The following is a 56502-nucleotide window of genomic DNA, read 5'->3' as shown; positions in this document are numbered from 1 at the left end:
CAGCTCGGAAGAGCCGTGGCTGACCATTGTCATGAGGCGACTATCCCCATGAGCATGGTTGTGGCCATGATGATCGTGTCCGTGGTCATGATGGTGCGCGTGATCATCATGTTTGTGATGATCGTGACTGAGTTTGTGTTCGTGCACGTGATCGTGCGTGTGGTGATGTACGGGGCTTGCTGCAGGCTCAATCGGGTGCCGCAAAGGATTACTCTTGAGAAAACGTGTGAGCAGGAAGCCAATGACAAGCGCAACGCCGAAGGTAAGCCCCATTCGTGAATAGGCCATCGCCGGATTGCCGCGGAAAGCCATCCAAGTAGAGGCAAAGACGATTGGATTGAGGATAGGCCCGACTAGGATGAAGATGACGGCGATATAAACGGGCATCCCTTTGCGCATCAGGCGGCGTACGAACGGGATCATGCCGCATTCACAGAGGGGAAACATAATGCCAAGCACACAGGCAAATAAAACCCCACCTAGGGGATGTTTTGGCGTCATGCGCTGGATGACGCCTTCGGGAATGAAGTTTTCTACGATGGTAGACAGCAGAACACCGAGAATCATGAAGGGAAGGGCATCTAAGAAGATGTCCATAAAGGACATGAACACATGCCTGATTGGTTCCGTGATCATCCCCATTGGGGGGAGTTGTCTTGTCGTCACGATAAGAATCAAGAGAAACGCACAAATCACCGTGGAGATGGGAAGGCTCCAACGGTATAGAGTTGAGGACAATGCGTTGACACCCCTTTGCCGTAGGATTGGTATGTATCTATCCTATGTACATGCTGGGCTATCTAGGACAATGTCCTCGATTGACATTAGTCACTAAGGGTGTATAATTATAGAAAATCAATTGCGATGATAGGAACAAGTACGTTTGTCTCGCGTTTCTCAGAGAGCCGGTGGATGGTGCGAACCGGTGAAACAAGCAAACCGAATGGATCCTTGAGCTTGAAGCTGAACACTGTGTAGATTTGCCGGAACCTAGGCCGGATGAAGCTCACACGGTTAATTATGCTAAACGGTAGCTCTCCGTTATCAGAGCCTGAAGGTTTACATGCACATAACTTTAGTTATGTAGGTAGACAAATTAGGGTGGTACCACGGTCTCTCGTCCCTTGCGGAGGGAGGCTTTTTTGTTGTCTTTTTTACCTATACACAGTTTATTTTCTGAAAATTCGAGGAGGTTTTTGAGAATGAAACGAGTACTATCCGGTATGCAATCCAGCGGTCAGCTGACGATTGGTAACTATATTGGCGCGCTTCGCAATTTTGTAAAGCTGCAAGAGCTGCATCGCTGTTATTTCATGGTCGTAGATATGCATGCCATTACAGTGCCGCAAGACCCAGCAGCGTTGAGGGAACAAACGGAGTCCATCGCTTCGCTTTACATTGCATCAGGGCTAGACCCGAATAAGGCATCTGTTTTCCTGCAATCACATGTTCACGCGCATGCAGAGCTAGGCTGGATTATGACGACGCTAACCCACATGGGTGAGCTGGAGCGTATGACGCAGTTTAAGGATAAGTCGGAGGGAAAGGATTCCGTTGGCGCAGGGCTATTCACGTATCCGTCTTTGATGGCTGCTGATATTTTGCTATATAACGCAGATCTAATTCCTGTGGGCGACGATCAGAAACAGCATCTGGAATTGACGCGTGATTTGGCGAATCGCTTTAACAATCGTTTTGGAGAGATGTTTGTCATGCCACAACCGTATATGCCAGAAGTTGGCGCTAGAATTATGTCGTTAGACGACGCTTCTAAGAAAATGAGCAAAAGCAGTCCAAATGCTGGAAGTTATATTGCGATGCTTGATGCGCCAGATGTGATTCGTAAGAAGCTTAGTCGTGCGGTTACGGATTCTGGTCGCGAAGTGAAATATGATCCTCAGAACAAACCTGAGGTAAGTAATTTGATGTCGATTTACTCGCACTTTGCCGAGATGAGTCTCGTTGAGATTGAAGCGAAATACGAAGGACAGGGGTATGGTCCTTTCAAAAAGGATTTAGCTGAACACATTGTAGCTGTTTTGGAGCCCATTCAGCAACGTTATAGTGAAATTCGTAGTTCAGGAGAAATCTTTGATATATTGAAAAAAGGAGCTCAGGAAGCTGCCGAAGTGGCAGATCAAACGCTGCTTGAAGTGAAGAAACGGATGGGCTTTATCGTTCGATAAGCCGATCAATTGTAAAAAAGCTCAAATTCCGATACAGAGGGAATTTGAGCTTTTTTGCAATTAGTTCATTCGGAAGGCGTATTTTTTCGACGCATCTTAGCTTTCACTGCGAAGCCATACCCGATAAATCCTAATGAAATGATGGAGCAAGCAAGCACCATCCAAGGCTCACGAAGGGCAATAAATAAGGAGATACAAGCGAGCAGCAGCGTACCAACGACTGCGAATAGGAGTGCGAGTGGTTTACTCATGGGTGTGACCTACTTTCTAGAAGTGTATGGCTTATCTTCTTATTTTAAACTTTTTTGAGCGCTGTGCATATAAATTCATTTCCTCCACATACTATCTTTGCAAGCTTGCAAATACATCAAAGATTATAGCTGACTGAAAGGAGTACGATCCTGATGGCACAATCTCGCAGCAGTAACACACTTGTAGTTCCGCAAGCCAATCAAGCTTTAGATCAATTGAAATATGAGGTAGCTCAAGAACTGGGCATTCAAATTCCTCAAGATGGTTACTATGGCAACATGGCAACCCGTGACACTGGATCAATTGGTGGCGCCATTACTCGCCGGTTGGTACAAATCGCCGAGCAAACGCTCGCGGGGCAATCTGGATCTAATTTCCGTTAATTAGATCATTTGTCTCCGTACTAGCATACCCAAACTTTGTAATAATAAAGCCCAGGAGCCTAAATAGCTTCTGGGCTTTTGGTGCGCGCGGAAACGCTTCGACTAAGGAGTGTAAGACTCTAGCACCCCGTGGGGTGACGGAACTGCATATCCAATAGGTAGTGTCCAGTTCACGAGGATGCCACACCAGCGATAACGCTGGAAGATCAGCACGCGATACGCAAATGCAAATGAAAGAGCCCATGCAATCTCGCATGGGCCTAATCGATTCTATTTGAGCTTGAGAACGCAATAGATGGAGTTTTTAATACAGGTCAACTCGCAGCTTCTTGCCGAGCTTCGTATCATTTACCCACCCGACGTAAGAATCGAGGGTTTGGAAATTGTGATCCATCAGGATAACGCCGACGAAGGGATACTGCTTACGATGGCGGTAGCGTACATCCGCCCATCGGACTTCATAGCCCCACCGGTGCTCTTTCACTTCAGCACAGGTGAAGGAGGAGAAATAGAGCAGCGCTTGAATGTCCTCATGATGTTTGGAAATCTCAATGGCTGGATGGTCGGTACAGGTAATGGTGTCTAGCCATTTCAGCTTGCCATTTTTGAGCTCACCTAACTGATAAGTCCCATCTGTTCGCTCTTTCACAATATTCCAGACATAGAGGTTGAATGTTACAATAAGGGTATATTTATCGCCAGGAAGAAAGGTTGCATCTTTCCGATACAGACCTTTTTCAATAATGGCATGGTCTAGTGTTCGCCAAATGTAATAAAGCGCGAGTAAGCCGTATAAGGTTGGGAAAATCAGTTGTGGCCTCGCTAGATGGAAGGACCACATAAAGATCGCGGCTATATGACTTGTGAATATAAAAGGATCGAAGATGTGGATGATGTTCCACGAGATCCATTTTTCTGAAAAAGGGCGAATAGCTTGGGTACCATAGGTGTTGAAACAGTCGGTGAACACATGAACGCAAACGGCAATGCCGATCCACATGGCAAGATGCATGAAGGAGATACCATGGAAAAATGGCGCAAGTGCCCCTGTAATTAGCAACGTCCATAAGGGGATGGCTGGCAAGGAATGTGAGCGTCCGCGGTGATTGCGAATATAGATAGCATTTCCTTTGAAACGAAGGAGTCCATCAATATCGGGAATCTGTGAACCTACGACAGTTCCAATAAAAACAGCAGTGGTTGCTGCCGTATCTGCGGAAATGCTCGGATCAATTTGCGAAAGCCCCGCTAAACCTAAGCCAATGACGAGATGAGTACCTGTATCCAACTGGTTTTCCTCCTAAGTGTTTCTGTACAGAGTTGTTGTTCTGTATCTGCGGTGAATGGTCTTAAGACATCTTGCTCTTAGTTTACCATTTTAGAGCAAAAAATAAATCAGAAGGAGATCTAAAAATGTCTAAAGTTTTTGTAGAGTATGCCATAAAACCTGAATATCGAGCTTCTTTTCTCATCTATATGCAGGGAATTCTGCGGCGGGAAGGGCGTTTGGAGCTGTTGGAGGGGTCGGATCAGGAGGGACTTTATGTAGAAATTTGGCATGAGGTTACGTACGAGGACTACCTAACCATGAAGCAGGAACGCTTACATTTAGATAAGAGGGGGGGAGACGGGCGGCAGGGCGATTGGGAGCATTGGATTCAAGGCGGCATCCAGAAACTGCATATGTGGCACTTCTCACCAGTGATCTTTACCTAGCACAAAAAACCGCTGCTCTATAATCAGAGCAACGGTTTCTCGCATGTCATTCAGCTATTATCTAGAGCCAACTCCACCACGGAAAGGGTACGTGTAATTGAGCTCTTCATCGAAGGTAATGTAATCCAAATTCACCATAAGTAATAAGAAACGCATGCCAGTAACAGGATCGCTGATAATGATATGATCACGACCTGCCGCTTCCAATCTTCCTTTGAAAATTTTGGCGTTCCATTCGGAGTTGTTTTCATATGTCATGTAGATGGTTGCCATTTTACCCAGGTTCAAACGAAGAATATTTTCGATATACGATTCTTCGGCCGGAAGTCCAGGTACGTTCACACCTGTTTGTAAGCCGCTACCAGGTGGCGTGAGTACCGAGCCGCTTGGTGTAGGGGGGACAACCTTATTCGTAAAGTTAGTTGGAACCGGGTAAGCAGGATATGGATTGCCATATTGCATTTGTGGCATTGCTTGATTACCTATTTTGTAAGGGTTATTCAACATGATGATAATTTCCTCCTCGAGCTTTCACTGCGAAAGCTTTCTTCGTAAATGTAGTTTCAAACAAATGGTTGGTCAGGCTCTCGATTAACCTTAACCAAAGGTTCCGAACGCTGAAGGACAATCCTTCACTGTTGGTGCGAAGAAGCAGTGCTTTTTGTAACGACCCGTTTGCTTCTGGTTATACCAAGAGCTAGGGCATGTGCCTTCAGGTCTGAAATACCAAAGTGAGTTCGTTGCAGGTTGATACCGCTCTCCGTCTATGACTCTTTGTGCTAAACGAACTTCAGAATCTCGGGCTTTCTGATAAAAATAGCCTTTCTGGGTGGCTTCAAAGCCACCAGGGCTTTGGAAAACCATGTCGTTGATATTTCGGATGTTTTTAAAATCGAGACAGTTTGCTCGAATCCGATTCACGCCAACATTTCCGACAAGCAGCATCCCCATTTCTCCTTCACTTTCAGCTTCGGCTCGGAGTAATCGTGCCAATAATCTGCGATCATTCGAATTTGATTTTATTACTGCCATCTGGATGGTCACTCCTTTCCGTTGACTGAGTTCGTGAAGGTCATTTTCCATAATCATCATATTGTGCGGTTGCCTATTTGGTGACGAATTTCCAGTCTTTTTCGCAAACAAAAAAAGCTCCCAAGGGAGCTTTACTTTAGTAAAAATTTATACCCGACTCCCCACACCGTCTTAATGTGCTTCGGTTCTTTGGGGTCATCTTCTATTTTTTTGCGAAGGTTTGCAATATGGACGTCGATCGCACGCTCGGTCACATGAGAATCAAATCCACGAACGCGATTCAACAGCTCTTCTCGATTGTAAACCCTGCCTTGATTTTGCCAGAAAAGCTTCATGATTTCGAACTCTGAGAAGGTTGTTTCAATGCTTTTGCCCCCAACATATAGACAGCGCTTCTCCAAGTCTAAGTGGATCCCAGGTTGATTGGGGGTGTCTGACCCTAAGAGAGCCTGAGGAGGAAAAGCGTTGGAACGCCGAAGTAAGGCTTGAATTCTTGCCGACAGCTCTCTCATGGAAAAGGGTTTGCATAAATAGTCATCTGCCCCCGTCTGGAGACCCTTCACACGATCCGAAACTTCGTTCTTGGCGGATACCATCAAGATCGGAATGTTCGAGGTGTTACGAATCGTTGTACACAGCTGAATCCCATCCATATCAGGCAGCATCAGATCAAGAATGATCATATCAGGCTGGAATTCTCGGAATAAGACCTCACCTTGACCGCCGTTCTCTGCGCGCTTCACTTCGTAGCCATCTTCGTACAAGTAAATAGACATCAATTCACCGATACTGAGGTCGTCTTCGATGATTAATATTTTTGACATACAGGTTCCCCTCCTTTTCCTTTAAAAGGCTAGGTGCTCGATATGCCGTACGCAATAATCGATCCTATCTATAATGACATGTTATCCTATCCATTTTGTGACGTCCAGTTTAAGTTATTTTCTTAGAAAAAAAGAAGTCTATCGCTACTTGAAGCCTAATTCCTTAGGCCAAGTTGGACAGCTTCCTTTTGGTAGGTAAGTATAAGTGAATTGAATCATACCGTTAAGTGCTTTCGAACGAGATCTTCGCTTAAATGCTCCGTATTCCCTTGGGCGGCAATCGTGCCGCGGTCAAGTACATAATAGTAATCAGCAATACTTGTCGCAAATTCTAAGCTTTGTTCGACGAGAAGCACCGCAATTTCTCGATTGCGCTTAATCGTTTCGATGATCGCCTCGATCTCCATGACGATAGATGGCTGTATCCCCTCCATAGGTTCATCCAGAAGCAGGAGCTGAGGTCCAGGAGCTAATGCCCGCGCAATCGCTAATTGCTGCTGCTGACCGCCGCTGAGGTCTCCTCCTTTGCGGTGCAGCATTTGGCGTAGCACGGGAAATGTATCGAAGAGGGTATCCGGCAGCTTTTTCCTGCGATCTGATGCGGCCTCAAGGCCTAATAAAAGATTTTCCTCTACAGTGAGTTGAGGAAATATTTCCCGGCCTTGCGGTACATAGCCGATACCTGACTTGGCGCGGCGATCTGGTGAAGAGGAAGTAATGTCCGACTCCATATAGTGGATTGTACCGGATCTTGGTTTGATGAGTCCCATGATACTTTTCATTAATGTTGATTTCCCAACCCCGTTGCGTCCCATAAGGCAAACAATTTGGCCAGGTCTTACCTCGAGGTTCACGTTGCGAACGACCATACTTTCACCATATCCTGCTTCAATATTCTTGAGTTTAAGCACCGCGTTCAACTCTCCTCCCGAGGTAGACTTCCGCTACTTTGTCGTCATTCTGAATGTCTTGCATCGTGCCTTCGCGGAGGACGGTACCTTCGTGAAGAACAGTTACCGTTCTGGCGAACTGACGAACAAATTCCATGTCGTGCTCAACGACGATAATCGTTTGATTGGCTGCAATTTCATGAAGCAGCTCGCCCGTTTTCTCTGTTTCGCTATCCGTCATGCCAGCTGCAGGTTCATCGAGCAGTAAGAGATCAGGCTCCTGCATGAGGAGCATTCCGATTTCTAGCCACTGTTTCTCCCCGTGTGAAAGGGAGCCTGCACGGTCTTTGGCCTTGCTTTGAAGCCCTATCATATCAAGACGCAGGTGGAGTCGATCTCTTTGTTCGCTTGTGGTTTTGGCCCAAAGCGCACTAAGGAGTCCGCGCTGCTGCTTCATAGAAAGCGCTAGGTTCTCAAATACCGTTAACGTGGAGAAAACGGTAGGCGCTTGGAATTTCCGGCCGATCCCGAGCTGGGCAATTTGGTGCTCTTGATGCTTGCTAAGATCAATGGAATCCTTGAAAAAGACGTGGCCTTGAGATGGCTTTACTTTGCCGCAGATCACATCGAGCAGCGTGGTTTTACCGGCACCATTGGGGCCAATAAGGAAGCGTAGTTCGCCGTATTCTAAGGAGAAATCTAGATTTCGTAAAGCTTTGAAACCGTCGAAGTTCACCTCAAGCCCCTTGACGCTCAGGATGGTCTGGTCGGTTGTCGGTTGTTGTTTCGCTAATTGTCCTAGCATTGAAATGCTCCTTTCCGGTTTACATAAGCGTTGTTTAGGTTTCTATAGCTTCTTGCGATGAAGAGAGCGGCTTAGGTAGATCGGCTTTTTTCCAATTCGAGAAATAATGGGTCAGGGTGCCGACGATTCCCTTTGGCAGGAATAGGACGACGATGATGAACATGGCTCCAAGCATAATGGGCCACCAAGCAGGATACGCTTCACTAAAGGTTGTTTTGGCTGCATTCGTCACCAATGCCCCAAGAATAGCGCCTCCGATGGTTGCACGACCGCCAATAGCTACCCATAGGACCATTTCAATGGATGGAACGATACCCATTTGTGCAGGTGAGATGATGCCTTCCTGAAGGACGAAGAGCACGCCTGCAAGCCCGGCTAATCCTGCGGAAGCGCAGTAAATGAATACTTTATACGTGACGGGATTATAACCAATGAAGCGCACGCGATTCTCACCATCTCGAATGGCGGTAAGAATGTTGCCAAGACGGCTGGTTACAAGCAGGGTGCTAAGGATCAGAATTAAGAGCACTACGGCTAAGGTGAGATAGAAAAACAACAGCTTCGTCGATTGTAATTGCAGGTTCAGACCGAGAAAGGTTGTAAAGTTGGTAAGCCCATTCGTTCCGCCTGTATAGCCTTGCTGCCCCACGAATAGTGTTACCGTTATGATGACCAATGCTTGAGATAAAATGGAGAAGAATGCGCCTTTGATCCGATTACGGAATGTGAAATAGCCAAGAATGAAGGCGACTATCATCGGTACAAGAAGCGCTAACAGGAAGGCAGCAGCGGCACTATGGAAGGGAACCCAGAACCATGGCAAGCTTTCGACACCGCTCCATGACATGAAATCAGGCAATTGATTCGGCGTGGAAGCGAGCTTCAAATGCATGGCCATGCAATAAGCGCCGAGTCCAAAGTAAACGCCGTGGCCGAGACTTAAGATGCCTGTATAACCCCAGATTAAGTCAATTCCGATCGCGATAATGGCATAAGCCAGGAATTTGCCGAGTAAGGATAAACGAAAGTCAGACAAGAAGAGGGGGGCGAGTGCAATAAGAATTAAACATATCCCATAGACGGAAAGTTTGATCTTAGATTGTCTGGCAAAAAGCATAGATGAGGTCACATCCTTTCTTCAATCTAAGGATCTTGAACGGATGGTCACAAGTCCCATCGGCTTCCATTGTAAAAAGGCGATAATCAGTGTAAAGACTAGTACTTTACCCAATGTTGCGCTGGTTGTATATTCCAATGCGGTATTGAATACCCCGATTCCCAATGCGCCGGCAACGGTGCCGATTAACTTGCCAATGCCGCCGAGAACGACAACCATAAAGGCATCTACAATGTAATAGGTACCAATCGTGGGCCCGATCGGCCCGAGTAAGGAGAGGGCGCAGCCAGCGATACCCGCCATGGCGGAGCCGAAGGCGAAGGATTGGGCATCTACCCGGCGTGTAGAAATACCTAGACATGCAGCCATTTCACGATTTTGCATAACCGCTCTCATCCGTCTGCCGCCAGCAGAATGATAGAGATACATGTAGATGATGAAGATACATAAGGCGACTAAGCCGATGATAAAAAGTCTTTTGTAAGGAAGAATTAAATCGGCAGTAACATGCCATCCGCCTTCCAACCATTGAGGGGCTTTAACCGCCACATTGGGTGCACCAAAGATCGAGCGTGCGATTTGCTGCAGGGCCAGCGAGACTCCCCATGTTGCTAGAAGACTGTCTAGCGGTCTGCCGTACATGAAGCGGATAAGCACAACCTCTAGCAGCCAGCCGATGGCGAAGGCAACGACAAAGGCAACACCCAGGGAAACTACGAAATACCAACCGAATGCAGAAGCGGGCATATAGGATTGAAACCATTTCTGCACAAGGTAAGCCATATAAGCACCGATCATAATAAACTCGCCATGCGCCATATTCATGACATTCATAAGACCGAATGTAATCGCGAGACCGATTGCGATTAAGAGCAGAATGGAGCTTAAGCTGAGTCCGTTAAATAATTGCAGCAGCAGCAAACTCATGCCAACCTCTCCTTCCTAAAAGTTTTGAGTTGCCCAATGCAAGCGAAGCGGGATCATGAATACTCAAAACTCGCATCGAAAGCATAGGCTCTACAGAAGTAAAATGATGAAATCCAGGACTGCGGCAAGGCAGTCCTGGTCTCTAAATGCCACGCATGGATCATCTTGATTTCCTATTGGCGATAAAACTTACATTTTAAACGCGGTCGGTCTTCCAAGAATTGCTTCGATACAAGTTTTCTCACTTCGTTACTTCTCCGCCCCAAGAGTAAGTCTTGAGGAATGGATCTGGTTTGAGTGCTTTGCCTGAGTTCCAAATTTCTTTAATTTGGCCATCAGCTGTAATTTGACCGATACGTGCAGTTTTGAAGATATGTTGGTTATCACCGTCGATCGTGACTTTACCTTCTGGTGAATTAAATTCAATGCCTTTGGCAGCCGCTTTTACTTTCTCTACATCAAAGGAACCTGCTTTTTTCACGGCTTCAGCCCAAAGATAAACAGCAGTGTAGCCAGCTTCTATCGGATCATCCGTTACGCGATCCTTTCCGTACTTCGCTTTATAAGCGTCGACGAATTTTTTGTTCTCCGGAATATCCGTTGTTTGGTAGTAGTTCCACGCCGTGTAGTGTCCGGCTAGAACAGAAGCGCCAATGCCGCGAACTTCTTCTTCAGCGATACTAACGGACATCGTTGTTAAATCTTTGGAGGTAATGCCTGCGTCTTGCAGCTGCTTGAAGAAGGCAACGTTACTGTCTCCGTTCAATGTGTTGAAGACTACGTCAGGCTTTTCCTTTTTAATTTTACTAATGATTGTATTGTAATCTGTGTGTCCAAGCGGTGTGTATTCTTCAGCGACAAGTGTTCCGCCATCTGCCTTCAATTGCTCTTTAATAATTTTGTTGGCTGTTCTTGGGAAGACGTAATCGGAACCGAGAAGGAAGAATTTCTTGCCTTTGTTTTGCAGGAGCCAAGTGACTGCGGGGATGATTTGTTGGTTCGTTGTTGCGCCAACGTAGAAGATGTTAGGTGAAGATTCTACACCTTCATACTGAACCGGATACCACAGTAAGCCTTTGTTTTGCTCGACAACCGGAAGTACTGCTTTACGGCTAGCAGATGTCCAGCAACCGAAAATCGTTACCACACTGTCTTTTTGCAGGAGCTTCTTTGTCTTCTCTGCAAAAGTTGGCCAATCCGATGCCCCGTCCTCGATCACGGGTTTAATCTTTTTGCCCAAAAGTCCCCCAGCTGCATTAATCTCATCAATCGCCATAAGCTCAGCATCTCGAACAGATACCTCGCTAATGGACATTGTACCTGTTAGTGAGTGAAGTATACCCACTGGTACGGTGTCGCCAGATGATGTTGAAGCCACAGGTGCAGTCGTTGTAGAGGTGGTAGTTTGTGTCTTCGCACAGCCGGCCGCTACTAACATCAAAGCCATACTTAGTGCAACTGTAAGTTTACCTTTGTTTCTTATCTCTCTCATTCACGTCCCACTCCCTTGCCTTACAAGATTTGGATTACATCGCTTATATTAAATTGTGAAACAAGTTTATGTCAACATACATGACACTAATAAATCATTTTTTGTTTTCAGTGCACAAGAAAGTGTGAAAAAACTGTGAAAATCACATGAATACGAAATATGACTTCTACCAATATGATTTTGATGTCATAATAACTAACACAAAAGATTTACAACAGCCCAATACACGAATATAATGAGTGTAAAGGATTTCCATTATTCGGTTTTTGAAGAGGTGAGATTGTGCATTTAACGGAAAGAGAAAAAGAGAAGTTACTCATCACCGTAGCTGCTGACTTAGCGAGACGAAGACTTGCCAGAGGATTAAAGCTGAATTACCCAGAAAGTATAGCACTGTTGACTTCTGAAATTATGGAAGGAGCTAGGGATGGATTGACCGTTGCTCAGCTCATGGCGTTTGGTACAACCATATTGAAGGCAGATCAGGTGATGGAGGGTGTCCCTCAAATGATTCACGAAGTGCAAGTAGAAGCTACATTTCCAGATGGGACCAAATTAGTTACTGTACATGAACCCATTACTTAATTACTCATGAGAGGGGCGAGCACATGGTTCCGGGTGAATATCGAACGGCTAAAGGTTTTATTGAAATGAACGCTGGGCGTCAGACAATTGAGATTATCGTTACCAATACAGGAGATCGACCAGTACAAGTGGGGTCGCATTTTCATTTTTTTGAAGTGAACCGAGGGTTGGATTTTCCAAGAGAGCTTGCCTATGGCATGCGACTAGACATTCCAGCAGGAACGGCGGTCCGTTTTGAGCCTGGGGAGCAGAAGCCGATTCAACTTGTCGAATTAGGCGGAGCGAAGTTGAGCTATGGACTTAATAATTTGAGTCAAGGAAGAGCAGAAAAAGACAAAATGTCGGCCGAAGCGAAAGAAAGATGGCAGGCTTGGGAGGGGATGCTCGGTGAGTCGAATAGATCGTAAAAACTATGCACTGATGTTTGGCCCTACGACAGGAGATGCCATTCGATTGGCAGATACCGAGCTTTGGGCACAAATCGAACATGACTACACCGTATATGGTGATGAATGTAAATTCGGCGGTGGGAAGGTCATCCGTGACGGCATGGGCCAGTCTAGCGGTGCGACCCGAGCGCAGGGTGTTCTGGATACATTGATTACGAATGCGGTCATCATTGATCACTGGGGGATTGTCAAAGGCGATATCGGCATTCGAGATGGTCATATTGTCGGCATTGGGAAAGCGGGAAATCCGGATATTATGGATGGCGTACATCCCAATATGATCGTAGGGGCGAGCACGGAGGTTATTGCTGGCGAGGGTAAAATCGTAACAGCTGGCGGCATCGACGCGCATATTCATTTCATTTGTCCGCAGCAAATTGAAACAGCGCTATCCTCTGGCGTGACAACGATGATTGGCGGCGGAACGGGACCGGCTACGGGAACGAATGCGACTACCTGTACGCCTGGTGCTTGGCACATGCAGCGGATGCTGGAAGCGGCCGAAGCTTTTCCGATGAATCTGGGCTTTACGGGTAAAGGGAATTCTTCCTTCCTGGAACCGCTGACCGAACAAATTGAAGCGGGTGCCATTGGTTTGAAGCTTCATGAGGATTGGGGAACAACACCTGCTGCGATTGACATGTGTTTGGAAGCGGCCGATCGCTATGATGTTCAAGTGGCGATTCACACCGATACATTAAATGAAGCGGGATTTCTTGAGGATACACTGGCTGCGATTAAAGGACGTACAATTCATACCTATCACACAGAAGGAGCAGGGGGCGGTCACGCGCCGGACATTATCCGCGCAGCCGCTGAGCTGAATGTCCTACCCTCTTCGACCAATCCGACACGACCTTACACGATTAATACCATCGAAGAACATTTGGATATGCTGATGGTGTGTCATCACTTGGATAGTCGTATTCCAGAAGATGTCGCCTTCGCGGATTCGCGGATTCGCCCAGAAACGATTGCTGCGGAAGATATTCTTCATGATCTCGGCGTGTTCAGTATGCTGAGTTCAGATTCCCAAGCGATGGGGAGAGTCGGAGAGGTCATTATTCGTACGTGGCAAACAGCGGATAAAATGAAAAAACAGCGCGGACCTCTGGCTCCAGATACGGAGGATAACGATAATTTCCGCATTAAGCGCTATATGGCGAAATATACAATTAATCCTGCGATTACACATGGCATTTCACATCTTGTCGGGTCTATAGAACCAGGCAAATTTGCAGATTTGGTCGTGTGGAGTCCGATGTTTTTCGGCGTGAAGCCGGATCTTGTGCTCAAAGGCGGAAGTATTGCGTATGCCCAAATGGGCGATCCGAATGCGTCGATTCCGACACCGCAGCCTGTCTTCGGACGGCCGATGTTCGCTGCATTTGGGAAAGCGTTGACGCAAAGCTCGATTACGTTCGTCTCACAGGCAGCATACGACGGTGGAATCGCTGAACGCTTCGGGTTACAAAAGCGGATTGAACCCGTGAAGGGCTGCCGCAGTATTTCGAAGAAAGACATGATTCATAACGACGGAACACCTTCTATTGAAGTGAATCCTGAAACCTATGAGGTGAAGGTTGACGGTGAGGCTGTGACCTGTGAGCCGGCAACAGAGCTGCCAATGGCTCAGTTGTATTTCTTATTTTAGGAAGAGCAAGTCCCGATTGAGGTGACGAGAATGTCAGTAGCAGGAACGGCTAAAGAGAAAGATAGGACAGTAGAAGTGAAGGCCGAGATGCCGACTCCCGCGTTTCATTGGTTGGCGTATCAGCAGTTGTTGGATTCGGCGCTCCCAATTGGTGGGTTTTCGCACTCCTTCGGGCTGGAAACACTCGTTCAGCAAGGAAGACTGACAACGATTGCGGAGCTCGAGGCGTATATTCGTTCGATGCTTGCTAACAGCTGGGCATCCTCGGATGCGATGGTCATTAAAGCGGCCTATACGCATATCCCTAGGGGAGAATGGGGGCAACTTTGGGACATTGACCATACGCTTCATGTGCAGCGGGTAGGGAGTGAGACGCGGGTTGGCGTTCAGAAAATGGGACGCAGACTGCTTCAATTATCGCGTTCGCTTTATCCGGAGCTGAATTGGCGGCCACTTGATGATGCTGTGAGTGCTGGGAGATGCAGCTCGAATCATCCTGTTGTTCATGGTTGGGTGAGCTACCATCTAGGCGCCTCGCTGGATCAGGCTGCAGAGGGGTATCTATACACCTGCATAATGACTTGCATCAATAGTGCGCTAAGGCTGATGTCCATTGGACAAACGCAAGGTCAAATGCTGTTAGCGAAGCTGGTTCCTTTGACTGGAAGTGAATGGAAGCGAGTTGCCCACATGGATCCCTTGGAGGCGTACACGAATTCACCTGCGGCGGATCTAGCGATGATGCAGCATGAAACCTTATACTCACGCTTATTTATGTCTTAAAAGGAAACCCAAACATATATCCGAGGAGGAATGACGATGTGTCAAGGTAACGGTCATCATCATCACGAATGGGAGAAACCCGCAGTAGATCGCAATCGCCCTATGCGAATTGGCATCGGCGGTCCCGTAGGCTCAGGTAAAACAGCGCTAGTAGAGCGCTTAGCACGCAAACTGAATAGTCGCTATAGTATTGCAGTTATCACGAATGATATTTATACGAAGGAAGATGCACGTATTCTGATTAGCTCTGAAGCGTTGCCAGAGGAGCGAATCATCGGGGTAGAGACAGGCGGATGCCCGCATACCGCGATCCGTGAGGATGCTTCCATGAATTTTGAAGCGATTGAAGAGCTGGAGAAGCGGTTTGAGAATCTCGATATCATTTTTATTGAGAGTGGTGGCGATAATTTGGCGGCTGCTTTCAGTCCGGAGCTAGTGGATCGCTTCATCTATATTATTGATGTGGCCCAAGGGGAGAAAATCCCTCGTAAAGGCGGACCTGGTATCATGCGTTCGGATATGCTGATCATTAACAAAATCGATCTAGCTCCTTATGTAGGTGCCTCCCTTGAGGTGATGGATTCGGATACGAAAAAGATGCGCGGCGAACGCCCTTATATCTTCTCGAACCTGATGGGGGGTACAGGGCTGGATGATATCGTGAGCTGGGTGGAGACGGAATTCAGCCATGCCTAAGCTGATTGGGGAGATTTCCGCACAATTTGCGGTGCGCAGCGGCCAGACGCGGCTCATACACAAATACCATGCCTCCCCGCTCAAAATCGCCAAAACGTTTCGTTACGAAAACGAAACTTGTATGGAGAATGCCGCGCCCATGGATCAGTTAGGCGTCTATATGATGGATTGCTCACCTGGGCTGATGGCAGGAGATCATTATGAAATTAACGTGCTCCTTGAAGAGGGCGCGCGTGTTTTTCTAACGAACCAGTCGTTCACAAAGGTTCATCCTTCTTCCGCGGATCAAGGAAGCACGCAGCACCAGATTCTTCGTCTAGAAGCTGATGCGCTGCTAGAGTATATCCCCGAGCCGTTGATGCTGTATAAGGACGCCAACTTGCTCGCGGAAACGGAGGCGCATTTATCCAAAGGATCAGCTTTGATCTTCTCTGACGTCCTCTGTCCCGGTCGAACTCAGCGGGGGGAAATATTTCAGTATGCGCGGTATGTGAATCGGATAAAGATTTGGTATGAGGATGAGTTGATTTTTTACCAAAATCAGCGCATCGAGCCAGCGACCATGCACCTCGCATCCCCAGGTTGCTGGGAGGGAGAGACGCATATGGGGAATCTGTTTATTTTCTCAGATCGCCTCCATCAGCGTCATCTGGAGGCAATTGTGGAGAAATTAAGCCATTTGGAAGGTAGTACAGTTCGAGTTGGGGCAAGTCTCACTTACAAATATGGACTCGTCGTGAACGTCATGGGACGGCACGCTTGGGAGCTCCAAGATGTCTTGACGAAGGCTTGGCATCAAATCCGCATCAGTTTATTTGAGTTAACGCCATTGCTGGTGAATAAATAGGAAGAGGAGGCAGGTTTAGAACCTGCCTCCTCTTCCTATTTATTCGACCCGGGCAGGGTCAACCCCACCTGTAACGCCTAAAATAGGCGTTACAGATCCACTCCGAGCCCGCGAGCTGCGCCGTAAGGCACTTTTCGAGACTAACAGATCCCCCCATCTGCCTCGAAGAGGCACACGACGTTCACATCGCGCACGGATGCGTCCAATTTTTCAAGCATTCCAAAATGGAATCGAATGGTAAGTTCATTTTTCACGCATACTGGAAGGAGAATCGACAATATGATGACAACTGCCCGCGCTTCATTGTCAAATGATGTAGGGGTTGGTATGATGAGAATGTTCATTTAGAAGTAGGATCGGAAATTTCAACATAGAGGAGGTCAATATACATGGAAAATCAAATCACCTACGAAACCGTTTCGACAGACTCGTCACAAGGGTCATCTCGAACTGATTCCATAGATGCTAGCCATGCCAAAGGTGCGGCAGAACCTGTAACCCTGAAAGAATTTTATCGCCTGGTGAAGCCGGGTATTATTTATTCGAATCTCATGACGGCTTTTGCTGGTTATTGGGTAGCGGCGCAGTGGGATGTGGACTGGATTCATCTCATTATGACCATGCTGGGTACAGCTCTGGTGATGGCTGGAGGTACGGTACTGAATAATTATCTGGACCGTGAGATGGATGCGAAGATGGAACGGACGCAGAACAGAGCTCTTCCAAGCGGAAGATTAAGCGCTAATTTCGTGCTCTGGTATGGTATTATTTTAGGCACAATTGGATTGGGAGTTCTCTACTTCGGGGCCCAATCACCGTTAGCTACATGGATCGGTTTACTTGGATTGTTTCTGTACGTTTGGCTCTATACGGCTTGGTTCAAAAGGACTTCTGTCTGGAGCACGTTCGTTGGGGCATTCTCAGGTGCGACACCGCCTGTTATCGGATACTGTGCAGTTAGCGGGACGGTTGATTTAGGAGCGATTTTGATCTTCCTCTTCTTGTTTCTGTGGCAACCGCCGCATTTTTGGGCACTTGGCATTCGCCGTATGGAAGAGTACCGTGCAGCGGGTTTTCCGCTTTTACCGGTAGTCAAAGGGACCTTCGTTACGAAAATTAGTATGGTACGCTATGTCGTTCTATTAGTACCTGTTACCGTTATGCTAACGGCGTATGGCTATGTAGGGTATATCTTCTTATTCGTATCAACGATTCTTGGATTAATGTGGGTATTCATGAGTGTCAAAGGGTTCAAAGCAAATGGGGAAGCGGAAATTGTATGGGCAAAGCGTATGTTCTTGTTCTCCCTTCTATATTTAACGCTGTTATCGATCTTGATGGTCATTGATACAACAGCGAGAATTAGTTAGTTTGGGGGACAAAACGATGGGGACGTTTTTCGAGAAAAACTGGTTTAAGCTAGCACTAGGTGCGATATTAATCGCGATGATTGCATCCTTTGCTTATAAATTATGGGCGAACGGCAGTAAGCCTGATGAAAGGCTTACTGCCATGAAGGCAGCGCCTTCGTTTACTCTTCAGGATTTAGACGGTAAAACCGTTTCTTCCGAGAGTATGAATGGTAAAGTACGACTCGTGTATTTTTTCTATTCCTTTTGTCCGGATGTGTGCTTGCCGACTAGCTTCTTGATTTCACAAGTACAGGATGAGTTGAAGAAAAAGGATTTACTTGGATCCAAAGCAGAAATTCTATCGATCACGGTGGATCCCACTAGGGATACGGCTGAGGTGTTAAAAGCATTTGGAAATCGCTTCGAATCGAAGCCGATTCCAGGCGGATGGACGTTCCTCCGAGGTGAGGAAGCGAAGGTTCATAAGCTTGCAGAGGACTTCGGAATCATGGTCATCAAAGAGAAGGACGGCAATTTCTCGCATTCCAATGCGATATTGCTGGTGGATCCGAAAGGTCAGCTAAGAAATTATTATGATGCGAGCAATCCAGAGTTGGATGCGGATCATATCGTCAAGGATGTTGTAACCCTCTCTAAAGGGAAATAATTCATATGTATTATTCATAAGCAGGGTTGGGCGCAGGGTAGATAATATACGCGTCCAATCCTGCTTTTTCTAATTGCTGAATGATGTACTCTTCAGGGGTTCCTTCTACACCGGCATAGCCTTTTCTCGTATAGATCTGGTCGGCATCAGGAAATGTATCACTTAACAAACTGCGGATTTTTTTGCCTGAAGCGTCATTGTCAGTGAAAATATAAACGGGTAAATCGCCCACTTTTTTGCGCAGCGCATCGAGGGTGATTGAACTGGGAGTTCCGAACGTACAATGGATGATGACTGTATCGTCAACCACACGTTTTAAGCGGCTTTTGTCATTTTTACCTTCAACAATAATAGCAATGGACATGGGATCACCTGCATTCCTTTTTAGAGTAGTATACCCCGTTTGGAGCAGCGATCCAAGTTTCTTGAAGCCAGGTTATTTCCTGGGAAATGACAGATATTTACAGCGAGTGGTAGCAAATAAACACGAAAAACGACCTGATGGGTATCAGGCCGTTTCAATGAATCCAATTATGAAGTTATTACTGGTGATTTGAACGTACGAAGTGGTAGCAGCGATAGAGCCAGCATGAGAACGAAAAATGCGATAAAGTACGACGAAATATGATCGCGCAGCTGGCCAGCCATCATCGGGCCGATAAAGGCGCCAACGGAGTAGGAGATGGAAAGCAGTGAAAAAACCCGCCCATAGCGAGAGCTGCTCGTTATACTGGCAAGTAATGCAGCAAGAGCCGGGTAAATGACACCTTTGGCCATTCCAATGAAGAAAAGGGAGAATGTGAGTGGGATTGGCCATTGCACGGCTAAACCGAAGAAAACGGCTGCTAGCGCAATGCTTCCGCATATCGTCCGGATAAAGGGAGATATTTTGTTCAAAAACCAAAAGGAGATACTAAGCAGCGCGCCTAAGCTAACTAACGTGAAAAAGACGCCAGACGTAAGGATCGACTCTCGGGCTGACTTCATCAGAGGAAGCTCAAAGAATAAAATCCCTTGTGAGCAGGAGAGTGCCATGGGGATAAGGAAAAAGAGCCATGGTATGGAGACCCCGTCGGAAATATCGTTATCATTTTGCGTTAGATTGTGACCATGAGGATCTAAGACAGCGGCTTGGCCTGCTAGTTTCCCTTGTTGAGCTAAGAGTTCCTTCTCCTTGACGCCGAAGATGGCAAGAATTCCTGTGATAATAAGGACCCAGCCTAAGACGGAAAAAGCGGTCGTAAAACCGATTTTGGCCACTAGCACAGCTCCAGCTGCAGGAGAGACTACGGATGCAAGTGTGTGAACGAGGCCATTTCCTGCCATGAGCTTGCTCTGATGAATGCGATCGCGCGCAATGCGTGCGAGCAAAGTTAAACAAGCCGGCGATAGGAAGGCAAGTACGAATCCGCTGATCGAGCGAATGTAAAGCAGATGCCAGGGATCTTTGACGTTCGATTGAAAAAGTAGGATGATCCCTGCTACAATCAAACTAAAGACGATGAACATTTTGCTGCCGTATTTGTCCACACCGTAGCCTGCGATGAGATTGCCAGGCAGATGTGTAAGCGAGTATACGCCCATGATGAGCCCTATGAAAGAGGGAGCAGCTCCCAGTGATAAGGCGAAAGGGGATAAAATCGGGTACTGCGCGTGTAAATCAAAGAAAGCAACAAACATAAATAAGTACAACCATATAGCTGTTCGCATGGTCTCACCACCTCGATCATTTAGTCTTGAAATATAAGTAAGGTTAGGTTTCACCCTATGCAATGCTTATATTTTTGGATAACTCACTCGTCCTTGTAGGACGGCGTAGCCGTTTATTGTATCTCTTCTTAAGTTTTACGCCGCTCGTCCCACGGATATGACCTTTCCTCACAAATGACACAATTTCGTACGTAGGAGGGATTATGGACCCTATTGTTTTTATATTATTAGCCGCAGTCTGTATTTTTCTAGTTTTTCGGTTAAGGCAGTCCTATCGCAGAACAGGAAAAAGCGTCGATAAAACCAAAGAAATTGAGCAGAAGCTAGCCCAATTAAGGAAAAAAAGAGATGAAGAGTAAGGAGTCCCTGTAGTATGATAGGAAAGGACTTTTGGATAATGAGGAGGGGTTAAGATGGATCAGTGGATTTCGTTTGCACAAGATCGTTGGTATTTAATTGTAGGGGCTATTATCGTTCTTTTTATTGTGATTGGGATTGTTAAAACCGTGGTAAAATGGATACTTGTCCTTGCCATCGTTGGAGCACTTCTCGTTTATGGAGCCAACTATAAGGATAAAATAAAGGATATTGGGGCAAGTGTTATATCCCAAGTTAGCGATGATATCAAGGATAAAGCCGTGAGCGCTTTGACGTCCGAGGCCAAAGAAGCGAAATTTAAGGCTAACCCAGACGGTTCCTTTTTGATTACGACGAAAAGCTTGAAGGTGGAAGGAAAGACAGGATCGGACGAAGTTCAAGTCACCTTTCTCGGAAAATCATTTAAAATGAATGCCAATGCTGCTGTGAATGCGTTCATTGAACAAGCGAAGAAAAATGCCTAGCCATAAGCTGGATTAGCCTATCAAAGGAAGGTGAGTGCACATGACGGATATATCCTGGCTTCCAACCACTTCAATCAATCTCATATCCATCTTGATCGTCCTCACTATTGCGGCTTCGGTGCTGCAAGGCTTTTTCCGTGGAGGCTCAGGCTCAGCTAGACACTTCGTTGCGATGCTGGTGGAAGCTGTGATTGCGATCTTGTCCATGTTCTTCGCATGGAAAGGGGTTCAATTGATTTCGCCATGGATACAAACGTGGTTAAAGGAACAGAATTTGCAGATTCCAGCGGTGGAAATAAGTGCGCTCAAACAAGCGTACTATACAGTCATCACAAGTCTGCGTGATTTTCCTCTACTCCGTTTCGGGGTTTTATTTATCCTTGGCTATGTTGTGATCAAACAAATCTTGAACAACCTAGTTGATTTATTGCTGGGGCGTTGGCTGGCAGAACGATATGCCGATCCGAATCGGAGCAAATCCTTGCTGAGTTCCGTTTCAGGCGGAGCAATTGGTTCCATAGCCGGATTTGTCAGAGCACTTATGCTAATCGCCATTTTGTTCATTTATGTTTCACTCTTCCCGCACTCGATGTTTACCCCTTATATTGAGTCCTCTCATATGTATCAAAAAGGAGCTCAAGAAGTGATTTCTCCATTCACTGGAGATTTTATTGCGGAGAAGGCGCCAGTTTTCACGCGTGCGGTTGAGCAGGAATTCACGAATATTTTACAGCGGAAATATGAAGTTCTCGATGCGAAAATTCCAGGTAACATTTCAGATGCAGCTAAGGAAATTACCGCTAAAGGGAAGACAGATGAAGAGAAGGCGAAACTGCTGTATACCTGGGTAGGCAGCCGAGTCAAGTATGATTGGGATAAGGTTAAGATGTATGAAGAGCAACGGATTTGGAAGGAGCAAACACCGGAGGATACGTTCAATACCCGTGAGGGGGTATGCATTGATTACTCCAGGCTGTATGCGCAGATGGCCAGATCTGTCGGGCTTGATGTGAAGGTTGTGACGGGACTAGGGTACGATGGACAAGGTGGATATGGTCCCCACGCTTGGAATGAAGTATATCTCAAAGAGACCAACAGTTGGGTGCCTCTGGATTCAACGTGGGTTGCAAGCGGAGCGAATTGGTTTAATCCGCCGAATTTTGATCAAACGCACGTGAGAGACGTGTAGATTCAACAAATTTCAAACCTGGGAGACGAGATGCGAAAAGAATTAAAGTCTTATAAGATGATTTACCTGGATGCAGGTGACACCTTAGTTACAATTCCCGCAGCACAAACGATTCTAAAGCAATACTTGCAATTGCGTTCTGTTGACCGTGACGAAGCTCATATTCATGAACTTTTTACAGAGGCTTTTCGTCTATTTTATTATGTGGAGAAAAAAGATAACTTCGTGGTGTGCAGTCCTGAGTCAGATCGCGAATTCTGGGTAAACCTATATCACTATGTACTCCATAAGCTCGGTGTTCATGAAGATTGGACAGCGGAAGAGATTTTCAATTGCTGTCACGAGCTATATGAAATTTTCACTGCACCTGAGTATTATGATTTATTCGATGATGTGAAGCCATTTCTGGAAGAGCTCCGGAACCAAGGATTCCGTATCGGTATCATCTCTAATTTTGCTCCCACATTGAAAGCCATTTTGGCGGACAAAGGGGTTTTACATTATTTTGACCCCGTACTCGTATCAACAGAAGTTGGCTTGGAGAAGCCCGACCCTGCTATATTTAAGCTAGCTTTACAAATGGCGGGTGTTCAGGCAGAAGATGTTCTGTATATTGGGGATCATGAGACCAACGATATTTGGGCCCCTAATCAAGTAGGTATCGATGCTGTTCGTATAATCCGTTATCCGTATCACAAGGGTGAGGGGATTCGTTCCCTGCTTGAGCTGTTTCAGCTGCCTGCCGGAGATGTACGACCTAAGTGAGAAAGGATATGAACCCGCATGAAGTCATCCATTATGGATGATCCGAAGAAAAAAGAAATCACAAAAAAACGGCACTTTTCGTTTCGGATCAATATATTTTTCTTCGTTACATTTATACTGTTTTCTGTGTTAATTGTGAGGTTGGCGATTCTGCAATTTGTTCAAGCCAAGGATCTGAAGGCGGCAGAGAATACCAATACGAATCAAACGAACAAGATCGCACCAATTCGCGGTAACATCTATGACTCAACAAAGTCCCCGCTGGCGTATACGATTCCCGTGCAGTCCTTGTTTTTCCGTATTGAGCCAGGTCAGCAGGATAAGGATGCCATTATTGAATTGGCTAAAAGGTTAAAGACCGATGTATTTGATAAATTCGCCAAACCGAATACGGTTAGTCCTACCCCTGAAGAGATCGTACTTGCGATGGATTTGGGTTACGACATTAATAAGAATAAAGTGAAAGACCCGAGCTATTACTATGTACCTCGTCGGATTAAAGCGGATTTATCCAATGGTGAAATTGCTTATTTGCTCGAACACCGAGATGAATTCAAGTGGCTGGAAGTGACGGAGGAAAGTATCCGTACCTACGAAATGGACGATGACAACAAGACGACAATTGCGACGCAATTAGTCGGTTATACGAATGCATTTTCAACTCAAACAGCGAAAGATATCTATAAGGATAATCCGAATAGTGAAGAATATTTAAGCAACGAGAATGTCGGGTTCGATGGGATCGAGCGGATGTATCAGGATGAGCTGCGCGGAAAGAATGGCAGTAAGAAATATCCGGTGAATGCCGCGATGAAAATCATTGGAAGAGCAGAAGTCACTGCCCCGATTAAGGGGAATAATCTGTACCTATCGATCAACAAGGACATTCAGAAGACGACGGAGAAAATGCTGCAGGATCATATCCAATATCTCCGCGATCCTTCTCATGCGAATGATTTGTATATGAAAACGGGAATGAAAGCTTCTTCCGCCTTCGCAGTTGCCATGGAAGTAGATACAGGCCGCATCGTCACGATGGCCAATTATCCGGATTATGATGCGAATGTGTGGACCGGCGGTATTTCGCCAAGTATTTATAAAGACATTAGTACCTTTATTTCGAATGGTACGATTATGACGGCTAAATCGAAGTTTCCGGATGAGAAAGAGAATGCCAAGCATCCTTCTTCCATTGTTTTCATGGGATCGACGATTAAACCACTGTCGGTGTTGATTGGTCTGAAAGAGAAACTCTTTACAGCCGGTCAGACCTATTACGATTCAGGAACATTCACCTTCGGTAAGGATGGTAACAGTGCCATTTCTAACTCGGGTAAAGCCTCCTATGGCTCTATAAATGCAGCGCAAGCGATTGAACACTCTTCAAATACCTATATGTCAGCGATGGTAGGGATACCCTTCTGGTCCAAATACGGGAGAGAAAGTTCGAAAGTAACGGCTAAATGGGCAGAGTATCTCGCGAAGTTCGGCATGGGTGTGAAAACGGGAAGCGGGTTGCCTGGCGAATTCGCAGGATCGAATGACTTTATCAAAAATGCGGAGAAAGACAGTTATCAATCAGCAATGGTATATGCATCATGGGGACAGAATGAGAAGACGACAACGCTTCAGTTAGCACAATATACAGCTACATTAGCTAGTCGTGGTAAACGAATGAAGCCTTTGTTTGTCGATGAAATTAGAGATTATCAGGGCGAATTAGTGAAAAAGATTGAACCTGAGGTCCTTGAAGATTCATCAGCTGAATTCTCACAAGCGGATTGGAATACGATTATCCATGGGATGAAAAGTGGCGCTGAAGGTATCGAAGAATTACCATTCAATGTTGCACGTAAGACAGGTACATCCACACAGGTAGTGGCCGGTGGATCCGTAGAGAATGCGGTACTTATCGCCTTCGCTCCAGTTGAGAATCCGAAACTGGCTGTTGCGGTCGTTGTACCGGAGGGGGGATTCGGACGTTACGGGGCATCCCCGATTGCGGCGAAAATCTTCCAGGCGTATGACGCGGCGAATGATGGTATTTTAACGAAGCTAGGCGGCGGGAAGAAGCCTTGGTAATGAAGGAGAAGGGAGCTTGCTGCGGCAAGCTCTTTTTTTTGACTCGCCAGAAATTAGTCTGGGTAAGATGAGTATCCTCCTTTACCACTTAGGAACGTATAAAGAGGGGAATGAATGGCGCAGAGTGGAGTGGAGTTCGCTACCCCAGCACCCCAGCCTAAGAAACGAAAGAGAACTCGATTGTTTCTCTGTGTTTTTTGGCTTCATGCACCAGTTACGTCATAGCTGCATACCATATCTCAAGGGTAGGTACTTGCTTTACCCTAAATGTTGCCTTGGGTCAACTTTTGTGTGCGAAGGAAAGGTGGTCGAACCTCATGAAAAAAAGCCGGTTATCTGCTTCTTTAAAACGACTTCTCATTTCCATCATTTTTCTATAGGATTCAGCCATTCTCGTACGCTCATGGTATTTCCAGAATGACGGGCTGATATGGTATACTAATATATCGGTTGTCCAAGAGAAAGAATGATGAGAGTACGGAGGAGTGAGTCTCACCATGTGTGGTATTACGGGTGTTATGTATTTTGAAGATAGAGAGCCAACTGAGGCTAGCTTGCAGCAAATGACGGATGTGATTGTGCATCGGGGGCCTAATGATGTCGGCTTCTGGACAGAGAATCGCATTGGATTAGGATTTAGACGATTATCAGTTATCGATATCAAAGAAGGCCATCAGCCGTTAACGAATGAAGATGAAACCGTGTGGATTATTTTCAACGGTGAAATTTATAATTACAAAGAGCTGCGCACGATGTTGAAGGAACGCGGTCATATTTTCCGCACGCAGAGTGATACAGAGGTCATCGTCCATCTTTATGAGGAATTCGGCGAGGATTGTGTGAAGCACATGCGTGGTATGTTTGGCTTTGTGATCTGGGACCGTAAGAAGAAGCAGCTGTTCGGAGCGAGAGATCACTTCGGCATTAAGCCGTTTTATTATCATGTCAGTGACCGTCAATTCTTGTTCGGCTCGGAAATCAAGAGCTTGCTTGCGGCGGATGGCATGAATCGGTTGATCCATACGGACAGCTTGCTTAATTATTTGACCTTTCAATATGTACCAGAGCCGAATACCATGTTCCAAGGCATCTTTAAGCTGCCGCCGGCTCATTCGGTTAAAATCACCTTTGACGGTGAGATGACGATACATAAGTATTGGGATCCGATGTTTGAACCGGAAGAGAAACCATTTGACTATTATGTGGAGCAAATCCGTGAAGGTTTAAAAGATTCAGTCAAGCTCCACATGGTCAGTGATGTGGAACGCGGTTGTTTCTTGTCGAGCGGGATCGACTCCACGGCCATTGCTACGCATATGCGGAATATCGAACCGATCCGCACGTTCTCCGTTGGCTTCGAAGGCGCCAACAACGAGACGCCGATCGCGGCTCAGACCGCTGCGACGCTCGGGACAGAGCACTACGACAAAATCATCACGCAGGATGATTTCTTCGCGACCATGCCGAAGGCGATCTGGCACCAGGACGAGCCTGTCGCCGATCCTTCGGCCATTGCACTCTACCACGTGGCGCAGCTTGCGCGTGAGCACGTGACGGTGGTGCTGTCCGGCGAAGGCGCGGACGAGCTGTTCGGCGGCTATCGCATTTACCGTGAGCCGCAATCGCTCAAGCCGCTGGATCAGCTGCCGACTGCGGTGAAGCGCATGCTGAACCGCTTCGCACGCATCCTGCCAAGCGGAGTGAAGGGCCGCAATTATGTGTTGCGGGGGACGACTCCGCTGGAAGAACGCTTCCTCGGAAACGCCAAAATCTTCTCCGAGGATATGAAAGCCGAAGTGCTGCGTCTCGATAGCGAGATGCTGCGCGCATACAAAAATCCCGTGCAAATCGCAGGCGATTACTATAACAAAACGAAACATCTGGATCCAGTTAGCCGGATGCAATACATCGACATGAATTTGTGGATGCCTGGCGATATTTTGATGAAAGCTGACAAAATGACGATGGCACATTCCCTGGAACTGCGCGTTCCTTTCCTGGATAAAGAGCTGTTCGAAGTGGCTCGCCGCATTCCAGCGAAATATCGCATTGCGAATGGGACAACGAAATACATTTTCCGTAAAGCGATGGAAGGGATCATTCCAGATCCGATTCTTAACCGTCCGAAGCTTGGCTTCCCAGTGCCCCTGCGCGATTGGATGAAAGGCGCCATGGGAGACATGGTCATGGAGCAAATCAAATCCAGCGGAATCGAAGATTACATTGACATCCCAGCGGCCCAGAAAATGCTGAATAAGCATAGGAATGGTCATGGGGACTATGCACGACGCTTATGGACCCTCTATATCTTCGCGCTTTGGCACAAAACCTTCATGGAAGAGCTGCCTAAGAAAGTGCTAACAGCTTACTAGGTCAAGAGGCCGGATGACAGCATAGAGACTGGAGTTGACGAAAGTGGGAACCTTTAAATTAATCGCCCTCGATATGGATGGCACGTTATTGAACGAAGATAAGAAAATATCCGATGAGAATCAGGCTGCGATACGGGAAGCAACTTCACAGGGAAAAGTAGTGATCATGTCCACAGGGCGCGGGGCAGTAAGTGCTATGCCTTACATCAAGGAACTAGGGCTCTCAACTCCGCTCGTTGTGGTAAACGGCAGTGAGGTTTGGGCTTCGCCAGAAACGTTACTGAAAAGAACACTAGTACCGATTGAAACGATTCGCGATTTGCATAAGCTTGCTGTGGAGAATGACTGTTGGTGGTGGGCGTATTCGGTGGAAGGTGTGTTCAATCGGGAAAGTGAAGCATTGGATATCAACCAGCATGAATGGCTTAAATTCGGCTATTTCACAGAAAATGCGGAAAAATTACAGAGAATTCGCGATGTGGTGACGAGTTGGGGGACGCTTGAAATCACCAACTCTCATCCATCGAACCTGGAGATGAATCCGCTCGGCATCTCTAAAGCTAGCGGTGTGGAAGCTGTGTGTGAGCTTCTGGGTATTTCCATGTCCGAGGTTATCGCTATGGGTGATAGTGAGAATGATATTGCGATGATTCGTGAAGCAGGACTTGGCGTAGCCATGGGGAACGCACAGGATGAAGTGAAGCGAATCGCCGATGTAACGACAGTTACTAACAATGAGCATGCTGTCGCACAAGTCATTCGCACCTACATGCTTGCCTAAGTGAGAGCAAAGCATCACATTCTCATATGAATGGAGGACGTAACTGAGCATGATTACCTTAGGTTGGATTGTCGTTATTCTTTTATTTGTTGTCGGAATGGTTGGTGCTGTGTACCCCATACTGCCAGGTGTCCTGGCGATTTATGGTGCTTTTTTCATCTATGGCTGGCTGATTAGTTGGGAGCCATTTGGCTTCTGGTTCTGGTCGATCCAAACCTTGATCGTCATCATAATTATCGTGGCGGACTATGCCGTTAGTGCGTTAGGGGTCAAAAAATTCGGAGGATCCAGAGCTGCAATTATCGGTAGTACGATTGGTCTAATTATAGGTCCCTTCGTGATTCCAGCTTTCGGGATCATCCTAGGTCCGTTCATTGGAGCTGTATTGGGTGAATTAATTATTGGAACCTCATGGCAAGATGCAGTACGTGCAGGAATTGGTTCTGTGCTCGGTTTTTTTGCTAGTTCTGTTGTGAAAATTGCTTTGCAGCTGGCCATGATTATCATCTTCTTCCTCTGGGTCTTTTGAGGCACAGAAGGACGTTTGTAAACTGTAAGAGAGAGAAGGAACGGACTTGACGAAGGTAACCAAAGATTCCCTTGTAAAAGGGACGCTCATTCTCACCGTGGCCGCGCTTGTAGCGCGGTTTCTCGGCGTTTTCCAGCGTATACCGCTGGTGCATTTGCTTCATGAGAAAGGAATGGGCAGTTATTCCATCGCTTTTAACCTATATTCCATCCTGCTTGTGATCGCAACAGCGGGTATTCCGAGTGCATTAAGTAAAATGGTTGCCGAGAAAAACGCGATCGGTCGACCTCATGAAGCGCAAAGAATCTATCGGGCTGCGATTTGGTTCGCTGTCGTTGCTGGGGCACTAATGACGTTGCTCTTGTATGTTTTCGCACCTATTTATGCGGAAAATATTTCACACGGTGGACCGGATGCTACGCTAGCTACAAGAGCGATCGCACCAGCAATGCTATTCTTCCCGCTTATTGCGATCATGCGGGGGTATTTCCAAGGCCGACAACATATGATGCCGAACGGTATTTCGCAGGTCGTGGAACAAATATTCCGATTGATCACATCCATTGCACTTGCGTATTTCTTGCTCAATATCTCCCTTGGTTGGGGTGTGGCGGGCGCTTCCTTTGGAGGTGTTGTCGGGGGGATTGCTGCACTTGCCGTGATGCTGTATTACGCCAGGAAGCTTAAACGAAATGATGCACAAACGCGCCAATCAGTTACAGCCGCATCGCAAGCCGCGGCAGAGCAGATCGGAGCCACAACGACTGGAGATCTGCCTGCTGAAATGTTCAGGTATCGGGATATTTACCGAAGCTTATTGAAGCTTTCAATCCCAATTGTCGTGTTCTCGGTCACGGTAACGCTCGTGTATGCCATCGATACTTCTATGATTATTCCACTTCTGGAAGATTCAATCGGAGCAAAGGAAGCCCTAGGCTTAGTAGGGATCATCGGCGGACGCGCACAATCGCTCGCGGGGATTCCCATCATTTTGGCCATCGCCTTGAGTCAATCGGTTGTGCCTATTATTTCTGCTGCATACTCACGCAAAGATCTGAAAGCAGTAGGATTGCAGACAACACGTGTGCTCCAACTCGCTATTCTCTCAGGCCTCCCTGCGGTGCTGATGATCAGTATTGCGGCTAGGCCGCTCGACTTCTTCCTGTTCGGCTATGAGGATTCGGCCTATGGTATTGCTCATGGACCGGCGATGATATCCTTGCTGACGGCAGGGGCCATGTTTCAGATTGTCATGCAGACCTCAGGGGCTGTTCTCATGGGCATGGGGCGGATGAAGCCATTGATGGTACATGTAGCTGTCGGAATCGCAATCAAGCTGCTAGGGAGCTTCTTGCTGGGCCAATGGTTCGGCATCTATGGCATTATTATCTCTACAGGGCTATGCTTCATTGCGATGTCATGGCTGAACCTTCGCTCGCTTCGTAAGGAAGTTACGTTCACGATTCTCGGGCGCCGTTTGGGTGGGCTTATTTTTACGATCATCGTCATCGGTGTTCTTGGCTTCGCAGCCGAGTGGTTGACGCACACCTATGTGCTCCCATCGCCGTGGTTCCGTTTGAATCAAGGCATTCAAGCCACGCTGATTTGCGGAATTACGGTGGCTTTGTACCCGATCATGCTCATGCTAACGCGTGTGGTGACGAAGGATGATGTGAAAAGCTTTCCGTCACCGGTTCAGAAGCTTATTGGTAAAGTGAGCCGTGTAATGAAACGTTCTTAGGAAATAATGTCCTTCAGGGAATGAATTTCTTGATCGTTTGCGCGCCAATAACAGCTAATTCAATTTTGCTCAGCCCCAGGCACATATCTTGTGTCAAATCGAAAGCAACCGGCACAGGAATGGATCGCAGATGCTTTAGCGGTTCCTCCACACTGGTAAACCAATCTCCTCGTTCTACCGGCGCTAGCGGCCTGTCAGGCCACGCCGAGCGAAGAGGAGGACTATAGAACGGCGCTGCTCCTTTTTTAAGGCTGTAGCCATCAAGCCTCTCCTGATACTTGCGATCAGGAGGGGTTTTTCGTATGGGGGCGTACAGATGAGGCCAATAATCGGAACGCGATCCTGTATGGGGAGTGGAGGAAGCAAATGCAAGGACTCCTTGAAGCACGCCAGGAACCCTAAACAGGATCGCGTACAAGCCCTTGCCGAATTCGACGCGTTCATCGAGATTCGTGAAGCTTTCTAGAATAAGGCCAGCGAGATGCGGTTGAGGCGGTGACGCCTCAGGTGAGCCGGATCGAAACGGGAATCCGACTTGATTGAGCTGCAGCCAGGCTTGCGTTTTGAACTGTGGTGTCTCTAAAACAGTTTGTTGGTAGGTCGGATTTTGAACGATGCGCTCCTCGATGTAATGCTGTTCATTGACAATCAATCCGATCGTAAGGAGAGCGGCATCCTGATAGAGCCAGAAATCCTGCCAGATCGGGAGCATCCAAGCGGAAATATGCAAATGCGGAAGAAGATGAAATAAACTCTGCTTCCTCCGTTTGCTTTCGGCATATAACAGCAATTGGGGGTAAACATCCTGGAAAATAAGAGCATTTGCACGCTCAAGAAAGGCGAATACATGGCCCGTAGCCTCGTTATTTAACAAATGTGGCAGCAATTCCCCGCGTAGATCGGTCATACACCAGCCTCCGTTACGAGAGACCATGTGGGCTAATAAAGCCCAATGCAGCTCTGGAAAGTCGCGATAACACGACCAGTAAGCCTGTGTGCGAGTCACATTATTACGGTTGTCTAACTGAGTCTGGGCGACAATCCGCCCCAGAATTTGTTGTTCCACAGCAGTGGGAGGAGGAAAAGTAACGCCTCCTTGCTGTAAAGCTAGCTGCTGCTGTACAGCCTTTTCTATTCTTGCTATCGCATGGGGGGGAATATCTAATTTTGCAGGCGTATACTCCTGATGAACTAGCTCGGAGGCAGTAATGAACTTAGCGGCTTGCTGTTTGACAAGCTGAACAATCGCGCCAGGCAGTCCTCTCATCTTGCTATAAAATCCGTTATTATTCTCGTGTTCCATTGGAAGTTTTACTTTCATCATGGCCTCCTTACTTGCGCCAAATCCATCCTTCTATTATTTGCGCGAGAGCTTACGGGTATGTCTAAGGTTTGGAATAAATGTGTAGTGATCGTCCGGTTCAATTTAATCTTGACATAGAAAGTGTATGAGTAGTATAGTACACACAGAGTGTATGAACCACATAGTACATACACTAATTATATCCAGTTTTACCTAGAAAGGGATATAGGAGATGGGTAGATGAACATAACGTTTAATAATCGCGATCCCGTTTATCTGCAGGTTGTCCGGTACTTCAAGGAGGAAATGGCCACAGGACGGATCCAAGGTGGGCAAGAAATCCCATCAAGACGAGAGCTTGCTGGGCTGCTCCAGATTAATCCGAACACTGCGCAAAAGGCTTATAAAGAGATGGAGGAGCAGAAGTTGATCACAACTGCAGGTAATTCCCCGAGTCGGATAACGACGGATAAGCACATTTTAAATGCCATTCGTGAAGAACTCATTCAGGAAGCAGTTGGTGTATTCGTTCAATCCATTAGCAAGATTGGACTACCAACCGATGAACTGTTGCGTTTTGTTAAGGAGAAGTATGAGGCAGAACGTGGGAAGGAGGTTTCGGAATGATCGAAGTGGATGGACTCGTTAAGCGTTACGGCCGAAAAAATGTGTTGGATAAGGTTAGCTTTACCGCGGAGAAAGGGCAAATCACTTGCTTGATCGGGATTAACGGTGTGGGTAAATCAACAATTATGAAAGCCATTATGGGGCTGACCCCCATTCATGGTGGTGAGATTCGTATGGATGGTCTCCCCCTCACTACCAAAACTTATGAGAAGGTTGTATTCATTCCAGACACCTTGACGATGCCCTCTCATATGAAAATAAGGGAAGCCATGCAGTTTATGAAGGATTTCTATGGCAACTGGAACGAAGCTAGGGCAGAAGAGTTATTGACCTTTTTCAAATTGAATGCGGAGGACCGACTATCCAGCTTGTCGAAAGGAAACTCGGCGAAAGCGAATCTGTTGATTGGACTTTCCTTGGATGCTGACTATTTGCTAATGGACGAGCCCTTCTCAGGTATCGACATGTTCAGTCGCGAACAAATTACAGGTGTATTTACAAGTCATTTGATGGAGGACCGCGGTGTTCTGATTACGACCCACGAAATTCAAGATATTGAGCATTTAATTGATAAGGTTGTTTTGCTGGATCAAGGTCAGGTTAGGAAGCAGTTTTATCCGGAGGAAATGCGTTCCAAAGAAGGTAAGTCCGTCGTGGATGTCATGAGAGAGGTGTATGTGACATGAAATACTATGGCAAGCTGTTGAACTGGGAAGTCGTGCGGTTTAGTAAGTTCTATGGTGCCTTGGCACTGCTATTATTGGTATCCCAATTTGCCGGTATATGGCTCACATCGATTTCATTTCTTAGTGATGTTCATGACTGGATGGACAGAAACGGTGGGACGGAGGCACAATATGCGGAAAGATTTCCGAAAGCAAGTCTTTCTAATATGTACAACTCGGTTTGGTTCGAAGGCGTCATTAGTTTATGTGCGATTGTACTCGTCCTCTACATTTTTATGATCTGGTATAAGGAATGGTTCGGTCGTAATACCTTTGCCTACCGACTTCTTATGCTGCCAACATCGCGTATGAACGTCTATTTGGCTAAATTAAGTGCGATCGTGCTGTTTGTTTTTGGCTTTGTCGCCTTGCAGCTAGTGATTATTCCACTTCAACTGACGAGCTTTCTAGCCATGATTCCAGCCGAGCTTCGACAAGCGGTATCTTTAGGCGAGCTAATCCGGAATGATTCCTTGCTGAATTTATTTCTCCCAACCTACTTTATGGAGTTTATTTTGTATTACGGCGTAGGTATTATGGGCGTTACTGTGGTGTTTACAGGGATACTTCTGGAACGAAGCTATCGATGGAGAGGCATTGTTGCAGGTGTTCTTTATAGTGCAGTCGCTTTATTTCTAATCATCGCGCCACATGGCATCAATGAACTATGGATTTCTTTCTCCTTATTTTCGAGTGAAATTTTGTTGTTGCAAATATGTATAGGTATCGTCATTATGGCTATTTCATTAGGCCTCAGTGCATATTTACTGCGCAAAAAAATAACGGTGTAAGTTAGGATAGTGATTGTGATAGCTTTCTGAAGACAATGCTATGGAGGTGATCTTGTGCACATCAAACGATACTGGCTGCTTATCGTGCTGATACCTTTTTGTGTGATAGCCATGGGTACGTACTATGTGTCAGGAGCTGGCGACCAGAAGCCGGATTATGTTTTGAAAACGATCAAAGGACAGGACAGCGATGGAGCAGGTTTGCAGGTTCAAGGTCAAATAAATGGTAAAACGATCAGAATTTCTACGCAGGGAAGCGAGTCGGAATCCGATCAACTATCGTATTTCGAGAGACTCGATGCGCAATTTTATTATCAGGATGAATTGAACAAGCTCTTCAAGGAGAATCGCTCTTTTATGCGAGGGAAGAGCGATGTGAACGCCTTTTACGAGGATGACAAGATGCTTGCTTATGTAGCTGCGGATCATCCGAATGTTTCTTCTAAGGTACAATCGGATCTCCTCACGATTTCGGTGAAGGGGAAAGCAGGGAAAGCAAACTCAAGCTTCGAGATTCGTGCAGATAAGAAAACGGATGAAGTGATACGGATTTATGATGTTCAGGTCAAAGATCCCATCATGAAGGTGCTTGTGAACCGTCAGCAGAGAGAAGATGGGTTACATCCACAGTATAAGGATGCAGGATATGATATCTATACCATAGACTTAGCGAACCAGAAGCTGTTGAAACGTGAAGAAATCATGCCATCTGCCACACAAGGGAATACCAATCGAACAAGCACAACGTATGTGTGGGCAAGTGATATTCTTGGGCCAAATGGGTATGCCATCTTCGATCGGTCTGAAAATCGTATTACAGATAAAAAAGAGAGTGAAACCGAAAAGAGAGATGAAGGGTTAGTAAATCGGGAGCTGCTTGTTTATGATCTATGGAAGGAACAATTGAAAACCATTCAGAATGAACCTTTGCATAACTTTTTGATGGAAGATCACCAGATGGGGGTTTCGATCCGGTATACAAATTCAGAGTTATCATTGATTTCGATCTCTGAAACAGCAGAATCACGCGTAATGAGTATAAACGTGGCCGAAAATAAAGTGATAAGTGATGTGAAGCTTGCGCTCCAGTCTATCCAAAAGGAATGGGGCAGAGCGAATTGGACTCTGCTAGATAAGAATCGATTACATGTATTAATGTTCGACGGTCGACACAACCCATCGATAGCAACTGTTGAGCTGCAGACGGGGAACATCATCTATCAGGCTGAGGTTCAACGGAAAGATCATGATGGCATCAGCAATGTGAGTGTGTACGGCATAAATTTAAAGAAATAACACAGATGAATAACCCCTAAATCCCCCTGATCACAATGATCAGGGGTTGTTTGTATGCCATAAATGGGGGGAAGTACCGAGAGTAATATCCAATTTTAGGTAAAGTTTTACGCATACTATATCTTATTGCAAGAGTGGTTAGTGGGGTGATTCATATCCGAGTGCGAAATTCGCCTGAAACATCCGTCTGTAAACCAAAGAAGAGAAAAGGACGGTTACGCAAAGCCAATTATGTGTCAAAAACATACTTCTACTACGCCATCTCCGATGGAGACAAGCGTTGCTATACAGAAGCAGATCGTACCAAGGGGTACGGAGTGCAATCCATTCCTTGCCCTAAAACGGTTACCTTCTCACAAGTTTTTGTCAATGGCGTTCTTCAGCCCAGCACACTTTATCAGATAAGTAAAGGTTCTTTGACATTGACTTCAGCGGATATTCCCGAAAATGGTGTCCCTATCATCCTACAATGTGTGCGTATCTATAAAAGATGATAGGGAAGGGGGTGAAATAAATGGCAGCTTCACTTATTAAACTTTTTGTGACAGCTTCATCATCCGCTCCAACAGCATCTGGAGGAACCGTAACAACATCAGTTGATCCAAATGTCACGAGATACGTTGCAGTGCTTACCGGAGGCATGATAACAACGGATACGACCATTCCGGCAGCTAGCTTTTCTGATGATAATGGAGATCCCATTGGAGCACTTCCTACTGTACCGACAAATGGTTATATCAATGTGTTTGTCAATGGTGTTTTGCAAGAAGCGGGTCTTTCTACATTAACAACGGCATCATTAGTGTTAGATACGACTTCTGCAGTAGCAGGCACTCCTGTTGTTCTCGAAGTTGTTGATTTCTCAACGACAAGCTCCACGATTACCGTAGAACCAACCATTTCTGCTCCCACGATTACAATTACAGTATAAAACAAAGAAAAACATCTTACAGGGCTAATGCCTTGTAAGATGTTTTTTGTCATTTCTCCGAGTCTTCATTCGTTTGTTGAGCGGCACTTGCCTTTGGAAGTCGTCCCGAACGGATGAGCGCTTCGCGGAGTAGATATTCAATATGTCCGTTAACACTTCGGAACTCATCCTCTGCCCACTGCTCCAAAGCTTGGTACAGCTTCGGATCTAATCGAAGCGGAAAATTTTTCTTGGCAGCCATAACCGGCTCCGTTAATACAACGTGCCGGTATTGATGACCGGACTCGCTGATCGATCAGATACAATCGCAACAAGGAGATTGTTGATCATGGCCGCTTTGCGCTCCTCATCAAGCTGCAATCCCTTGGCTTCCAACTGCTCGACAGCCAGTTGAACCATGCCAACAGCACCTTCAACAATAATTTGGCGTGCTGATAAAATGGCAGAAGCTTGCTGACGCTGCAGCATGGCACTGGCAATTTCCGTAGAGTAGGCAAGATGAGTCAGTCGAGACTCAATCACCTCAACACCGGCAACGGAAAGACGATGCTGAAGCTCTGTACTAAGCTCTGCCGCTACTTCATCGGCATTCCCTCTTAATGAATAGCCTTCCGTTTCGAAGCGGTCATACGGATACTTGCTTGCTACATGACGAAGCGCAGTCTCACTTTGGATTTCAACGAATTTCTCATAACTGTCTACATCGAACAGCGCTTTATACGTATCAACAACTTTAAAAACGATAACAGCAGCAATTTCAATCGGGTTACCCTCGATATCATTCACTTTTAATTTCACACTGTTAAAATTACGAACCCGCAACGAAATTTTCTTACGTGTAGAAAAGGGAACAACGAGCCAGAGACCACTCTTGCGAATCGTGCCCAGATAGCTTCCGAAAAAAGTAATCACCGATGCCTCATTCGGTTGAACGACGGTGATCGTCGATACGGAGATAATACCCACAACAATCAAAATGAAACCAATTACAAAGTTCTCTTGGGTTAAGCCGTAAATCCCTAACCCGAAAGCGGCGAGAAATAAGAGTAATCCGATAAATCCATTCAATGACCAAGCTTTTGTTTCTTTCATACATGTAAAACCTCCCCATATAAATATTATTTTGATATTTATATGATATCACTTTTTACTTTAATTGTAAATTGTCGATACGGAAATAATAGGGCCAAACAGCACAACGCTTGACACCCTTTTTCCCGCATGCTATAAGAGAGTAAATTCCTGAAGTGATGAGGTGTCCCTATATGCGTAAAGTTTCAACAGAACAACAATTCCAGGAACAAATTTCGCAATCAGGTGTGACGATTGCTATTTTTAAGACAACATGGTGTAAGGATTGCCATTATATTGATCCTTTTATGCCTTCGGTGGAGCAAGCCTACGAAGGTCGTCTCACATTCATTGAATTGGATCGCGATGAATTCCCTGATCTTTGCGAGCAATTAAACATCTTAGGTATTCCAAGCTTTATTGCTTTCCGAGGCGGCCAAGAGCTTGTTCGTTTCGTCAGTAAGCTGCGTAAAACACGGGAAGAAATTGAGCAATTTCTAAATCGTGCCCTTGAAGTATCGAATGCATTAGCGCCTTAGTATGGTAAGCGCTTATGTACACCGTCGTCGGATCACATCCGATGTCGGTGTTTTTTATTTGATGCGAAGCATCGTTAATACGGGTAATAGGCTCGGAAACCGAGCCTAAGCACTTATCCCGATTTACTTACCGAATAAATACCTCTCCGCTGCACAAACTATACTGTTGGAGAGCTCCAGAAGATGGCCGATTCGCTGTGGTTTCGGAGCTTTGTAACATTTGCGAATGGAAATGCCTTCATATTACAGCTATAATTGAAATCGGAACAACTGCATTCGACAAGATCCTCAGTAGATATGACATAAAGTAGGTGCAATCATGCAAAAATGGATACAAAGATTAGCTAATTTATCCGCCATCGGTATGTTTCTTATTCTTGCTATGGGTGCCTTAGTGACCAAGGCTGATGCAGGTCGAGGCTGTGGAGATGAATGGCCGTTGTGCCATGGTAAATTCATTCCGGCGCATACCATTTCTTCTTTTATCGAGTATAGTCATCGCTTAGTTGTTGGAATTGTGACACTCATTCTTGTGGCAACCTTTGTCTTAGTTTTTCGCTATGTTAAACGAAGAGATGCTAAATTCTTTATCACAGCAACTGTGGTCATGACACTGATTCAAGCAGCCATGGGCGCTTTGGCCGTCGTTTGGCCGCAATCCTCTCTTGTTTTGGCACTCCATTTCGGATTATCCTTACTCGCATTCGCATTTTCCCTGCTGCTTGCTCTTGTGTTTACACCATGGGGACAATATGAGCGGAATACGCAGATTCACAAAAGCTTTAAAGTAATCGTTTGGTTTACCGCCATTTACAGCTATGTGGTTGTCTATCTAGGGGCATTCGTTCGACATACCGTTTCCTCAGGTGGCTGCTCGGGCTGGCCTTTATGCAATGGCGAAGTGATTCCAGAGCTCAGCGGCGCAACGGGCATTGTGTTTACCCATCGAATTGCTGCCTTGCTGCTGTTTATCTGTATTTTATTTCTGTATCTCCAAGCACGACGCCATTATCAGAGTACAGACAAGCTGTGGTTTGGCAGCAAATGGGCACTCATCCTCGTATCGCTGCAAGTCATTAGCGGAGCAGTAGTAACCTGGTCAATGGGAAATGAAGTGGCGTATTTATTTACAGGCATGATTCATGCCATTATTGTGGCTTGTATGTTTGGGTTCCTATGTTATTTATGTGTGCTTACCCTATATGACCGCAAAGCTTAGCAGCTGACTGCGGCACAAGAAGGCCTTCTGACGGAAGGCCATTTCCTTTTTCATCCTCATACAGTTAAAGGTGGAAATTCCTATGGTACCAACGAATTTACGAGCGTTTCTTGAGATTTTGCGCCGCGAAAATGAAGTAATTGAAATATCAGCTCCGGTTGACCCGAATCTCGAGCTTGCGGAAATACATCGCCGTGTGATCGATGAGCAAGGACCTGCTTTGCTTTTCACGAATGTAAAAGGGAGCAGCTTCCCAGTTGTAACGAACCTGTTTGGGACAACAAGACGTGTTGATCTAGCTTTCGGTCCGAAACCGGAGCAATTCATGAAAGCGGTTATCAACGCAACAAGCACGTTGTTGCCGCCGACGCCCAAAGCGCTGTGGGGCGAAAGAGGCCTCATCCTCGACCTGATGAAGGTGGGGACGAAGAAGATCCAACCGAATCAAGCGCCGATTCTCGGCGGCTTGAAGCAGGACAATCCGCTCGCAGGACTGCCTGTCCTGACGAGCTGGCAAGAAGATGGCGGCCCGTTCGTCACGCTGCCGCTCGTATACACCGAGCATCCCGATGGCGGTCATCATAACCTAGGCATGTATCGCATGCAGGTGTATGATGACCTCACGACCGGGATGCACTGGCAAATACATAAAGGCGGCGGCTTCCATTATCACGAAGCCGAGAAGCGCAACCAGGCGCTGCCCGTCACCGTATTCCTTGGCGGCCCGCCAGCGCTCATCGCCTCGGCGATTGCGCCGGTGCCCGAGCACTTGCCCGAGCTGATGCTCGCTTCGCTCATCCTCGGGCAGAAGCTGCCCATGGTGGAGAACCCCCATGGGGGGCACCGCCTCGTGGCCGAGGCGGAGTTCGCGATATGCGGCTCCGTACCGCCGCATTTGAGACGCCCGGAAGGGCCGTTCGGCGACCACTTCGGGTATTACTCACTCACCCATGATTTCCCCGTTTTGGGCGTGAACCATGTGTGGCACCGCAAAGACGCGATCTATCCGGCGACGATCGTCGGCAAGCCCCGCCAGGAGGATTACTTCCTTGGCGAATTCCTGCAAAGACTGCTGGAACCTGCGTTCCCAATGGCGATGCCAGGGGTGAAAGACCTGTGGACGTATGCCGAGACCGGGTTCCACCCGCTCGCAGCCGCCGTCGTCCGCGAAAGCTACAGCCGTGAGGCGCTCGGCACGGCGTTCCGTATTCTCGGTGAGGGACAGCTATCCCTCACGAAGTTCCTGATCGTGACGGATCAGCCTACGACCTTAGCCAACTTCTCTAAGCTACTAGAGAATGTATTGGAACGATTCGATCCTGCTCGGGATCTGTTTATATTTAATAAAACGTCGCATGATACGCTGGATTATACCGGTGGTCAGCTCAACCATGGCTCGAAAGCGGTACTGCTTGGCACGGGTGGCCCTGTACGCGAGCTACCGAGGGCGTACACCGAAGGCGAGCTGCCAGAGATCCATGATATCGCTGTGTACTGCGGCGGCTGTCTGCTCGTCTCTGGCGCATCCTATGCGGCTGAGCCTGAACTGCCGCAGCGATTGCTTGCCAATGCGGCTAGCCGCTTGAAGCAATGGCCGATGGTCATACTTGTCGATGATGCCAGCGGCATTGCCAATGATCAAACGAAATTCTTATGGACGGTGTTCACACGCTTTAACCCTGCAAGTGATATGTATGCGCAGTCTAGCGTGAACCGTCATCATATCGCTTACGAAGTTCCGATTGTGATTGACGCTCGAATGAAACCTGGTTATCCGGATGAGTTATTCCCACGGGAAGATATTGTCGAACTGGTTGATCGCAGATGGAAGGAATATTTCGCGTGATGAATCGAGGGCGTATGCGAGCGATTTACCCGCATCTCGGATTCGTGCTTGTTTACCTGCTTTGGGGGATTAACTTAGCCTCTCTCAAAATCGGGGGCAGAGAATGGGACAGTCTGGTCTTTAATGGCCTGCGCTTTGCGAGTATGATTCCGATTCTGTGGGTCTATACTTACTTCTATTATCGTTCACGATCGCTTCGCTTCCAGATTGCCGGTCGAGATCTGCTGCTTATCTGTGGATTAGGGATACTCAATGCAGTAGGGATGGAAGCCCTGCTGCAGTACGCTTTGCAGTTCTCCAACGCGGCTAATGGCGCTGTGCTTGGTCGCGGCTTTATGCCAGTCATTACAGTGCTTATCGCCGTCATTGCCGGTCAGGTGAAGGTTACTTGGCGTATCCTGATCGGTATTCCTTTGGCGCTGGCTAGTGTCATTCTCATTGTCTCTGGGGGAGCCGAGGGCTTTCACTTAGGCAGTGACACATTTCGAGGCGATATTCTGCTGTTGATGCGAAGCTTCATGGGGGCCATTTATCTCATTGGCATGAATCGACTCGTCGTGAAATATCCGCTTCCGATCTTAATCTCGCTTGAAATGACAGCAGGAGCCATTTCTTTATTACCGTTTGTTCTCATACGCGCGGATGGTGCCTATCTCGCAGCCATCTCCCAGACAGGCTGGATTAGCTTAATCTATACCTCATTGCTGGCCACAGCGGTTGGTTTTTCCCTGCATAATTGGAGTTTGGCGAAGCTAGGACCTTTCAAATCATCGGCCTATGGCTACTTGCTCCCAGTTACAGCTGCGATAGGAGGCTTCTTTCTCCTCGATGAGTCGATCTCATGGAGTCAGTGTCTAGGAGGCGTCGGCGTATTGGCCGCTATGTATTTCTTACAGCGTGATCGGACATCTGCGTCGAAGATCGCACCCATGCCTACGACGACGGCCCAAATATTAACGAAGTAACAGATTATCAGATCAAGATGGAAAAGATGAGGTGATCCTATGCTTCGCGTGTTATTTAATGAGCCGAAACGTATCGACAGCGGACTCCTGCTGGAAGCGGTCAGCGCGGTAAGAGCCTATATGAAACACATCGAAACTGAGCAGAGTCACCTCTCCACGGCATATTCGGTTTTCCATCGGCAAGCCATTTGGAGTAAGGGTTTTATCGATGCGCTGGATGAGCTTGAACAGAGCAAATATTGTTGTGAGCGATATGGTGAGCATATTCGTAAAGCGTATTTGGAGGAAATGAACCCCCAAGAGTCTGAGTCCTATCAACGATTCGTTTATTTTTACAAAAATGCGTTCATTCGTTTGTTTTCCATTTTAGATAAACTAGGTACCTTTATGAATGACCTGTTCGGGCTGAAAACAGAGAAGTTGAAATCTCGTTTCTCATACTTCACCGTCCTTCGTCATATGCATGAAAAACATATCCATGGCTCTCTAGAGCTGCAGCTCTATACACTCAAAATGACGTATAAAGCACCTCTTGATCGACTGCGTAATTTGCGAAATATGGAAATTCACTACATTAATGCGGAGATGCTGGATGACCTCCTTCAGAAAGAGCCAATGCTTGGAGAACGTATTCATATCGAGAATGTGAAAATGAATTTGTCTGATTTACAGCAGGGATTTGATATGGTGTGCCGAACCTTAACAATAGCATTTTCTTATTTTACGGCATATGTGACAAAGGGGTAGTGGGCCATGCCATTAAAAGGTCGAACAGTTCTTGTTACAGGCAGTGCCAAGGGTTTGGGTAAAATGACCGCATTGACCCTAGCCAAGAAGGGCTGCCAGGTCGCTGTCAATTATGTAACAAGTGAGAAGGAAGCTACGGAGCTCGTTCATCACTTGAATGAAATGGGCGTTCGCAGCATCGCTGTACAGGGTGATGTAGCCAAACGCGAAGACATTATTCGCATGGTGGAAGAAACGGTCTCGAAGCTTGGACCCATTGATATACTTGTAAATAATGCAGGGCCTTTTGTTCGTGAACGTCGTTTTTTCGCTGACTATAACATGGATGAAATTGAATATCTGATGCGGGGAAATCTTATTGGTGTGATGGAACTAGATCATCTCGTACTTCCGATGATGAGAGCGAATCGATGGGGGCGCATTATCCATTTCGGCTTCGGTAAAGCGGCTGAAGCAAGGGGCTGGACGCACAGGGCTGCTTATGCGGCTGCGAAGGTAGGATTAGTCTCCTTTACCAAAACATTAGCTGAAGAAGAAGCCGCGCATGGTATCACGGTTAATATGATATGTCCTGGCGATATTCGCGGGAAGAATAAAGAACGTACGATGGAAGAAGCGCGCTTAGAAGTGGATGGGGAAACGCCAGTGGGACGACCTGGGACGGGTGAGGATGTGGCGCGAGTCATTGATTTCCTCTGCTCGCCAAACTCTGATTTCATCACAGGTAATATTATGGACATCTCAGGTGCGTTGGATCCGATTCAGCCTTTGCCTGTGCTCAAACAACGGAAGTCCGAATAGAACACTATACAGCAAAAAGAGCTTACCCTAGAGGTAAGCTCTTTCTTAAAATAAAGAATGTATATGTTTCACTCGATAAGTCGGCTATATTTCTAGATAAACGCATCCGTCCATAAGGACGATGTAGCCGTTTATTGTGTGATATAGTCGTAATTAGAATACCTGTACGACTTCTGTTATGCCCTCTACCTCTTCAACCAATGCGCGCTCAATACCAGCCTTTAATGTGATTGTTGAGCTCGGGCAGCTACCGCAGGCACCCATAAGTTTCAGTTTTACGATTCCGTCTTCCACATCAACTAGATCAACGTCACCGCCATCGCGTTGTAGGAAAGGACGAAGTTTATCTAAAACCTCAAGAACTTCATCGTAAATCGCTTCTTTGGTTTTTTCTGTCATTTGATTCATCTCCTTTCTTTATCTATTATAGTACAATACGCTTTAAATGAAAATGGTTTGGGGCTTGAAACTATCAGCATGGGGTGGAATTTTTAAATGAGACCAATTATTGAATTTTGTGCCAGCAATATGCACACAGGAACAGATAAAGTGATGAAAGACCTCGAACAAAATCCGGATTTCGATGTCATGGAATACGGCTGTCTGGGCAATTGTGGCCAGTGCTACATGGAACCTTACGCTCTAGTCAACGGTGAAATCATTGCCGCGGAAAGTGCGGAGAGTCTCCATGCTCGTATTTTAGAAAAAATCAAAGAGATCGAGGCCATGTACGACTTACTCAGTGAGTAACTGCTGTCATTCTAACCGAAGTGGCGTTTGGACTTCCAGAGCACGCCGCTTTTGAGCATACGCGCAATTTTTCCTGTCATTAATGTACGTTTTCCCATAATGCCGAAGCCGCTCTTTTTACCAAGGGAACCTAGTGTGCCTCTCAGCTTGATTTTGCCAAGTCGCGGTGTCTCTGCCTTCCAAATCGCTTGAATCACTTCTGCAATTTGCTTGCCTTGCGCTTGAGCGGCTTGAGCGCTTGGTGAGAAAGGTAGTGACGCACAATCACCAACTACGAAAACTTCTTCAAAATCAGGAATTTGGTGGTATTCATTTAACAGAATTCGTCCTTGACGATCCTTTGGTACATTCAAAGCTTCGACTATTGGCGTTGGCTGTATACCGGCCGTCCAAATCGTCGCATCTGTACGAATAATCTCATCTTGATTGTACAAATCTCCGCCATCTAGTCGAACCAAAGATACTTGTGTGCGGAGTTCGATATGATGCTCGATCATCCATTCACGCACGTACTGCTGTAGATTCGTTGGAAAAGCGGAGAGTAGACTTGGACCGCGATCAATTAATCGGATATTCAGGTCAGGGCGGCTTTCGCGAAGCTCTGAAGCCATTTCAACCCCGCTAAGTCCTCCGCCAATGATGGACACTTGCCCATAAGGGGAGATATTGTTAATTTTCTGGTAGGTTGCACGCGTTTGAGCCAGTGTTTGGATACTGGAGGAAAACTCTTGAGCGCCGACAATGCCATGATAACTGTCTACACAACCAAGTCCAATGACTAGCCAATCATAAGAGATTGGTTCTTTGTCGTGGAAGTTGACTTGTTTCGCTCCTAGATCAACCCCGGAAACCTCTCCATACACCAGCTGTAGTCGAGAATCATCGGGATAGGCCACACGGATATGCGTTTCAGCAATCGTACCGGAAGCGAGCGCATAATATTCGGTTTTCAGGCCTTGAAATGGACTACGATCAATCATAATAAGTTCTGTATCGTCTGGTAGATCTTTTTCCAGCAAATTTAAAGCTATGGTCAGACCGCCATAGCCACCTCCGAGAATAACAAACTTTTTCATAGCCAACCAATATCCCTTCTGAACGATGATCTATTCTCTATTATCTCTCATACACTTTGATTTCATTATAAAAGGTGTCACGTTCAACCGCGACGCGGCCAGCACCTTGAATGAGCCATACAAGCTCATCACGTGTAAGACCTTCAGGCGAAAGTGCGCCCGCGGCGTGGGAGATTTTCTCTTTCACGATCGTACCGTGTGCATCTGATGCACCGAAGGTAAAGGATAGCTGCGTAAGTTTCGTTCCGATATTGATGAAATAAGCTTTAATATGCGGGAAATTATCCAGCATTAAGCGGCTGATCGCGATGGTTTTGAGCTCGTCCCAAGCAGGTACACGTCGTTTAAGACCTGCATTTTTACTAGCTGGCTGTACAGAGTTCGGAATGAACACAAGGAAACCGCCTGTTTCGTCCTGCAGCTCGCGCAGCAGCATCATATGGCGAATGCGTTCTTCCTTTGTTTCAATGGAACCATACAGCATCGTTGCATGTGTCTTCATCCCAAGAAGATGAGCTTGGCGATGAACATCCAACCATTCTTCTGTGGATGCTTTTTCGACCTTCATTTTAGCGCGGTAGCGCTCCGTTAGAATTTCTGCACCGCCGCCAGGTAGCGTGGAAAGTCCAGCATCCATCAACGTTTTGAGCACATCACGGTAGCTTAAACCGCTAATCCGAGAGAAAAATTCAATTTCTGCTGCCGTATGAGCTTTAATCGTAACATCTGGATAAGCTTGCTTCAGTTGGCGAATGCAATCGACATAATAATCGAAAGGTAGGTGAGGGTTATGCCCTTGAGAAATATGGAACTCTTTAATTTCAGGGTTAAAATTTTCAGCAATATAATCTAACATCTGACTAGGTGTCAGCGTGTAAGAACCTTCTTCACCTTCGTCGCGGCGGAAATGGCAAAAAGAACAATGCTCCTCACATACATTCGTGAAGTACAAGCTCATATTTTGAACAAAATACACCTTGTTTCCGTTTAAACGTGTATTCACCTTATTTGCTAATTGACCAATGGTTAAGAGATCGTCGGATTCATATAAGAATAGTCCATCTTCCATGGTCAGACGTTCGCCATTCTCAACTTTATCAGCAATTTCAGCCATCCGTTTGAGCGGGTCCGTAGTCACAATACTCATGCTCCATGCCTCCTATGAAAATATATAATAAAACCCATACTGAAACGACGCAGCTAGAACCTAGAACCAGGTGCGTTAAGTGGTGTGAGTTGCTCGCGTACCTGTCAACCAGTTCGGTTAAGGAATTCACACCTAGTTTTATAACGATACAAACTATCCATCTCTCTTATTATAAACCTCCTACTTGGGAGGGGCAACATCCGAACGTTGAAGATAAATCGACAATGTTATCCATGTCAGGTATTTTTTCGATGAATTTGGTGAAATGTTATTCCCAATATTAACAAATTCCTGTATACTATTGCAATGTGATTACGTAAGGGCTAAAGGTGATAATAATCGTGCTACCATTATTCGTGACCGAACCGCAGGAACGACTTCATATCAAAATTGAACAGCTTCGAGGCCAAATGGTTAGTTTGGGGACCTCTTATGGTTTCCTTCATCCTGACGTGCAGAAATGCAGTCGAGATCTGGACCAGCTGCTATTGCAGTATTATGCAACAAGACGCCCTAAACAATGAACAGCTGCCCTTGAGCATCGGATGGATTAGGAGTATACTTGAAGTAAGCACTTCGTATACCAATGCCAGTTTTCCTTTAAGCAGGGAAACACCAGGGAGGGATTTCCATTATGATTAACATAAGTGAATCAGCTAGTGATAAAATTAAAGAGCTTTTGGCTTCTGAAGAATCAACTAAGCTATTCTTACGTCTTGGCGTGAAAGCAGGCGGTTGTAGCGGCTTTTCGTATGGAATGGGCTTCGATGATGATCAAAAGTCTGACGATAAAGAATTTACCATTCACGGTCTGAAGGTAGTTGTGGATGAAGACAGCGCTAAGTATTTATACGGCGTCCAAATCGACTTTGAAGACAAAGGCATGGGTGGCGGTTTCACCATCAATAACCCGAATGCAGTAGCATCGTGTGGTTGTGGATCATCCTTCAAACCAGCGGATTATGAAGGAACACCAGAGCCGTGTGATGATAAGGTAGAAGCTTAAAAACGGATAACGGACCTTCCAAGCTTGTGTAGATGTTAATACACAGAATTGGGAGGTTTTTTTGAGAAAATGGTGATCAGCAATCTACTCAAGATAGCAGTAGTAGATAGTCAGAAACAAAGAAGCAAAGCGCGTATACAGCGCTTTGTTCTATTGTCATCCAACAATATGGCCTCAAATTAAGACAAATTGTTTAATTTTTTCAAAAAAGTTAAAGATTCATAATATGGTTAATTAAAAAACATTTCTAAGTTTAGCGGCATGTGCTATTCTAAATAATAAAAATCTTCTGGGGTGAAGAGAAATGCAAGTTACTGATGTCGAAAAAGTACCATCCTTGTTTTCCAGAACCAATCCGTTTCAAGCGAAAGTGTTGAGAAATTTTAATTTAAACGGAGAAGGCTCCAGCAAAGAAACACGCCATATTGAGCTTTCACTCGAAGGCTCTGGCCTGTCCTATGTGCCCGGCGATTGCTTAGGCGTAGTACCTGACAACGATCCTGAGTTGGTCGCTTCTATCCTTGAGGTTATGAAGTGGGATGCGGACACGGCGGTTGTCATTAATAAACAGAACGAAACGCTCCCGTTGAAAGAAGCGCTATTGAAGCATTTCGAGCTTACGCTGTTATCCAGGAAAATTGTTCAGCAAGCAGCTGAATTTTCCGAAAATGAAGCGTTGAAGCAGCTTGTGGCGGATGCGGAGCAGCTGAAGGCTTATATAGACGGCCGCGATGTGCTTGACTTACTGAGTGAATTTGGACCTTGGAAAGCTTCCGCGCACGAAATTGTCGCTTTATTAAGAAAAATGCCGCCACGGTTATATTCCATTGCAAGCAGCTTTGCAGCCAATCCGGGGGAAGTTCACCTCACGATCGGTGCGGTTCGCTACATGGCGCATGGTCGCGAGCGCAAAGGCGTATGTTCCGTGATGTGCGCAGAGCGCCTGAACGAAGGAGAAACTGTTCCGGTCTTTGTTCAAGTAAACAAACATTTTAACCTGCCGGAGTCCTCGGAGCAGGATATCATCATGGTAGGTCCTGGTACAGGTATTGCGCCATTCCGTTCCTTTATTCAAGAACGTGCGGTGAGCAAAGCGACAGGCAATGCATGGTTGTTCTTTGGCGACCAGCGCTCCGCGACAGATTTCCTGTATCAGGAGGAGCTTGAGCAATATCAACAGGCTGGCGCACTGACCAAAATCGACGTAGCCTTCTCCCGCGATACGGCACAGAAAGTGTACGTGCAGAATAAAATGCAGGAGAATAGCCAGGAGCTATTCGAATGGTTAGAGCGCGGAGCTTACTTCTACGTGTGCGGCGATAAACAAAACATGGCGAAGGATGTTCACAACACCCTGATTGACATTATTGAAAAAGAAGGCAAGTTGAGTCGCGAAGATGCTGAAGCGTATTTGAATGGCTTGCAAGAGCAAGGACGTTACCAACGCGACGTTTATTAATTGAAATTAGATGAGGGTGTCCCAAAAGTCATGAAGATGACTGAGGTACACCCTTTTCCATTTTTGTAAAAGCGCCGGCAATTTCGTATGAATATCCACCTCGAGCCCCTCTACTAGCCGTCCCTTTATACCATTTTATGAATAATATATTGTATTAAGCTAGCAAGTGCAGTTGCTAGAAGGGAGGGCGTTAAATGGCTTCTAGGAAGGATTTCATTGAACTCATTGCACCGATTGCTGTGAAGCTTCGATTGGAAGGCTCACCGATATTCCCATCGGTCCGAATTGCCCAAGCGTTGCTGGAGACTGGTGATCAAATGAATGCGTGGAACAATGTAGTGGGTTATAAAGTAGGGAGTGGCGTCCTAACGCCGTACTGGCAGGGAGATCGTGTGTCAGCAAGAACATGGGAATTCATCAAGGGGGAGCAAGTAACTAATGTCATGGGGGATTTTCGTGCCTACGCTTCTATTGAGGATGGATTTCGTGATCAAGATCTGCTATTTCAAATAGCACGTTATACAGCAATACGGTCAGCGAGTAGTCCACAGGCTCAGACAACAGCTTTACAGAACAGTGGATACGCAACTGACCCTGCCTATGCAAGTAAACTGAATGCGATTATAGCAACAGAAGGGTTAACTTTCTTTGATGGGGAGGTCATACGGATGTTAGAGAAACTACAGGCACAAATCGCAGAGTTAACGAATAGAGTGCATTCACTCGAGGAGCAGTCGGCACTTACCGTTATACCGGCTTGGGCCAAACCAGGCATTGATGCAGCGGTGAAGGCGGGACTCATCGACACACCTGAAAAAGGGAGCTATGATTTCTATCGATTATTAACCGTATTACATCGGAAAGGGATTATTTAGATGTGGAAAAAAAGAGTGGGGCCGAGGGTGAAATGGCTATTCTAGTACACCATTCGGCCTTTAATTCGTACGTTTTCACCATATTTGGCTTGCATCAGCTTCGTTTGCTCTTGCATAAAAGCATAAATTTCTTTCAAACGGTTTTTACGCGGTTTAATCGTTTCTTTGATTTCTCCATTTAAAACGATATCGTATACGATCATACTCGTTCAACTCCTTTTGGATTGTCTTCTTAGTATTATTGTAGACGATGATTATTAAGGGACGATTAAAATTTCTTTTCAATTTTGTGAATAAGATGAAGGTTATGTTAAGAGAACGTGAAAAATGCCTAAAATAGCGATCAATTTTTTTTATCAGCATTTGGAAAGTTTTGGGTGTGTATAAGTTTATACACATTATCCCCCTATAGTTCGCCTGCGTTCATGGTACATATTAACAATTTACCCACAGGATATGCACAGTTAACTGTGGATAACGGAACGCTTGTTCTATTAAAAACCCCATGATACTATAAGTCTAAATTATAGAATATGGGTGATTTCAGTGAGACAAATTAGCGATGAGACATTGATCGACTCTTATTACAAGGCACTAGATTTAAGATTAGAATCCGATTTTCTTGAACTTTTGCTTGCGGAAATTCAGAGACGCAAATTACAGTTAGCCGTGTTGGTTAAGGATGAAACGCCACTCAATTAAACTTCACTCAGCAGGTATTTGCAGGGTATAGCTGGAATGACAGTCGGGACAATTCAAGAGATGAAGGCATTGGTGATCGCCGCCGCCATCCTCGTTTGCCAAGGAAATGTCGTTCATCTCGTAAGGCGAATAAGGACCGAGCAAGTCACTCAGCTTACCATGGTCACACATACGCTGCGAGCACACAGGACAGTTGGTTTGCAATTCTTGCAGGCCATTACAAACTGGACATATAGATGACAAAGGGGTATTCCTCCTAATCCGTAGATTAGGTATAGAATACCCCGTTTTGTTTCTGAAAATTAAAATTTCAAGTTCGAGCTATGTCCTGGTGAAAGCTTGGCACTTGGATCGATATATACTTTCGCGTTATTAATCGCAGTAGGTGCTTCACCGAAGCCAACAGCAATCAATTTCAATTTACCAGGGTATGTCGTAATATCGCCAGCAGCGAAGATTCCTGGAATATTCGTTTCCATCCGGGAATCAACAACGATTGAGCCGCTCTCGATTTCAAGACCCCATTCAGAAATCGGTCCAAGAGAGGATACAAAGCCGAAGTTGATGATAACTGCATCGACATCGTGAATGCTTTCTTCGCCTGATTTAATATTTTTGAGCGTGATTTGTTCGATACGGTCTGTACCGTGAAGTTTCGTAATTTCCGTTGGTGTAACAACGTTAACCTTGGAGTTCATTAGGTTCTCTACACTGTGTTCATGGGCACGGAATTTATCTCTACGGTGGATCAAGGTTACTTTCTCAGCAATCGGCTCAAGCATCAAAGCCCAGTCAACTGCGGAATCACCGCCACCGCTAATAACAACTTTCTGACCAGCGAATGCATTCAAGTCACTTACGAAGTAATGCAAGTTTTTCTTCTCGAATTGAGCAGCTTCTGTTAATTCAAGACGACGCGGCTCGAATGCCCCAACGCCCCCTGTAATAATAACAGCATGACTCAGATGTACGCCCTTGTCTGTCGTAATTTCGAAGAGACGTTCTTCTTTTTTTACAACTTGATGTACTTTTTCTTCCAAACAGATGTTGATAGGGAAGTGTTTCATTTGAGCTGACAAATTATTGACTAGCTCTTGTGCAGTAACTTTCGGGAATCCAGCAACATCATAAATATATTTTTCTGGATATAGTGCTGCGAGTTGGCCACCGAGTTGAGGCATGCTTTCAATAATTTTCACAGAAGCTTGACGCATGCCTGCATAGAAGGACGCGAACATGCCAGCTGGGCCACCGCCGACCACAATAATATCAACGATGTCTTGATTAGCTTCTCTCTCGTTCATGATAGCACCTCCGATTTGATCCGATAAGTGTGCAAGTATTCTGAATAAAGCGATAATCATTATCATTATAAACGTCTCTTCTATTGAAGGAAACAGAAAAGTTCAAATTCTTTATATAATTCACTTATGGATATAATAAGTAATGCTTACATTGGCTGTACAGGCTAGAAAGGCTATAATGCCTGATTTTAAAGCAAAATAGCACTTGATATTTACTTATGAAAATTATATCATATCATGAGAATCGATTTATGCATGTTGTGACGAATTTCAGCCTGTTTCATCATAATTCACTGCGAAAGCGTGCAAACTAGTAGCAGTATACTACTTTTGAAGCCGTTTGTGTAATTTTTCACAAGATAGAGAGACTATGGGACAAAATACGGATATGGAAGTGAGAGAGACATGAGTAGAATACCAAGAATTGTTATATTAGGAGCCGGTTACGGCGGGATCCTTGCTGCAATTCGTTTGCAGAAGGAATTGAACTACAACGAAGCTGATGTTACGCTTGTAAACAAGCATGACTATCACTACATCACAACACATCTTCACATGCCTGCTGCAGGAACGGATAATCCTGAAAATGCACGCGTGAACATTTTGAAGTTGATTGATGAATTTAAAGTTGATTTCGTGAAATCGACTGTTACGCAAATTCGTCCACATGAGAAAAAGGTTATTTTGGAAGACGGAACACTTTCCTACGACTACCTCGTTATCGGACTTGGTGGAGAAGCGGAAACTTTCGGTATTCCAGGTCTTAAAGAAAATGCTTTGAACATCCGCAGTATCAACAGCGTACGATTCATTCGTGAGCATATTGAGTACCAATTCGCGAAGTTCAAGCGTGAACCAGATCGCAAAGATTACCTAACTTTCGTTATCGGTGGCGCTGGATTTACGGGTATTGAATTTATCGGTGAGCTTGCAGATCGTATCCCAATGCTTTGCAAAGAGTTCGATGTGGATCCTTCCCTTGTGAAGATTTATAATATTGAAGCTGCTCCGACAGCATTGCCAGGTTTTGATCCTGAGCTGGTTGAGTATGCGATGAAAGTTCTTACAGATAAAGGTATCACTTTCAAAATTGGTACAGCCATCAAAGAATGTACGCCTGAGGGTGTTCTTATTGCTGGTGATGAGTTTATTAAAGCAGCAACTGTTGTATGGACGGGCGGTATCCGCGGTAACCATATGCTAGATGAAGCTGGCTTCGAGACGATGCGCGGCAGAATCAAAGTAGATGAGCATCTTCATGCACCAGGTTTCGATAACATCTATGTTGTGGGTGACTGTTCCATCGTTATGAACGACGAAGGAAGACCATTCCCTCCAACAGCACAAATTGCTATGCAGCAAGGTGAAGCTGTTGCACACAACTTGATCGCTTCGATCCGTGGATCACAAATGAAAACTTTCAAATACTCGAACAAAGGTACAGTTGCTTCCCTTGGTAAGGGTCAAGCGATCGGTATTGTTGGTTCCCGTAAATTGAAAGGTAATGTTGCTGCAATGATGAAAAAAGTGGTTGATATGAGATACCTTTACATTATTGGCGGAATTCCGTTAGTTATACGTAAAGGACGTTTCTAGTCGAGGATTGTTAACAGGGGGATTGCCATGCGACACTGCAGTGTCCAAGTAAGAGGACTTCTTACCCGGGATGAACTGGATCGTTACAATGCCTTGATCGAGGTCGGTCACTTCTTAGAGACTGAGAAACGTTACGATCATGTCGCTGTTGTGCAAAAGGAAATTGATATCCTCATTCTTCCAGCGATTGAACGTTTGAAGGAAAAGGGTCGTCAACGTGACCGGGATACGGAAGCGTATCTGGCACGGAAAGCGCAGATGGAAGCGGAATTGGAAGCTGCTCTGCGAGACGATGAGGACGATGAATAAATAATCCCAAGAAGCATCGCTCAACAAAGGCGATGCTTCTTTTTTTGGTTTGAATAGATTAGAAAAAAAGAGCAGAGGACCGGAGTCCTGTGCTCTTAAGCTATCTTATATTTGAATGAAAGCTGCGAATTTCTCAGGAAGCATGACATTGCCAACATAGAAATCTCCGAACTCGCCGAAGCGTGCGCTGACTTCATCAAAGCGCATTTCGTACACGAGCTTTTTGAAATGAAGAGGATCGTCCGAGAAGAGTGTAACGCCCCATTCCCAATCATCCAGTCCAACGGATCCTGTAATAATTTGTTTCACTTTACCTGCATAGGTACGACCGATCATCCCGTGGCTGCGCATCATCGTTTTGCGATCTTCCGCAGGGAGCATGTACCAGTTGTCATTGCCATCACGTCGTTTATTCATCGGATAGAAGCAAATATGTTTGGATTTGGGAAGAATAGGTTTCAAGCGAGCTTGTAACTCAGGATCTTGGGCAGGATCAACACCTGGCTTCGCAAGATAGCTGCTCAATTCTACGATCGACACGTAGGAGTAAACTGGGATAGTAAAAGCGGCAAAACTAGATTTATTAAAAGCAGTTTCAAGCTCATTCAGTTCTTCCAGTGTTTCACGCATTTGCATGAAAACGAAATCAGCTTTTTGACCTACGATGCTATAAACGGCAGTACTGCCTAGTTTATCGTTTTCAACTTGCTGCCACTGAGATAAGAATGTTTGCAGCTCGTCCGCTGCATGCTTACGTTCTTGTGGGGTTGCGGCATGCCATGCATTCCAATCCATCAGACGGAAATCATGGAGCGCATACCAGCCTTCCAGCGTTTGTACGGCTTCACTCATTGTTTTTCCTCCATTCAAGGGCTAATATCCCCTACATTGTATCCAATTCATGGAGAAAGGGCAAATGAACAAAGGGTGAAGTTGAATTGTTCAATTTGTGTACACTTTACCTGTACCTTCCTGTCGATTACAATAATAAGAGCTACAGGAGCCAATGAAATGCAGGGCTTCTTACATATTTAAGGGGGAACTATCGTGCTGCAAATGGTTATTGCCACTGTCTTGATGATGGTGTTATTTTTTGGAATTGGATTTATTCTAAATATGCTCATGAAAACAACGTGGTTTCCGCTGTATGCGTTTATTGCCTTGGTGATCGGTATCGTTATCTACGGATATATGGGATCGTCTTCTTTTATGTCCAGTGATGAAAGCTTCACTATCGTAGACATCATTCCTGCTATCGGTGGCTTGATTGGTGCGATATTGAGCGGATCTGCGATTAAAGCATTACGTATTCGCGGCTTCAAAATGTTTTAATATTGACAGGTCATTCGGGTCACGCTAAGAGAGTACCTAAACTTCACTTACGGAGGAGACACGACCAGTGCCTTGGGCTAATGTGAATGGAACAAAGCTGCATTATGAGATAACAGGGCCAGAAAAGGGGACGCCAATTGTCTTTATTCACCCTCCGTTGCTTACACTAGAAGCGTTCTCATACCAGAAAGAACAACTAGGAGACCATTTCCGAGTCATTACCTTTGATATTAGAGGACATGGCGCTAGTGCTTGCTCGGAGCGTTCGATAAGTTATGAACTTATTTCAGAAGACATGGTAAGGCTTCTTGATTACATAGGTATCGAGCAAGCCTTTGTGTGCGGTTATTCAGCAGGAGGAACTGTTGCGCTAGAAGCTTTGCTCTCGCATCCAACACGGTTTGTGGGGGGAATTATCGTTAGCGGGATGTCTGAATTGACGGATATCTACAATAGGCTCAGAGTTTGGCTTGCGGTTCGAATGGCGAATCCGAGTCGAATTATGAAACTTTTGATTGGAGCGATTACGTATGGCAATTCTGATAAATCGACTACCTATCATGAGCTGAACGAACACGCGTTACGAGATACGGCAGGCAATGTGAAGTCGTATTTTGAACAATCGCTACATTACTCTTGCACAAGTCGTCTTCCTAAAATTAAGCAGCCCGTTTTATTGATCTATGGACAAAAGGATAAAGCATTTCATCCATACGCTCATATTCTTCATAAAGGACTGCTGCATAGTTCTCTTTTTTTCATCAGAGATGCTAAGCATCCAGTACCCATTCAAAACGCGCCAAGGATGAATGATCTGATTTATCTTTGGATAGATAGCTTAGAAGAGGAGCAAACGGAACGTAGGAAACAAGATCTAGCTATTGCGCAAAAGTTAAATCCGCAGATGTATGGGAACACAATTGAATATCCCGCAGAGAGTGAAAACATACGTCATACCTATAAATAAAAGTAATTCAACCCAAGATTCCATTGCTAGTGAGAAATTGCGATGGAATCTTTTTCTTGCCTAGAAGGTAAAATTATCTTTTCTCTTGTAGATACCAAGATTGTCGATTTTTGTGGTAGACTAATAGAGAGAGACTGAAGAAGTAAGCAGCTAGATTTGTAGCTGCTTCTCAGTCGAGCTGAGGCAGGATGGTGCTGTAACGGAATGAGAATGACGAATATGCTGCATTTCACCGAGAATCATCGGTTTTGTGTAAACCGTGAGTTTTCCTTGAGCAGTTTGGACTATAAAATGTTAGCGATGATGTATCAGCCGATGATCGGCGGCTTGGCGATAAGCCTCTATCAAGCGCTCTATCAGCAGATGAGTGCTGAGAAAGTCGGCTACTCGCCGATGGAGCAGCAACGTAAGCTATTTCTTCTGCTAGATTTGGAGCATGGCGAGCGCGGC

At 45.9% G+C, this 56502-nt stretch carries 66 protein-coding genes and 1 other annotated feature (2 of these 67 running past the window's edge); of the genes, 43 read left to right on the top strand and 23 right to left on the bottom strand.

Features of this window, described 5'->3' with window-relative positions; translation table 11 throughout:
* Nucleotides 1-636 carry the 5' portion of a permease gene (locus AC58P7_RS12540; RefSeq protein ID WP_497343245.1) on the bottom strand. Its footprint begins 366 nt before the window's first position, so the window shows 636 of its 1002 coding nt (coding positions 1-636); its start codon is at nt 634-636; its stop codon lies off the left edge, out of view.
* A 219-nt stretch (nt 637-855) separates the two neighbouring features.
* Nucleotides 856-1128: a binding site (T-box leader), on the top strand.
* Between the two features lie 74 nt (nt 1129-1202).
* On the opposite strand from AC58P7_RS12540, the gene trpS reads away from it, so the two are divergent.
* Nucleotides 1203-2186 (top strand): tryptophan--tRNA ligase, encoded by a 984-nt coding sequence (gene trpS / locus AC58P7_RS12535; protein WP_497343243.1) that lies wholly within the window; start codon nt 1203-1205, stop codon nt 2184-2186.
* Between the two features lie 65 nt (nt 2187-2251).
* Here the strand turns inward: trpS and AC58P7_RS12530 are convergent, their stop codons facing one another.
* Complete coding sequence (locus AC58P7_RS12530; RefSeq protein WP_497343241.1) at nt 2252-2437, bottom strand: DUF5325 family protein; 186 nt, start codon at nt 2435-2437, stop codon at nt 2252-2254.
* A 153-nt stretch (nt 2438-2590) separates the two neighbouring features.
* Between AC58P7_RS12530 and AC58P7_RS12525 the strand changes: the two genes are divergently transcribed.
* Nucleotides 2591-2821, top strand: a complete 231-nt coding sequence (locus AC58P7_RS12525) for an alpha/beta-type small acid-soluble spore protein (protein WP_477590377.1) — start codon at nt 2591-2593, stop codon at nt 2819-2821.
* Between the two features lie 304 nt (nt 2822-3125).
* Here the strand turns inward: AC58P7_RS12525 and AC58P7_RS12520 are convergent, their stop codons facing one another.
* Nucleotides 3126-4109 (bottom strand): metal-dependent hydrolase, encoded by a 984-nt coding sequence (locus tag AC58P7_RS12520; protein WP_497343239.1) that lies wholly within the window; start codon nt 4107-4109, stop codon nt 3126-3128.
* 125 nt (nt 4110-4234) lie between these two features.
* Between AC58P7_RS12520 and AC58P7_RS12515 the strand changes: the two genes are divergently transcribed.
* The gene (locus AC58P7_RS12515) at nt 4235-4537 is read left to right on the top strand and encodes a hypothetical protein (RefSeq protein ID WP_497343237.1); all 303 of its coding nucleotides are present in this window, start codon (nt 4235-4237) and stop codon (nt 4535-4537) included.
* A 57-nt stretch (nt 4538-4594) separates the two neighbouring features.
* Here AC58P7_RS12515 and gerQ read toward each other — a convergent pair whose 3' ends face one another.
* The 8 genes from gerQ to urtA form a co-directional block, all read right to left on the bottom strand.
* Entirely contained in the window at nt 4595-5044 is a 450-nt protein-coding gene (gene gerQ / locus AC58P7_RS12510; RefSeq protein WP_497343235.1) for a spore coat protein GerQ, read from the bottom strand.
* 90 nt (nt 5045-5134) lie between these two features.
* Nucleotides 5135-5569 (bottom strand): cell wall hydrolase, encoded by a 435-nt coding sequence (locus AC58P7_RS12505; RefSeq protein WP_497343233.1) that lies wholly within the window; start codon nt 5567-5569, stop codon nt 5135-5137.
* 131 nt (nt 5570-5700) lie between these two features.
* Entirely contained in the window at nt 5701-6393 is a 693-nt protein-coding gene (locus AC58P7_RS12500; protein ID WP_497343231.1) for a response regulator transcription factor, read from the bottom strand.
* A gap of 215 nt (nt 6394-6608) precedes the next feature.
* Nucleotides 6609-7304, bottom strand: a complete 696-nt coding sequence (gene urtE / locus AC58P7_RS12495; RefSeq protein WP_497343229.1) for an urea ABC transporter ATP-binding subunit UrtE — start codon at nt 7302-7304, stop codon at nt 6609-6611.
* Complete coding sequence (gene urtD, locus AC58P7_RS12490; protein WP_497343227.1) at nt 7297-8088, bottom strand: urea ABC transporter ATP-binding protein UrtD; 792 nt, start codon at nt 8086-8088, stop codon at nt 7297-7299. Before urtD ends, urtE begins: the two co-directional genes overlap by 8 nt.
* A 34-nt stretch (nt 8089-8122) precedes the next feature.
* Nucleotides 8123-9205: an urea ABC transporter permease subunit UrtC gene (gene urtC / locus AC58P7_RS12485; RefSeq protein WP_497343225.1), complete on the bottom strand. Its 1083-nt coding sequence runs from the start codon at nt 9203-9205 to the stop codon at nt 8123-8125.
* A 21-nt stretch (nt 9206-9226) separates the two neighbouring features.
* Complete coding sequence (urtB, locus tag AC58P7_RS12480) at nt 9227-10132, bottom strand: urea ABC transporter permease subunit UrtB (RefSeq protein ID WP_497343223.1); 906 nt, start codon at nt 10130-10132, stop codon at nt 9227-9229.
* A 241-nt stretch (nt 10133-10373) separates the two neighbouring features.
* Nucleotides 10374-11624, bottom strand: a complete 1251-nt coding sequence (urtA, locus tag AC58P7_RS12475) for an urea ABC transporter substrate-binding protein (RefSeq protein WP_497343221.1) — start codon at nt 11622-11624, stop codon at nt 10374-10376.
* 282 nt (nt 11625-11906) lie between these two features.
* Here urtA and AC58P7_RS12470 point away from each other — a divergent pair, with 282 nt between their 5' ends.
* The 8 genes from AC58P7_RS12470 to AC58P7_RS12435 all read left to right on the top strand — a co-directional run bounded on the left by AC58P7_RS12470 (nt 11907) and on the right by AC58P7_RS12435 (nt 18657).
* Nucleotides 11907-12209 carry an urease subunit gamma gene (locus AC58P7_RS12470; protein ID WP_056613424.1) on the top strand — a complete coding sequence of 101 codons (303 nt, stop codon included), beginning with the start codon at nt 11907-11909 and terminating at the stop codon, nt 12207-12209.
* Nucleotides 12210-12232: 23 nt separating this feature from the next.
* Entirely contained in the window at nt 12233-12616 is a 384-nt protein-coding gene (locus AC58P7_RS12465) for an urease subunit beta (protein ID WP_497343219.1), read from the top strand.
* A complete protein-coding gene (gene ureC / locus AC58P7_RS12460; protein WP_497343217.1) occupies nt 12597-14312 on the top strand; it encodes an urease subunit alpha in 1716 nt (571 codons plus the stop codon). The genes AC58P7_RS12465 and ureC overlap by 20 nt, the downstream gene beginning before the upstream one ends.
* A 30-nt stretch (nt 14313-14342) precedes the next feature.
* Nucleotides 14343-15095, top strand: coding sequence for an urease accessory protein UreF (locus tag AC58P7_RS12455; RefSeq protein WP_497343216.1), 753 nt, complete (start codon nt 14343-14345; stop codon nt 15093-15095).
* 36 nt (nt 15096-15131) lie between these two features.
* Nucleotides 15132-15791, top strand: coding sequence for an urease accessory protein UreG (gene ureG / locus AC58P7_RS12450; RefSeq protein ID WP_497343214.1), 660 nt, complete (start codon nt 15132-15134; stop codon nt 15789-15791).
* Nucleotides 15784-16638, top strand: coding sequence for an urease accessory protein UreD (locus tag AC58P7_RS12445; RefSeq protein WP_497343213.1), 855 nt, complete (start codon nt 15784-15786; stop codon nt 16636-16638). The genes ureG and AC58P7_RS12445 overlap by 8 nt, the downstream gene beginning before the upstream one ends.
* Nucleotides 16639-17027: 389 nt before the next feature.
* Nucleotides 17028-18008 (top strand): heme o synthase, encoded by a 981-nt coding sequence (cyoE, locus tag AC58P7_RS12440; RefSeq protein WP_497343212.1) that lies wholly within the window; start codon nt 17028-17030, stop codon nt 18006-18008.
* A 16-nt stretch (nt 18009-18024) separates the two neighbouring features.
* Entirely contained in the window at nt 18025-18657 is a 633-nt protein-coding gene (locus tag AC58P7_RS12435; protein ID WP_497343211.1) for an SCO family protein, read from the top strand.
* 10 nt (nt 18658-18667) lie between these two features.
* On the opposite strand, the gene AC58P7_RS12430 is transcribed toward AC58P7_RS12435, so the two are convergent.
* Together AC58P7_RS12430 and AC58P7_RS12425 are read right to left on the bottom strand one after the other, a co-directional pair.
* Nucleotides 18668-19021 carry a ribonuclease M5 gene (locus AC58P7_RS12430; RefSeq protein WP_497343209.1) on the bottom strand — a complete coding sequence of 118 codons (354 nt, stop codon included), beginning with the start codon at nt 19019-19021 and terminating at the stop codon, nt 18668-18670.
* A 167-nt stretch (nt 19022-19188) separates the two neighbouring features.
* Entirely contained in the window at nt 19189-20367 is a 1179-nt protein-coding gene (locus AC58P7_RS12425) for an MFS transporter (RefSeq protein WP_497343207.1), read from the bottom strand.
* A 203-nt stretch (nt 20368-20570) separates the two neighbouring features.
* Between AC58P7_RS12425 and AC58P7_RS12420 the strand changes: the two genes are divergently transcribed.
* From AC58P7_RS12420 to AC58P7_RS12380, 9 genes are all read left to right on the top strand, one after another.
* Nucleotides 20571-20726 (top strand): hypothetical protein, encoded by a 156-nt coding sequence (locus tag AC58P7_RS12420; RefSeq protein ID WP_497343205.1) that lies wholly within the window; start codon nt 20571-20573, stop codon nt 20724-20726.
* A gap of 54 nt (nt 20727-20780) precedes the next feature.
* A complete protein-coding gene (locus AC58P7_RS12415; RefSeq protein WP_497343203.1) occupies nt 20781-21209 on the top strand; it encodes a hypothetical protein in 429 nt (142 codons plus the stop codon).
* Between the two features lie 40 nt (nt 21210-21249).
* Entirely contained in the window at nt 21250-22398 is a 1149-nt protein-coding gene (locus AC58P7_RS12410) for a transglutaminase domain-containing protein (RefSeq protein ID WP_497343202.1), read from the top strand.
* A 30-nt stretch (nt 22399-22428) separates the two neighbouring features.
* Entirely contained in the window at nt 22429-23163 is a 735-nt protein-coding gene (locus AC58P7_RS12405) for an HAD-IA family hydrolase (RefSeq protein WP_497343200.1), read from the top strand.
* Between the two features lie 18 nt (nt 23164-23181).
* Nucleotides 23182-25245 carry a peptidoglycan D,D-transpeptidase FtsI family protein gene (locus AC58P7_RS12400; RefSeq protein WP_497343198.1) on the top strand — a complete coding sequence of 688 codons (2064 nt, stop codon included), beginning with the start codon at nt 23182-23184 and terminating at the stop codon, nt 25243-25245.
* 497 nt (nt 25246-25742) lie between these two features.
* Complete coding sequence (gene asnB, locus AC58P7_RS12395) at nt 25743-27617, top strand: asparagine synthase (glutamine-hydrolyzing) (RefSeq protein ID WP_497343196.1); 1875 nt, start codon at nt 25743-25745, stop codon at nt 27615-27617.
* Between the two features lie 43 nt (nt 27618-27660).
* Nucleotides 27661-28398 carry a Cof-type HAD-IIB family hydrolase gene (locus AC58P7_RS12390; RefSeq protein WP_497343194.1) on the top strand — a complete coding sequence of 246 codons (738 nt, stop codon included), beginning with the start codon at nt 27661-27663 and terminating at the stop codon, nt 28396-28398.
* A 49-nt stretch (nt 28399-28447) separates the two neighbouring features.
* The gene (locus tag AC58P7_RS12385) at nt 28448-28927 is read left to right on the top strand and encodes a DUF456 domain-containing protein (RefSeq protein WP_497343192.1); all 480 of its coding nucleotides are present in this window, start codon (nt 28448-28450) and stop codon (nt 28925-28927) included.
* Between the two features lie 46 nt (nt 28928-28973).
* Nucleotides 28974-30668: a putative polysaccharide biosynthesis protein gene (locus AC58P7_RS12380; RefSeq protein ID WP_497343190.1), complete on the top strand. Its 1695-nt coding sequence runs from the start codon at nt 28974-28976 to the stop codon at nt 30666-30668.
* A gap of 13 nt (nt 30669-30681) precedes the next feature.
* Here the strand turns inward: AC58P7_RS12380 and AC58P7_RS12375 are convergent, their stop codons facing one another.
* Nucleotides 30682-31989 (bottom strand): DUF2515 family protein, encoded by a 1308-nt coding sequence (locus AC58P7_RS12375; protein WP_497343188.1) that lies wholly within the window; start codon nt 31987-31989, stop codon nt 30682-30684.
* A 222-nt stretch (nt 31990-32211) separates the two neighbouring features.
* Between AC58P7_RS12375 and AC58P7_RS12370 the strand changes: the two genes are divergently transcribed.
* From AC58P7_RS12370 to AC58P7_RS12345, 6 genes are all read left to right on the top strand, one after another.
* On the top strand, nt 32212-32598 hold the full coding sequence (locus tag AC58P7_RS12370; protein WP_497343186.1) for a GntR family transcriptional regulator: 387 nt from the start codon (nt 32212-32214) through the stop codon (nt 32596-32598).
* Nucleotides 32595-33284: an ABC transporter ATP-binding protein gene (locus AC58P7_RS12365; protein ID WP_497343184.1), complete on the top strand. Its 690-nt coding sequence runs from the start codon at nt 32595-32597 to the stop codon at nt 33282-33284. Before AC58P7_RS12370 ends, AC58P7_RS12365 begins: the two co-directional genes overlap by 4 nt.
* The gene (locus tag AC58P7_RS12360) at nt 33281-34114 is read left to right on the top strand and encodes a hypothetical protein (protein WP_497343182.1); all 834 of its coding nucleotides are present in this window, start codon (nt 33281-33283) and stop codon (nt 34112-34114) included. Before AC58P7_RS12365 ends, AC58P7_RS12360 begins: the two co-directional genes overlap by 4 nt.
* A gap of 54 nt (nt 34115-34168) precedes the next feature.
* Nucleotides 34169-35410 carry a hypothetical protein gene (locus AC58P7_RS12355; protein WP_497343180.1) on the top strand — a complete coding sequence of 414 codons (1242 nt, stop codon included), beginning with the start codon at nt 34169-34171 and terminating at the stop codon, nt 35408-35410.
* A 134-nt stretch (nt 35411-35544) separates the two neighbouring features.
* Nucleotides 35545-35904: a DUF4183 domain-containing protein gene (locus AC58P7_RS12350; protein ID WP_497343178.1), complete on the top strand. Its 360-nt coding sequence runs from the start codon at nt 35545-35547 to the stop codon at nt 35902-35904.
* Between the two features lie 20 nt (nt 35905-35924).
* Nucleotides 35925-36341 carry a DUF4183 domain-containing protein gene (locus AC58P7_RS12345; protein WP_497343176.1) on the top strand — a complete coding sequence of 139 codons (417 nt, stop codon included), beginning with the start codon at nt 35925-35927 and terminating at the stop codon, nt 36339-36341.
* A gap of 49 nt (nt 36342-36390) precedes the next feature.
* On the opposite strand, the gene AC58P7_RS12340 is transcribed toward AC58P7_RS12345, so the two are convergent.
* On the bottom strand, nt 36391-36582 hold the full coding sequence (locus AC58P7_RS12340; protein ID WP_497343174.1) for a type II toxin-antitoxin system antitoxin: 192 nt from the start codon (nt 36580-36582) through the stop codon (nt 36391-36393).
* Between the two features lie 11 nt (nt 36583-36593).
* The gene (locus AC58P7_RS12335) at nt 36594-37433 is read right to left on the bottom strand and encodes an SPFH domain-containing protein (protein ID WP_497343172.1); all 840 of its coding nucleotides are present in this window, start codon (nt 37431-37433) and stop codon (nt 36594-36596) included.
* Between the two features lie 173 nt (nt 37434-37606).
* Here AC58P7_RS12335 and AC58P7_RS12330 point away from each other — a divergent pair, with 173 nt between their 5' ends.
* The 6 genes from AC58P7_RS12330 to AC58P7_RS12305 all read left to right on the top strand — a co-directional run bounded on the left by AC58P7_RS12330 (nt 37607) and on the right by AC58P7_RS12305 (nt 43529).
* On the top strand, nt 37607-37951 hold the full coding sequence (locus AC58P7_RS12330) for a thioredoxin family protein (RefSeq protein WP_497343170.1): 345 nt from the start codon (nt 37607-37609) through the stop codon (nt 37949-37951).
* Nucleotides 37952-38270: 319 nt separating this feature from the next.
* On the top strand, nt 38271-39170 hold the full coding sequence (locus AC58P7_RS12325; protein ID WP_497343168.1) for a COX15/CtaA family protein: 900 nt from the start codon (nt 38271-38273) through the stop codon (nt 39168-39170).
* A gap of 82 nt (nt 39171-39252) precedes the next feature.
* Nucleotides 39253-41016 (top strand): UbiD family decarboxylase, encoded by a 1764-nt coding sequence (locus AC58P7_RS12320; RefSeq protein ID WP_497343433.1) that lies wholly within the window; start codon nt 39253-39255, stop codon nt 41014-41016.
* Nucleotides 41016-41981, top strand: a complete 966-nt coding sequence (locus tag AC58P7_RS12315; protein WP_497343167.1) for a DMT family transporter — start codon at nt 41016-41018, stop codon at nt 41979-41981. Before AC58P7_RS12320 ends, AC58P7_RS12315 begins: the two co-directional genes overlap by 1 nt.
* A gap of 39 nt (nt 41982-42020) precedes the next feature.
* Complete coding sequence (locus AC58P7_RS12310; protein ID WP_497343165.1) at nt 42021-42728, top strand: Cthe_2314 family HEPN domain-containing protein; 708 nt, start codon at nt 42021-42023, stop codon at nt 42726-42728.
* Between the two features lie 6 nt (nt 42729-42734).
* Nucleotides 42735-43529: an SDR family oxidoreductase gene (locus AC58P7_RS12305; RefSeq protein ID WP_497343163.1), complete on the top strand. Its 795-nt coding sequence runs from the start codon at nt 42735-42737 to the stop codon at nt 43527-43529.
* Between the two features lie 153 nt (nt 43530-43682).
* Here AC58P7_RS12305 and AC58P7_RS12300 read toward each other — a convergent pair whose 3' ends face one another.
* Nucleotides 43683-43928 (bottom strand): NifU family protein, encoded by a 246-nt coding sequence (locus AC58P7_RS12300; RefSeq protein WP_028558591.1) that lies wholly within the window; start codon nt 43926-43928, stop codon nt 43683-43685.
* A 96-nt stretch (nt 43929-44024) separates the two neighbouring features.
* Here AC58P7_RS12300 and AC58P7_RS12295 point away from each other — a divergent pair, with 96 nt between their 5' ends.
* Nucleotides 44025-44279, top strand: a complete 255-nt coding sequence (locus AC58P7_RS12295; protein ID WP_497343161.1) for a YuzB family protein — start codon at nt 44025-44027, stop codon at nt 44277-44279.
* Between the two features lie 11 nt (nt 44280-44290).
* On the opposite strand, the gene AC58P7_RS12290 is transcribed toward AC58P7_RS12295, so the two are convergent.
* Entirely contained in the window at nt 44291-45355 is a 1065-nt protein-coding gene (locus AC58P7_RS12290; RefSeq protein WP_497343431.1) for an NAD(P)/FAD-dependent oxidoreductase, read from the bottom strand.
* A 40-nt stretch (nt 45356-45395) separates the two neighbouring features.
* Complete coding sequence (gene mqnE / locus AC58P7_RS12285; protein ID WP_497343159.1) at nt 45396-46502, bottom strand: aminofutalosine synthase MqnE; 1107 nt, start codon at nt 46500-46502, stop codon at nt 45396-45398.
* Nucleotides 46503-46843: 341 nt separating this feature from the next.
* On the opposite strand from mqnE, the gene AC58P7_RS12280 reads away from it, so the two are divergent.
* The 4 genes from AC58P7_RS12280 (at nt 46844) to AC58P7_RS12265 (ending at nt 49842) form a co-directional block, all read left to right on the top strand.
* Nucleotides 46844-47026, top strand: coding sequence for an aspartyl-phosphate phosphatase Spo0E family protein (locus AC58P7_RS12280; RefSeq protein ID WP_497343157.1), 183 nt, complete (start codon nt 46844-46846; stop codon nt 47024-47026).
* Nucleotides 47027-47136: 110 nt separating this feature from the next.
* Nucleotides 47137-47508, top strand: coding sequence for a HesB/IscA family protein (locus AC58P7_RS12275; protein WP_497343155.1), 372 nt, complete (start codon nt 47137-47139; stop codon nt 47506-47508).
* A gap of 304 nt (nt 47509-47812) precedes the next feature.
* Nucleotides 47813-48967 carry a sulfite reductase subunit alpha gene (locus AC58P7_RS12270; protein ID WP_497343153.1) on the top strand — a complete coding sequence of 385 codons (1155 nt, stop codon included), beginning with the start codon at nt 47813-47815 and terminating at the stop codon, nt 48965-48967.
* Nucleotides 48968-49161: 194 nt separating this feature from the next.
* The gene (locus tag AC58P7_RS12265) at nt 49162-49842 is read left to right on the top strand and encodes a glycoside hydrolase family 73 protein (protein WP_497343151.1); all 681 of its coding nucleotides are present in this window, start codon (nt 49162-49164) and stop codon (nt 49840-49842) included.
* Between the two features lie 41 nt (nt 49843-49883).
* Here AC58P7_RS12265 and AC58P7_RS12260 read toward each other — a convergent pair whose 3' ends face one another.
* The gene (locus tag AC58P7_RS12260) at nt 49884-50045 is read right to left on the bottom strand and encodes a hypothetical protein (protein WP_057313103.1); all 162 of its coding nucleotides are present in this window, start codon (nt 50043-50045) and stop codon (nt 49884-49886) included.
* 334 nt (nt 50046-50379) lie between these two features.
* On the opposite strand from AC58P7_RS12260, the gene sda reads away from it, so the two are divergent.
* The gene (gene sda / locus AC58P7_RS12255) at nt 50380-50544 is read left to right on the top strand and encodes a sporulation histidine kinase inhibitor Sda (RefSeq protein WP_497343149.1); all 165 of its coding nucleotides are present in this window, start codon (nt 50380-50382) and stop codon (nt 50542-50544) included.
* A gap of 3 nt (nt 50545-50547) precedes the next feature.
* Here sda and AC58P7_RS12250 read toward each other — a convergent pair whose 3' ends face one another.
* Complete coding sequence (locus tag AC58P7_RS12250; protein WP_497343147.1) at nt 50548-50787, bottom strand: hypothetical protein; 240 nt, start codon at nt 50785-50787, stop codon at nt 50548-50550.
* A gap of 59 nt (nt 50788-50846) precedes the next feature.
* Nucleotides 50847-51848: an NAD(P)/FAD-dependent oxidoreductase gene (locus AC58P7_RS12245; protein WP_497343145.1), complete on the bottom strand. Its 1002-nt coding sequence runs from the start codon at nt 51846-51848 to the stop codon at nt 50847-50849.
* A 405-nt stretch (nt 51849-52253) separates the two neighbouring features.
* Between AC58P7_RS12245 and AC58P7_RS12240 the strand changes: the two genes are divergently transcribed.
* Both AC58P7_RS12240 and AC58P7_RS12235 read left to right on the top strand, forming a co-directional pair.
* Complete coding sequence (locus AC58P7_RS12240) at nt 52254-53444, top strand: NAD(P)/FAD-dependent oxidoreductase (RefSeq protein WP_497343143.1); 1191 nt, start codon at nt 52254-52256, stop codon at nt 53442-53444.
* 27 nt (nt 53445-53471) lie between these two features.
* The gene (locus tag AC58P7_RS12235; RefSeq protein ID WP_497269901.1) at nt 53472-53753 is read left to right on the top strand and encodes a hypothetical protein; all 282 of its coding nucleotides are present in this window, start codon (nt 53472-53474) and stop codon (nt 53751-53753) included.
* A 105-nt stretch (nt 53754-53858) separates the two neighbouring features.
* Here AC58P7_RS12235 and hemQ read toward each other — a convergent pair whose 3' ends face one another.
* Nucleotides 53859-54605 carry a hydrogen peroxide-dependent heme synthase gene (gene hemQ, locus AC58P7_RS12230; RefSeq protein ID WP_497343141.1) on the bottom strand — a complete coding sequence of 249 codons (747 nt, stop codon included), beginning with the start codon at nt 54603-54605 and terminating at the stop codon, nt 53859-53861.
* Nucleotides 54606-54800: 195 nt separating this feature from the next.
* On the opposite strand from hemQ, the gene AC58P7_RS12225 reads away from it, so the two are divergent.
* The 3 genes from AC58P7_RS12225 to AC58P7_RS12215 form a co-directional block, all read left to right on the top strand.
* The gene (locus AC58P7_RS12225) at nt 54801-55085 is read left to right on the top strand and encodes a YuiB family protein (protein ID WP_497343139.1); all 285 of its coding nucleotides are present in this window, start codon (nt 54801-54803) and stop codon (nt 55083-55085) included.
* Between the two features lie 67 nt (nt 55086-55152).
* Entirely contained in the window at nt 55153-56052 is a 900-nt protein-coding gene (locus AC58P7_RS12220; protein WP_497343137.1) for an alpha/beta fold hydrolase, read from the top strand.
* A gap of 204 nt (nt 56053-56256) precedes the next feature.
* Nucleotides 56257-56502, top strand: partial view of a replication initiation and membrane attachment family protein gene (locus AC58P7_RS12215; protein ID WP_497343135.1) — the beginning only. It continues 1248 nt past the right edge of the window; 246 of the gene's 1494 nt are visible here — the first part of the coding sequence; it begins with the start codon at nt 56257-56259; its stop codon lies beyond the right edge, outside the window.

The sequence above is a fragment of the Paenibacillus sp. J22FR5 genome (genome assembly GCF_059691975.1).
This window is presented reverse-complemented; position numbering and strand designations above follow the sequence as displayed.

Coding starts and splice junctions, on each gene's coding strand:
- trpS (WP_497343243.1), top strand. CDS start 1,203: ATGAAACGAGTACTATCCGGTATGCAATCCAGCGGTCAGCTGACGATT.
- AC58P7_RS12530 (WP_497343241.1), bottom strand. CDS start 2,437: ATGAGTAAACCACTCGCACTCCTATTCGCAGTCGTTGGTACGCTGCTG.
- AC58P7_RS12525 (WP_477590377.1), top strand. CDS start 2,591: ATGGCACAATCTCGCAGCAGTAACACACTTGTAGTTCCGCAAGCCAAT.
- AC58P7_RS12515 (WP_497343237.1), top strand. CDS start 4,235: ATGTCTAAAGTTTTTGTAGAGTATGCCATAAAACCTGAATATCGAGCT.
- gerQ (WP_497343235.1), bottom strand. CDS start 5,044: ATGTTGAATAACCCTTACAAAATAGGTAATCAAGCAATGCCACAAATG.
- AC58P7_RS12505 (WP_497343233.1), bottom strand. CDS start 5,569: ATGGCAGTAATAAAATCAAATTCGAATGATCGCAGATTATTGGCACGA.
- AC58P7_RS12500 (WP_497343231.1), bottom strand. CDS start 6,393: ATGTCAAAAATATTAATCATCGAAGACGACCTCAGTATCGGTGAATTG.
- urtD (WP_497343227.1), bottom strand. CDS start 8,088: ATGCTAGGACAATTAGCGAAACAACAACCGACAACCGACCAGACCATC.
- urtC (WP_497343225.1), bottom strand. CDS start 9,205: ATGCTTTTTGCCAGACAATCTAAGATCAAACTTTCCGTCTATGGGATA.
- urtB (WP_497343223.1), bottom strand. CDS start 10,132: ATGAGTTTGCTGCTGCTGCAATTATTTAACGGACTCAGCTTAAGCTCC.
- urtA (WP_497343221.1), bottom strand. CDS start 11,624: ATGAGAGAGATAAGAAACAAAGGTAAACTTACAGTTGCACTAAGTATG.
- AC58P7_RS12465 (WP_497343219.1), top strand. CDS start 12,233: ATGGTTCCGGGTGAATATCGAACGGCTAAAGGTTTTATTGAAATGAAC.
- AC58P7_RS12455 (WP_497343216.1), top strand. CDS start 14,343: ATGTCAGTAGCAGGAACGGCTAAAGAGAAAGATAGGACAGTAGAAGTG.
- ureG (WP_497343214.1), top strand. CDS start 15,132: ATGTGTCAAGGTAACGGTCATCATCATCACGAATGGGAGAAACCCGCA.
- AC58P7_RS12445 (WP_497343213.1), top strand. CDS start 15,784: ATGCCTAAGCTGATTGGGGAGATTTCCGCACAATTTGCGGTGCGCAGC.
- cyoE (WP_497343212.1), top strand. CDS start 17,028: ATGGAAAATCAAATCACCTACGAAACCGTTTCGACAGACTCGTCACAA.
- AC58P7_RS12435 (WP_497343211.1), top strand. CDS start 18,025: ATGGGGACGTTTTTCGAGAAAAACTGGTTTAAGCTAGCACTAGGTGCG.
- AC58P7_RS12430 (WP_497343209.1), bottom strand. CDS start 19,021: ATGTCCATTGCTATTATTGTTGAAGGTAAAAATGACAAAAGCCGCTTA.
- AC58P7_RS12425 (WP_497343207.1), bottom strand. CDS start 20,367: ATGCGAACAGCTATATGGTTGTACTTATTTATGTTTGTTGCTTTCTTT.
- AC58P7_RS12420 (WP_497343205.1), top strand. CDS start 20,571: ATGGACCCTATTGTTTTTATATTATTAGCCGCAGTCTGTATTTTTCTA.
- AC58P7_RS12415 (WP_497343203.1), top strand. CDS start 20,781: ATGGATCAGTGGATTTCGTTTGCACAAGATCGTTGGTATTTAATTGTA.
- AC58P7_RS12410 (WP_497343202.1), top strand. CDS start 21,250: ATGACGGATATATCCTGGCTTCCAACCACTTCAATCAATCTCATATCC.
- AC58P7_RS12405 (WP_497343200.1), top strand. CDS start 22,429: ATGCGAAAAGAATTAAAGTCTTATAAGATGATTTACCTGGATGCAGGT.
- AC58P7_RS12400 (WP_497343198.1), top strand. CDS start 23,182: ATGAAGTCATCCATTATGGATGATCCGAAGAAAAAAGAAATCACAAAA.
- asnB (WP_497343196.1), top strand. CDS start 25,743: ATGTGTGGTATTACGGGTGTTATGTATTTTGAAGATAGAGAGCCAACT.
- AC58P7_RS12385 (WP_497343192.1), top strand. CDS start 28,448: ATGATTACCTTAGGTTGGATTGTCGTTATTCTTTTATTTGTTGTCGGA.
- AC58P7_RS12375 (WP_497343188.1), bottom strand. CDS start 31,989: ATGAAAGTAAAACTTCCAATGGAACACGAGAATAATAACGGATTTTAT.
- AC58P7_RS12370 (WP_497343186.1), top strand. CDS start 32,212: ATGAACATAACGTTTAATAATCGCGATCCCGTTTATCTGCAGGTTGTC.
- AC58P7_RS12365 (WP_497343184.1), top strand. CDS start 32,595: ATGATCGAAGTGGATGGACTCGTTAAGCGTTACGGCCGAAAAAATGTG.
- AC58P7_RS12360 (WP_497343182.1), top strand. CDS start 33,281: ATGAAATACTATGGCAAGCTGTTGAACTGGGAAGTCGTGCGGTTTAGT.
- AC58P7_RS12345 (WP_497343176.1), top strand. CDS start 35,925: ATGGCAGCTTCACTTATTAAACTTTTTGTGACAGCTTCATCATCCGCT.
- AC58P7_RS12340 (WP_497343174.1), bottom strand. CDS start 36,582: ATGGCTGCCAAGAAAAATTTTCCGCTTCGATTAGATCCGAAGCTGTAC.
- AC58P7_RS12335 (WP_497343172.1), bottom strand. CDS start 37,433: ATGAAAGAAACAAAAGCTTGGTCATTGAATGGATTTATCGGATTACTC.
- AC58P7_RS12330 (WP_497343170.1), top strand. CDS start 37,607: ATGCGTAAAGTTTCAACAGAACAACAATTCCAGGAACAAATTTCGCAA.
- AC58P7_RS12325 (WP_497343168.1), top strand. CDS start 38,271: ATGCAAAAATGGATACAAAGATTAGCTAATTTATCCGCCATCGGTATG.
- AC58P7_RS12320 (WP_497343433.1), top strand. CDS start 39,253: ATGGTACCAACGAATTTACGAGCGTTTCTTGAGATTTTGCGCCGCGAA.
- AC58P7_RS12315 (WP_497343167.1), top strand. CDS start 41,016: ATGAATCGAGGGCGTATGCGAGCGATTTACCCGCATCTCGGATTCGTG.
- AC58P7_RS12310 (WP_497343165.1), top strand. CDS start 42,021: ATGCTTCGCGTGTTATTTAATGAGCCGAAACGTATCGACAGCGGACTC.
- AC58P7_RS12305 (WP_497343163.1), top strand. CDS start 42,735: ATGCCATTAAAAGGTCGAACAGTTCTTGTTACAGGCAGTGCCAAGGGT.
- AC58P7_RS12300 (WP_028558591.1), bottom strand. CDS start 43,928: ATGACAGAAAAAACCAAAGAAGCGATTTACGATGAAGTTCTTGAGGTT.
- AC58P7_RS12295 (WP_497343161.1), top strand. CDS start 44,025: ATGAGACCAATTATTGAATTTTGTGCCAGCAATATGCACACAGGAACA.
- AC58P7_RS12290 (WP_497343431.1), bottom strand. CDS start 45,355: ATGAAAAAGTTTGTTATTCTCGGAGGTGGCTATGGCGGTCTGACCATA.
- mqnE (WP_497343159.1), bottom strand. CDS start 46,502: ATGAGTATTGTGACTACGGACCCGCTCAAACGGATGGCTGAAATTGCT.
- AC58P7_RS12275 (WP_497343155.1), top strand. CDS start 47,137: ATGATTAACATAAGTGAATCAGCTAGTGATAAAATTAAAGAGCTTTTG.
- AC58P7_RS12270 (WP_497343153.1), top strand. CDS start 47,813: ATGCAAGTTACTGATGTCGAAAAAGTACCATCCTTGTTTTCCAGAACC.
- AC58P7_RS12265 (WP_497343151.1), top strand. CDS start 49,162: ATGGCTTCTAGGAAGGATTTCATTGAACTCATTGCACCGATTGCTGTG.
- AC58P7_RS12260 (WP_057313103.1), bottom strand. CDS start 50,045: ATGATCGTATACGATATCGTTTTAAATGGAGAAATCAAAGAAACGATT.
- AC58P7_RS12245 (WP_497343145.1), bottom strand. CDS start 51,848: ATGAACGAGAGAGAAGCTAATCAAGACATCGTTGATATTATTGTGGTC.
- AC58P7_RS12240 (WP_497343143.1), top strand. CDS start 52,254: ATGAGTAGAATACCAAGAATTGTTATATTAGGAGCCGGTTACGGCGGG.
- AC58P7_RS12235 (WP_497269901.1), top strand. CDS start 53,472: ATGCGACACTGCAGTGTCCAAGTAAGAGGACTTCTTACCCGGGATGAA.
- hemQ (WP_497343141.1), bottom strand. CDS start 54,605: ATGAGTGAAGCCGTACAAACGCTGGAAGGCTGGTATGCGCTCCATGAT.